Origin of the sequence: Arcobacter sp. CECT 8989 (genome assembly GCF_004116715.1) — a bacterium.
GTDB lineage: Bacteria > Campylobacterota > Campylobacteria > Campylobacterales > Arcobacteraceae > Halarcobacter.
Window position 1 is genome coordinate 1 of the sequence record NZ_PDKE01000008.1, and the last position, 57671, is coordinate 57671.

Sequence of the window (57671 nt, forward strand, 5' to 3'; positions counted from 1 at the left end):
CTTTTGCTGCTAGATTATTCATTGATGCTGTCATTGTTGCTGAGTTATTCTCTAGTGTTTGTCCATTATGTAAATTCGCTTTTGCGTTATTACCTAAGGCTTCTCCTAGTTTGTTGATACTTTGCATTACTTCAAGCATTTTATCTTTTAATTTAGGATTTATATTAACTCTATCTCTATAATCATTATTTGCAAAGTGAGATACGCTTCTAACAACCTCCGTCATATTTCTTTCATTTTCATCAAGCATTTTATTAATTGTATTTTTTAAAGTAACAATCATTGGGTTTTCTGAAGTTGCATGGATTCTACATTTATAAATACCTTGCTCAACTTTATCACTTGTAAGAACTATCTCTCCAATAACTCTCATATCTTCTTTTAGTTTTTTATCAAAAATATCAGCTGTCTCATTTAACATTACTAACATTTGGCCAACTTCATCATTTGTATAAACAGTAGGTTTGGTAAAAGTATTTGTCTTAAATGAGATAAAATCTAAAAACTCGGCAAAAGAATGTTTAAACTTGTTTAATCCACCAGTAATAATTTTCTTGAATAAATAATAAATTACAAATACAAGAACTAAAGTTAAAATAACCATCATCACAAGCATAAAATAAACTAAGTTTGCAGATTCATTAAAACTTGTATCAACATGTTTGATATGGTCACCAACTAAATATGTCCCAATTGTATTCCCTTGGAAGTCTTTTATTGGAAATTGAGTATAAAAATAAGAACTATCAGTTAAATATCCCTTATTTATTAACTTTGTAAAGTCTAAAGATTTTACACTGTTTTTAAAACTCTCATCAATAACTTTTTGTGAGATATAGTAATTCCCAACTTTATCCTGAGATGTTAAAGCGTTTCCTCTTTTTAATTTTTCATCCATTAAAACTAAAAGGAATTCATCATCTGCTTTAAAATCTTTTACTACAGAGTTAAAACCTTGAATAAACTCTAAAGAACCAATATATTCATCTGCATCGTTAAATACAGGAGCAAGCCCTCTTAGAACTAAACCTGCTCTACCAACTTCAATTGCAGCTAAAGGTTTTTGTGTATTTTTAACTTCTAGAATTGTTTTTCTAAAAGAGCTTAAATCATCACCGTATTTTTCAGTTTTCCAGTTTCTTAAAAAAGAGTTTACATTTTTGTCATGAATATGAACTTTTACATTTTTAAATGAAGTTCCATTTTTCATAGCATTAGAGATAGAACTTAAAGCAGCTATTGCTAAATCTCTATTGTTTGTTTCTAAGGCTTCTATTACATCTGTATTTTTTGAAATTGTAACAGCATTTGAAATACCAATATCAAGCTTTGCTTTGATTCTTTCTTTTATTAAAAGTTCAAAGTGTTCTTGTGTTTGAAGCTCAATATCTTTCTTCATTCCCATCACTAAATAGTACGAGACACCAGCAGCTATAACAATAACAATTGCAGCAACAATTAAAATCCTAAGTAGGATCTTATTTGCAATAGAACTCTCCTTCATACAAACTCCTTAAGAATGTTGCTATATTTTATCTACTGTAAACTTAATTTATTATTGTTTTTTTATCTCTTCAATCGTACATAAAGCAATTGTTTTCGGTGTCTGCAGAGTAACCTTATCATTTAAGTCAAGTTCTTCAAGATTAACTATTTTATTATTTATTGATAATTGAGCATATCCAGTTTTATATTTTCTATCAGGATTACTAAGAAGTAGTTGCTCTTTTAATAGTTCAATTCTGCTTTGTTTGTTTTGTATATTTTGTCTTAAAAGATTTGTAAACCTCTCCTTTAAAACCTTGATTTGCTCACTTATGAAGTTAAATTTTGCATCTAAAGAGTTTTGTTCAAAAAGAGAATACATATTTTTTAATTCAACTTCTTTTCTAGCAATTATGTTTTTTAATCTATTATCAAAATCCATTGTAATATTATCAAGATAAATTCTATTTTCATTTACATCAGGTAGTGAAATTTCCATTGCATTAGAAGGTGTTGCAGCTCTTATATCTGCAACAAAATCTGAAATTAAAAAGTCTGTTTCATGTCCAACTGCTGAAATAACTGGTTTTGTACAAGAGAAAATAGCATCTGCAACTATTTCTTCATTAAAAGCCCAAAGGTCTTCAATACTTCCTCCACCTCGTCCAACAACTATCAAATCTACATCTAAAGAGTTTGCATATCTTATTGAATCTACTATATCAAATTTTGAACTCTCACCTTGAACTAAAGTTGGAACAAGTACTAACTCAATAAGTGGCCATCTATTTGTAGCTACTTTTTTCATATCTTCAATTGCAGCTCCTGTAGGAGATGTTACAAGTGCTATTTTTTTAGGGAAAAGAGGAAGTCTCTTTTTTCTTTCTTGGTCAAAATATCCCTTTACTTGAAGTTTTGCTTTTAACTGCTCATAAGCTAAAGCTAGCGCTCCTTGTCCTGAAGGTTCAATCTTAGAACACATAAGCTGATAACTTCCCCTTGGTGTGTAAACAGTTATAGTTCCAGAAACAACAATTTTCTGCCCTACTTCAAGTCTAAACTTTAAATATTTTGCATTACCTTTAAACATTACACAAGAGATTGTTGATTTTTCATCTTTTATTGAAAAATAAATATGTCCTGAGTTATGGTAAGTTAGGTTTGAGATTTCACCTTCAACACTAACATTTATAAAAGTAGTTTCCAGTAAAGATTTAATTTGTGTATTTAAAGTAGATACAGAAATAGGAGAGTTCAATTGTTTCCTTTGCAATACTATTGCAAGAAATTATATTTTTCTTGCAATTATAAGTGTAGATATCTTCATAGAGAAAGATTTAACATGAATTGGTTCAAGTCCTGCTTGTCTTAACTCTTTGCATAAATTATCAGTTGTTAAAAACTCATCAATTGAGTCTGGTAAATATCTATATGCTTCTTTATTTTTTGAAATAATTCCACCAATAGTTGGTAAAACTTTATTCATATAAAAGTCTGTTAAGTGGTCTAAGATATTTGTTTTTTCTTGTTTTGTAAACTCAGAAATAACTACTAAACCATCTTTTTTAAGTACTCTTGCAAACTCATCAAAGGCTTCTTGTCTTTGAACTACATTTCTAATTCCATAAGAAATAGAGATAATATCTGCACAATCACTATCTAGTGGCATTTGAGCAGCACCTGCTTCAATAAACTCAACTTCTGGAAACTTCTGTTTTGCAACATCCATCATTCCAACACTTGGGTCTACTCCAACAATATTTTTTAATTCAATACCATTTTTATTTGCAATTGTTTTCCAAAAGTCAATCATATCACCTGTACCACAAGCAACATCAACAACTTTTTCTAAACTATCTTTGTTATATAAACTTAATGCCTTGTTACAAGCCTTGTTTCTCCAAGACTTATCAATTCCCATACTTAAAATTCTATTTGCTATATCATATCTTCCAGCAATATCATTAAACATTGATACAATTTTTTCTTGTTTATCCATCAACTATCCTAAATTATAATAAATATTTTCCAACAAATAAGCCACCAATAAAACCAATATTAAGCATAATAATTAAATATAAAATTGATATTTTTTTATCTTTTTCTGGTAGCTGTTTTAAAACTTTTTTTTGTTCCATTACAGAATCATCTAACGATCTTCTTGCATGGTCCATGCTATCAAATGAGTTTCTTAAACTAAGTTCTGATAATTCAAGCCTTTCAACTATCTCTTTGGCTTGTTTAAAAGTCATATCACTCATATTTCAACACTTTACTTCTTAATCTCAAGCCACTTATCTAAATCAAAGAAGATTTTATTTAAAGTTCCTAAAACATAATCTTTTGCTTCTGTTTGAATTCTTCTAAAGAATAAAAACTTTCTAGCACTCTCTAAATCACCTAACTCTTTTGCTTGAATAGCTTTCTTAGCAAAATCAGTATTGTTGTAAGCCATTTCCCAAACAGTACTTCCTAAGTATCTACTCATAGTAATTACTTTGTCATTTTTTACTGCAAAATATTTTGGGTCTTTTAAAAAGTCACAAAGTACTGAATTACTATCTAAATATTTATGACCAAAGAAGTTAATAAACTGCTCTTCAATATACTCTTGGTCCATAGAGATAGCTCTATTTAAAGCAAATAGAACATTTTCTTCAAGATTATCTTCAATCTTTTTGATTTTTTTCATAGTTGCAATTGCATTTTTACCATCAAGTTCACCATCACCTAATGGAATAATCCATTTGATATTACCAAAAGAACCTACTTTTTTAATCTCTTCTAAAACCAATGAAGAGGTTTTATTTCCACCAACATCAACAATAATTTCATGCTTATCATCCATTAAGATAAGTTCATCAAGCTCTGTTAATTTGTTTGTTCCAAGCATTCTTTTTTCAACAATTTCAGTTCTTGTAAAAGACTTACTGTCATTGTTTTCATCATCAATTTCAATATAAGTGATTTTTTTACCATGCTTTTTGAATAAATAAGGAGCAATTACTTGCATTGCTACAGTAGATTTACCAACACCACCTTTAGTTTGTGGAATTATTATCATTTTTTTCCCTTATTAGACTGTTTATTTCTTATTTTCATATACTCAATAATCTTACCGTGAAATCGACAGTATAATTTATTAAGTGATATTTCATATCCGTAAAGTTCAAATATTTTATCTAAATTATCATTAATTCCATATTCACACCAAGCTTGTAAATCCTCATAGCTTTCAAACTCATAACCAAAAGAAGCAACTAACTTTTGTGTATATTTATCTACTACCATAAACTCTTGTTTACAAGCATAACAAAGTATTGCATCTGCTGTTTCTAGACCAATACCTTTTTGTTCTAAAAGCCACTCTTTACTAACATTTTCACAAAAAGATTCAAAAGAGCCAAACTCTTCTAAAATATTTGAAACTATTTTTTTAATTCTTATTGATTTTTGATTTTTAAAACCACTTGGAGTAATTGCTAAAATAAAGCTTTCTAAGTCTACTTCTTTTATACCTTCTAAAGATAAAAGATTTTTTTCTCTTAAGTTAGATAATGACTTTTCTACATTTTCCCATTTTGTATTTTGAGTTAGAATTGCACCTAAAAATATTTCAAAAAAGTTTGAGTTTGGCCACCAAAATTCTGGGTGACCTTCAAGTAAGTTTTGTTCTTTTAAGTACTTTAATAAATCAAAGCTATCACTTATATCTACTTTTTCTTTAGTCAAAAATAGCCTTAGTTTTTATAATATCAGGTTTATCACAATATTTTTTTAGTTTAAAACAATCAACTGCTTTTCCATCTTCAATATCTATAACCATCATTTGAAGTATTGATTTACAAGAATTAGGAATAGTAAAGTGTCCACCTAGACCTGTAGTTGCCTTTTCAATTGGTATTTTACTATCCATTCCAATTACATTGTCCCTACAACCTGTAAGTCCAATATCTGTTAAATATGCTGTTCCATTGATAACTTGTAAATCATCTGTTCCTATGTGAGTATGTGTTCCACAAACTCCACTTACTAAACCTTTTAACATCATAAAGATAACTCTTTTTTCACTTGTTGCTTCCCCATGAAAGTCAATAAAAATATTTCTTACACCTTTTTCATGTAATTCATCTACAAGTTTAACTGCCCAGTTAAATGGATTTTCAACTGTTGGCATTGAAAATTGTCCCATTAAGTTTATTACTGCTAATTTTTCATCATTTACATCAAAAACTTTTATACCAGTTCCTGGAATACCTTTAGGGTAATTGTCAGGTCTTAAAACTGGTTTTGTTTCAAGAAGAGTGAACATTTCACTTTTCTTATCAAAAGAGTGGTTTCCACCAGTTATAACATCAATTCCTGAGTTTAAAAGTTCTTGACAGTTTTTTACTGTTAATCCAAAACCATGACTAGCATTTTCTGCATTTGCAATTACCATATCAAATTTATATTTTTCTCTTATATTTTGCAAATGTTGTTTAATAATCTTTCGACCAGGCCGTCCTACAATATCACCTATAAATGCTATTCTCAAAATAGTCCTTTAATTAAAATAGTTGAAATTGTAGCTACTTATTCTTGTATTTTCAACTTTACATCAAATACTGCACCAACTTCATTGTTATATACTAGAATTTCACCCTTATGGTCATCGATAATCTTTTTAGCAATATTTAGTCCAACTCCCATTCCACTATGCGTTTTAGAACTTACAAATGGGTCAAAGATTTTATCAATAATCTTTTCATCTACTCCACCTGCATTATCAGAGAATCGTACAATTACCTCATCAGCTTCAGAGAAAACATCAATTCTAAGTTCTCTTTGTTCATAGTCTTTTAAAGTTTTTAAAGCATCTAAGGCATTGTTTATGATGATAATCCAAACTTGCTCTAACCTTTGCTTTTGAACTTTAGCAAAAACTTCAAAATCATTTTTATCAATATTTGTTGGAGTAAACTCTTTATTGTTTAGATATATCTTACTTATTTGTTTTGAAACATTATATGCCATCGTTAAAGAAGTAAATAAAGTAGCATAAATATTTGTTTTCTCTTTAGCTTCTATTGATGTTTGAGACATCTCTCTCATTGATTCAACAATAACAGCAATACGATTTATTGCATCTTCCATCTTTTCACAAGAAAACAGCATATTGTTTTTAGTATCTTCATCTTCTAAATCTTCAATATCCATTGTTAACATCTCAAAGTTACCCTTTAAGTATGTCAAAGGAGTATTAATCTCATGGGTAATTCCAGCAGCTAAAGTACCAATAGAAGTAAGTTTTGCATTTTTAATTTGCTCTTCTTGATGAATTTTGTCTTTTTCAATATTCTTTTTAACTTCTTGAGCAACTCTAAACTCTAAGTTATGGTTTAGCTCTTGAAGTTTTCGTTTATCTTCTAAAGAGTTTGCAACCATAACCATATTTTTTCTATCTGGAAGAAGATTTAAAGATACATCTAAATATATCTCTTCTTGATTTTTTGATATAAAAACTAACTCTATATTCAAAATAGAACCATGTTCTTTTACTTCATTAACAACTTTTCTTAATAAATCAATACTTCCTGCATCTACTAAATCAAATATTTTTTTCTCAATTATCTCATTTTCCGTATAGTTGAAAAGATTAAAGAACTTTCCATTAAATCGTTTGAAGTTTCCATCAAAGTCTACTAAGGCTATTCCACTATTTGCATTTTGGAAAATTGTATTTAACTGTTCAATCTGATAGTTTAATTCGTTGTATAGCTTTTCAATTCTTTTGTTATCACTAATATCTGTTCTAATATCTGTATATCCAATTAGTTCGCCATATTCATTGTAGTCTGGTTCAATATTTGACTTAACCCAATAATCACCAGCAATCTTTTTAATACTTTGAAGTTCTCCATTCCAAGGAATTGCATTTTCTAGAACTGTTTTTACTTTTTCATTAAAAACTTTCAAACTATTATTACTTAATAAAAAAGTATAATCTTGTCCAATAAGTTCTTCCTTTTCAAAGCCTGTTACCCTTGAAAGATAAGAACTTATATTTAAAACTTTAAACTCAGTATCAAGTTTTACATACATAACATGTTTATCTAAAAGAGCTAAACTATCATTTAACATCAAACTATTTTTTCTAATAGAGTCACTTAGCACATTTTTTTCACTCTCTAGTTTTTTATTTATATTTGATAGAGGTGTTGTAAAAAGCATTGAGATTATAAATGAAATAACAAACATTAAAAAAGCAATATTATAAAAAGAGTTTTCATATCTATTAAAAAACTCTTTGTAGGTAATTTTTTTATTGTTGTCAACTAAAGTAAAATAGTGTTCATTATTAAAAAATATTTGTTTTAAGTAGTTTTTATTTGTAACAATAAAACTATCACTAAAGACTCTATTACTAAAGCCTTTTATAATACTTTTAATATCTAATGAAGGATTATAATACTTTGACCAAGAGTTTAAACCTGTACTATCATAGATAATATTTAAATCTTTATCTACTAAATATTTTATATCTTTTAACTGTAAAGATTTAAAAAGCCTACTTATATCATAAGAGATAAAGACTGTTTTATCTTCTGCTTTATATACAAGCTCAATTAAAGGTTTTAAAGGTAGTGTTATTTCACCTTTTTGTTCTAAAAGATATGGTTCCGTTATAAAAAGTCTATTTTTTAAAATCTCTTCACTACTTAGGTAATAATGAATAATAGAACTTAATACTAACTCTTTTTTTTCTATTTTATTTTCATTTTTATATAAAGAGATGATGTTTTCACCACTATTTTTCACAAGCTTTAGGGAGGTGATATCTTTATTACTTTTTAATAAAACCTCTAATTTTGGTTCAATACTTGGAATATAATTATTCTTAACTGCTTTATCTTCAAGTATTGTTTCAATAATAGCTTTATTTTTTCTAATAAAATCATCTACTCTTTCTTGAAAAAGTTCTGCTTTTGTTAAAAAGTTTTCTATATTTTTATGTTCTACTTTTGTTTGAAAAGTTTTATATGTTAAAAATGAAGTTAATAAAAAGAATATAAACGAAAATACTAAAAATGCTAAAAAAAGCTTTAATGAAAATTGAACCTTCAAACTACTGTACTCTCTTACTTTCTCTTCTATCTCTTGTGATTAGTTTTATATAGAAACAACACCCATCATCTTCATTTTTAGCCCAAATATCACCATCAAGTTTTTTTACAATAAGTTTTGCAATATGCAATGGTAATCCCCTTGAAGATAGATTCTCTTTAGTACTAAAACCTGTTTCAAATATTTTACTTATAAACTCTTGAGGAATTCCTCCTGCATTGTCTTTACACTTAATCAGTATATTTTCATTTGTTCTATTTACAGAAATAGTTATTTTACCTGATGTAATTCTTTTCTTTCTAAACTCTTCAAAGGAGTTATAAACTATTCCTAAGATGATTTTTCTTAAGTCATATGAAACACCAAAAGTCTCTAAATTCTCATCCCCTGATAATTCTATTTTAATATCTTTTTGAGGAACAGAAGCAATTGCTGTTTTAATTGCATTAAAAACACTATATTTATCTTCATTTGAGTTTTGAGAGAAAAGAGTTTTAAACTCATTTAAATGCATTGATAAAATCTTTAACTCTATACTTAACTCTTTAGATAAGTTTGTTAAATAGTTTTTATCATAAGTATTTTTATTTACACTATTTTCAAAGGCAAGTATCTTTGAAGATAGATTCGAAATAGGCTTTTTCCACTCATTTGAAAAGGCATCTAAAATTTGTCCCATTAGAACAATCTTAGATTGATCAATTTTCATTTTATCTCTTGTTTTTATCTCATTTAGTTTTAAAAATAGGTCTCTTTTTAATAAAGAGTTTACTTTTAGAAGTTGTTTTTCATCACTAATATTAACCCTAATAGACCTATATCCTATTTTTTTATTATTGATATCAAAGATAGGTAAAATATTTCCTCTAACCCAATAAGAGTTTCCATTTTTATCAATATTTTTTATCTCACCTTCCCAAACTTCATTTGCTGATAATTTTTCCCACATGTTTTCATAAAACTTTTTTGAAATATCAGGATGTCTTACTATATTTATTGGTTTACCAATCAGCTCATCTTTTTTGTATCCACTTACATTACAAAAGGCTTGAGAAACATAAGTGATTCTTCCCTTTAGATTTGTTTCTGCAACAATTACATATTTATCAATACTCTTACTAATATTATTAAGTTTAGATTTTATTATTTTGTACTTATAATAATACAGATTTATTAAAAATAGTAAAAGTACTATAATAAAAGAGACTAACACACTTGCATAAATATAAATATTATATCTATTAACTATTTGATTATACTCTTCACACTCAACTGTTAACATCATATAAGATGAATTATTTATTTCGTAGAAACTTGTGATAAAGCACTTCTCTTTTACTCTATAATCAACTACAAAATTTTGTTTATTTTTCATCTTCTTTTTTATTTCTGTTAAAAGTTCTAAAGGTAAATTATTTATTAAAAATCTATTTTTGTAAAATGATTGAACATACATAAAATTTGGATTTATATGATGGGTTAAATAGTTTTTAAAATAGCTTTGATTTACATTACTTTTTAATATAGAATGATCAACCATAAACTCAACATTTAAACCTTTTTCTATAAAGCTATTATGAGATAGTCTTGGTAGGTCCATCACTATTTCAAATACAGCTATAGCTTTTAGGTCTTTATTAAAAACAGGTTTTAAGTAGTTTAGTGAAGCACTTGTATCATTTATAGCAAAGATAACTTTTGGATTAAATTTTTTCGCTACTTTAGTAATAAGAGTTTTATGTTCTTTATTTAAATTCTCATCATAGGAGTTAAAAGAGCTTTTATAAATAGGCTTTCCTATGATTGAATAAAAGTTTATCTCTTTTATATTATGTTTTCTAAAGAAACTCAATTTATCTTCATAGATTTTTTCTATCTCTTTAAATCTTTCTTCTTTTTTGTTTTGCTCTTGTAAGATTGATAGTAGTCTTTCATTTTTTAACACATAATTAAAGAAAAAAAGCTCCGATATTTCTAGAGTCTCTTTTTTATAAAGCGAGAAAACTTTACTATTTTTCTCTTTAACTTCATTTTTTAGAATCTCTATCTCTTCATTTTTATTAAACAAAAGAGCAAGGATCAAAACTGTTGATAAAAAAAGAAAAAGTAAACTATACCTAAATACTAATCTATTGCTCTTCATTTAACTCATTTCTCTAAAAGTGTTTTTATCTTTTCATTTAAAGCTTCTAAAGAAGGGAATGGTTTCATAATATAATTCTCAGCTCCTTGTTTATGAGACTTTAAAACTTTATCTAAAGTAGAATATGCTGTCATCATGCATACCTTTTGTGCTGGTATCTCAGCTTTTATTTTTTCTAAAAACTCTAAACCATCCATTGCAGGCATCATAATATCTAATAATATTAAATCATACTTTGTTTTAACACAAGAGTCAAGGGCAATTTTAGGATTTGAAAAAGTAGTTACTCTATATTTCTTTGTTCTTTTTAGATACTTATCAATTATCTGTAAAATCTCAACTTCATCATCAACTACTGCGATTTCATAAATTTTTTCTTCCATTTCACTTCCTACTAGTTAAATAGTTTTGTAGCTGCATCTTTCATCACAGCTGTATTTTTTTCTTCTAGGATTTTGTCTAAGTAAATAAAGACCTCTTCACTGGCATCCTCAACTAAAGCAATTTTTTGTTCAATTAACTGTTTAGAACAAGAGATTTCATTTCCAGAACACTCACTTGCTAACTCATTTGCTTCTTTATGCACAATGGAATGACAATGTTCTAAATGTCTATAAGAAGGTACAAAACTAAACTCTTCTTTACCTAAGCCAGAGTCGTACCATTTACCTAATCTACAGTTATGGTGGTCAACTGCTTTAAAGTTATGTTCTGACCCAAAAATCAATTGATAAAGATTGTTTTTGTAAATTACGTGGTCTAATTTTGCAAGATTGATAAAGATTTTATTTGAAACACTCTCTACTTCATAAACAGACCTACTAGAGTTTCTTTGGAAACCATTCATTAGTTCACTTAAGATTTCTACCCTACTTTTTGTTTCCCCAACTACTTGAGAAACCACATCTGAACTATTTTTAATCTTATGAGTTTCTTCTTGGATAGAATCAACTACACTTTTGATTTGTGAAGCTGCTTGAGCAGACCTATTTGCTAAGTTTCTTACTTCTTGTGCAACTACTGCGAAACCTTTTCCTGCTTCACCTGCTGTTGCTGCTTCTACTGCTGCATTAAGTGAAAGAATATTTGTTTGGAATGCAATCTCTTGAATGATGTTAATAACATCAGCAATATCTTTACTTTTAGAAACTAAAGAGTTTACAACTTCATGTTCTATCTCTATTTCTTTATGTAAGTTCTCAGTATCACTTACAATATCATTTGTTAGGTTTAATCCTTTTGTAGAACCTTCTGCTGTCTCTTTAGACTCTTTCATCATACTTCGTAATTCATCTAAAAGGTCCAGGTAGGCATTCTGAGTTGAAGTTAAAGAGTTAGTCATATTTTTATTATGTCTTTCTAATAAACCACCTTCTTTATTATCATGGACAGAAGTTTGTCTTAATGAAGCAATTATTTTATCATCATACTTCTCTAATAAAATAAAAGCTTCACAATCATTTAAAACAACAGTATCTCTTCCACTTTTGATTGCTTTTAATAAAGCTTGAGTATCAAGGTTATGATTTTTTGCTCTTCTATTTATAAATAAAACTTCATCATTTGTGTTAAATGCAACTAAACCCTCTTCTTGTGAGATTTCAGCAAGTCTTTTATAAAACTCATTCTTCTTTTCTAAACTTTCAATCTTTTGTTCATCATTTGAAACTAGTTGAATTTTATTTTCTAAGTTTTGGATTTTTTTGTCTTTTAAAGCTACTTCTTCTTTTAGTAGCTCTAGCTCTTTTTTAAGTTTTTCTACTTCTTGAGCATTTTTCTTTGAGTTCGAAAAAAACATCTCTTATGTGCCTTCATAATATTTTTTCAAGTTAAGTAAATATTATATCTCAATATCACTTTATAATCAAAGAAATTGCTTGATACTATTTAAAATTATTTGCACATAAATAAGCTTGAGAGAAGTAAAGCTGGAAATTATATCCACCTAATTCACCAGTTGGTTCTAAACACTCACCTAAAAAATATAACTTTTCTTGATGTTTGCTCTCAAAGCTATTTTTATCTATTGAAGAGATATCAATTCCTCCACTTGTAACTTCTGCTTTTGTATATCCAAAGGTTCCAGCAGGTGAAAACTCATAGTTTTTTATAGTTTTTAACTTATCTTTCTCATCAGATGAAAGTTTACTAACAGGCTTATCTTTTAATTCAATTGAATCTAAAAACTCTTGCATAAACCTTTTTGGTAAAGGTAAAGCTGTAGAGATGTTTTTATTTCCCTTTAATAAAGGTTCTAACTTCTTTTTAGGCATAAAATCAATAGTAATCTTTCCTTTTTGCCAATATAAAGAAGCATTTAAAACAGCAGGACCAGAACAACCTTTATGAGCAAAAAGAAGTTTTCCATTGAACTTTTTCTCATCTACTTTTATATCAACTTCACAAGAGATTCCACTAAGTTTTTTAAACCAAAATTGCTCTTTTTGAACAGTAAAACCAACTAATGCTGGTTTTGTAGGTGTTACTTCATGTCCAAACTCTTTTGCTATCTCATAAGCAATTGGTGAAGCTCCAACACTAGCATAAGATAAACCTCCACTAGCAACTACTAAGTTTTTTGCTTTGATTAAGCCTTTTGAAGTATTTACTAAAAAACCTTTATCATACTTTACATCTATAACTTTTGTATTTAAAAACTTTTTTGTATGAGAAGTTAGTTTTGTAAACATATCTATAACATCTTGGGAAGAGTTACAAAAGTATGTCCCTTTTACTATTTTAGGATTTACTTTAGGATAAACACCATTTTTATTTAAAAAGTTTAATAAATCTTTATTTGAGAAAAAGTCTAAACTATTTTTTACAAACTCTTTATCTCCTAAATAGTTTTTGAAACTTACATTTTCATTTGTGATATTGCACTTTGCTCCACCACTTATTTTAATTTTTTGCCCTATTTTTGCATTTGATTCTATTATTGCAATCTTTTTATTCTTAACTTGTGATGCAAACATCAAACCACTTGCACCAGCTCCAATTACTACGATATCGTATTCTATTTCTCTTCCTTTTTACAAATAAAAATATTTTTTTCATCTTCATATTTATACTCTAGACAATAACCATTTGCTTTTAAAATATTATGAACTATATAAAGTCCTAATCCAAAAGAGTTGCTACTATTTTGTTCATTTGCAAAAAATGGTTCATAATAGTTTTCTAAGTCATACTCTAAAGCTTTTCCGCTATTTTCAAAGATGATATTCTCTCCATCTGTTTTTACTAATACTTTTTTGTCATTTGAGTATTTTATAGCATTATCAAGTAGGTTTTTTAAAGCGATTGAAAATAGTTTGAAGTTTACTTCAAGTTTTAGATTATCATGTTTTTCTTCTACAACATCATCTTCAAGCATCAAAATATCTTTTGCATTGTCTAAAATATCATTTAAAAAGTATATTTTTTTATCTACATTTTTTGAAGAAATTAGCTCTTCTATAGAAGCAAACTCATTGATTAAAAGTTCAAGTCTATTGAATACTTCTTTTAGCTTTTCATCATTCTCTTTGTTTCTTTCAATCTCTGTTAAAAACTTTCCTTTTGTAATAGGAGTTTTTAGTTCATGCATGATATTTCTAATAAATATATTTCTAGCTTCTTTTAGCTCTTTTAACTTTTTAGCACTCTTTTTAAACTCTAAAGCAAGTAATGAAACCTCATCTTTTCTATCTGTGTTACAACACTCAAAATCAAAGTTTTCATCACCTAAGGTACTAACTTTATCTTTTAATATTTTTAAAGGCATTAGCTTTCTAAGTGTTACTAAAAATGAAAGGATAAGTGTAATCAAAATAATTGCAAAAACTGAAATTATATAAATAGAACTATTTTGAGTAAACTCATTTTTATCTTCCACTAAAAAGGTTTTCCCTTTTCTATTTAAGTATAAAAACTGTCTGTCATTTAGTTGAAGTACTCTCATAACTGTAGCTCTAAACTTTCTTTCTACAAGTACCTTTGTATTTATATTATAAGTTATAGCATCAATTCTACTTTTCTTTAAAAACAGGTCATAATTAAAAGGTTCTAAACTCTTTTTAAAATCCTCATTTAATTTTCCAAATTTGTAGTGTTGTCTATAAACCATTTTTGTTAAGGGTTGATACCTTTCAAAAAGATGATGCTCTAGCCTTTTTTGGTTTCCTATCATTATAATTATGAAACTAACCACAACTAATATCAAAGAAATAATAAATGTAACGGTAACTGTAAAAAATAAAGATTGTCTATTCATTTGTAAATTTGTACCCCATTCCTCTTATTGTATGAAGATATTTTGCCTCTTTTGGATTATCTTCAATTTTTTGTCTTATTCTATTTATTATAACAGCTAAAGAACCAGAATTTTCATAATCTGAGTTAAGTAGGTTTGAATTATCAAAAATATCTTCTCTACTTATTACAAAACCTTCTCTTTTTATCATTAAAGAAAGAACCTCATACTCAGCTGCTGTCAGCTTAATAAATTTGCCATTTTTTGTAATCTCTTTTTTATCACAATTTAACTCAAAAACTCTTTTAATATCGTTTTTTTCTTCTTCTATTTTGTGATTAAATCTTCTTAAGATAGTTTTTATTCGAACTTCTAGTTCTCTTGGGTCATAAGGTTTTGGAAGATAGTCATCAGCTCCAAGCTGTAAAGCTGTAACTTTATCTGTAATATCACTTCTTGCACTTGAGATAATAATTGGTATATCAAAGTTTTTTACAACCTCTTTACATACATCAAGTCCATCCATTCCTGGAAGTGTTAAGTCTAGGATTAATAAATCATATTTTTGCATTTTCAGACTACTTAGAGCCAAAAAAGGCTCTTCGTAGTTTGTAACTTCAATGTTATATTGCTTTAAATATTGAGTTAGAACATCTGCTAATTCTAAATCATCCTCTACCATTGCAATTTTTATCAAAGTTCATCCTTTTTTTCATCATAGAAGAGAATCTCTCTTTTCTTTTATCCATCATCTCTTTTAACTGTTTCTTTTGGTCTTTATTTAAAACTTTATAGATTTTATCAATCATTTCAGCTTTAGATTCTATCATATTCTCTCTTTTTTGTTTCATTAACTGAATATATTTCTCTTTATCAAAATCTGTAGCTGTAAATGCACTATCTTTCTTAGCAAATCTTTTTTTCATCATCTCTTTTTTAATAGTTTGAATTTGCTCTTTTTGTTTATCATCTAAATCTAAGTTGTAAACAAAAGACATAAATCCACCCTTGTGAGATTTCTTCATCATCTTACTTGATTTATTATAGTCACATCCTCTATCACAATTACCTTTTGCATAAAGTCCTGTTGCTAAAACTGTAGCTAATGCCATTGATATAATTACTCTTTTTTTCATAGTAACTCCTTTTTATTTGTAAAATTATGACATTAGCTTTTTAACCACTTCTAAATTTATTATTAACCTAATATTAATAACATTGCATTTATCATTTATGTAAAATATGTTTTTTATGAAAATTTTTTGATTTTAGTTCAAAGATAAAGACACAAAGTCTCTATGAGAATAGTGAAATATAAATGGAGTTTTTTTAAGGCTAAATAAACTGCTTACCCATTATTTTTTTCTAAAAGATTTTGAGTATCATTGAATGTTAAAGGTTTAGAAAACAAGTAACCTTGTCCCATATTACAATCAATCCCTTTTAAATATTTTTCTTGCTCTTCATACTCAATTCCCTCAGCAATAACACTATAACCTAAACTTTTTGCAAGGGCAACAATTGCTGTTGAGATTTGTACATTTCCATGATCTTTTGGCGTACCATCAATAAATGCCTTATCAACCTTAATGACATCAATAGGAAGTTTTGTAAGATAACTCATAGATGAATAGCCTGTTCCAAAGTCATCAATTGAGAATCTAAAACCTAACTCTCTTAACTTATTCATAGTATCCATATTTGTTTGAGTAAACTCCATCATATATCGTTCAGTAACTTCTAGTTCTATTTCATTTGGTTTTAGATTAAACATTTTAACAATTCTTAAAACATCGTCAACAAAGTTTTTATCTTTAAACTGAACACTTGAGATATTTATAGCCATATATCTAAGAGTTGGGTTAATCTTCTTAAACTCAACAAAATCTTTACAGGCAGTTTTGAAAATATATTTTCCTATGTCTATAATCATCCCCGTATCTTCTGCAATACTTATAAATTTATCAGGTCTAATAAATCCTATTTCTGGGTGTTCCCATCTTACTAAAGCTTCAAAAGAAACAATTTCTTTTGTATCTAATAGATATTGAGGTTGATAACATAAATAGAGTTCTTGTCTTTGAAGTACTCCTTTTAATGCTTGTTCAATAGATAGTTGTTCATGTACATCAATTGATAATTGTTTATCATAGTATTGGAAATTATTTTTCCCTTTCTCTTTTGCATGATACATTGCAGTATCAGCATTTTTAATTAAAGTTGAGATATCAGTACCATCATCTGGATACATAGATACTCCAATACTAGCACTTGTATTTAAAACATGACCTTTTACTTTTATAGGTTCTTTAATTATCTCTAAAATTCTTTCACAAACATATCCAGCTGCTTTTTTAGTTCTACTTGAATCTAATGTAACAATAAATTCATCACCACCCATTCTAGAGACAGAGTCAGTACCTCTTAATACTTTTTGTAATCTTTTAGCTAATACTTTTAATAACTCATCTCCCGTTTGATGACCTAAAGTATCGTTGATAATTTTAAATCTATCTAAATCAATAAATAGTACAAAAATATTTAAATCATTTCTTTTTGCAACTGAAATTGAATAAGCTAAATCCTCTTCTAGTTTTGCTCTATTTGGAAGTTTTGTTAAAGGGTCATGATATGCTAAGAAATCTGCTTTTTCTTGAGTTTCTATAATCTCTTTTAGATTTGTATGAACTGCAATAAATCTACTAAACTTACCATTTTTATCTTTTATTGCTGTAATATTCAACCAAATAGGAATAATCTCTCCATCTCTTCTTCTATCATAAATTTTACCTCTCCAATAGCCATTGTCAATAATAGAACTCCACATTTTGCTATAGAATACTTTATCATGACGACCTGATTGTAAAATAGTTGGAGTCATTCCAATTAACTCAGATTTATCATAACCTGTAATATTTTCAAAGGCACTATTAACTGTAATGATTTTTTTGTCTCCATCACAAATTAAAATTCCCTCCTGAACATTATCAAAGGCAATAGAAGAAAGCTCTAAGTTCTCCTTTTGTTTTACATATTTTGTAATATCAAGTTTAATTGCAAGGTAATTAACTATTTTATTGTTAAGTAAAATAGGTACAATAGAAGCTTTTTCATAGAAAATTGTTCCATCTTTTCTTTTATTTATAAACTCACCTTCCCATTTTTCACCTTTTTCAAGTTTTTTATTTAACTCTTTATAAACTCCACTATCAGTAGAACCTGAACTTAAAAACCTTGGATTATGACCTAATACTTCTTCTTTATCATATCCACTATTAAGCTCAAAGTTTTCATTTACATAAATTATATTTTGGTCTGGGTCTGTAAGTATTATCGAGTTATCAGAGTTTTCTACTGCATACTTAAAGCCTAATAACTCATTTTTTATTTTTCTAGTTTTTCTATGTTCAAAATAAATAACGACAATCATAAAAAGTAAAAATAAGAAAAATACTGATGCAATAATTAACTGCATTAACATTTTTTTGTTATAACTATCAACTAAAAAAACATCAACTTTATCTAATTGTTTAGCTAAATCTAATTCACTTATTTTCTTATTTATTTCATTGATTTTTTCTATTTTTTCTATTGTTTTTTTTGTATGAATATATAATAGTTCTAATCTTTCATCTCTACTTTTTTCTGATAATTTATAAATTATTTCTAAATTTTTTGATAATAACTCTTTATTATCATTTATATTAATAAAACTTTGCATTAATATAAAAAGGGTTTGATTAATTAAAACTTTATCTTCATTAGAAAGTTTGCTTTTATTAAAATACTGATTTAAATCATAGATAAAATAGATTGAGCTTAAGTTAGAAGCTTGTAAAGACTTATATCTTTCTATGTATTCTAGTTTTTCAGTAAACAATCCATGAGCTTCTGCCAATTGAACATATACAATATGAGAAAATTCTGTTTTGATTTCACTTGATAATATCTCATCAATTATTCTATTAAACTCTTTTGTGTTTTTAACTATTTCATCAAAGTTAACAAATTTATCTTGTTTCTCTAAAAAGTTATCTAAATATAAATTTATAAATTTTAAATCATTTATACCTTTTTTATATAAACTATAGTTTTTGATACTATTTTCTATATGGTATAAATATATAAAAAGAGAGCCAATGAAGAAAGTAAATAAAACTAACTTCATTTCAAAGGTTTTAAAAAGTTTTTTCATCTATTCTATTATTTTTAATTCCCCGTTTAATGTTTTTAAGAATGCTACAATTTTTTCTATTTCTAAATTTGTAACAGGCCTACCTAACTGCACTAATGCCATAGTTTTTACTGCTTCTTTTAAATCATAATATCTGCCATCATGAAAGTATGGTGCAGTTAAACTTATATTTCTTAATGTTGGTACTTTAAAATAATACTTGTCCAACTCATTTTTAGTAACGTTATATTTACCTAAATTTTTACTTTCAACATCTATTAGCATTCCAAACTTGCTATATAAGTTTCCACCAATATTTACACCATTGTGGCAAGAGATACAACCTTTGTTTTTGAATAACTCAAAGCCCTCTTTCTCAAAAGAGTTTATTGCATTATCATTACCTTTTAAATATTTATCAAAAGCAGAATTAGGAGTGATTAATGTTTTTTCAAACTCTGCAATTGCATCTACAAGATTTTCTTTTGTAATTCCATCTTTATAAATAGTTTTAAAACTTTTTTCATAAGAACTTGTTTTTAAAAGCTCTAAAAGTTTAGTAAAATCATGTCCCATCTCAATTGGGTTTTCAATAGGTCCTTTAGCTTGTTCTGCTAAATCTTTTGCCCTTCCATCCCAAAACTGTCTAAAATTAAATACAGAGTTTAAAACTGTTGGAGCATTTATGTCCCCTAGTTTTCCATCTATTCCGACAGAGAATTTTAGTCCATCATCTCCACCTTTAGTTAAATCATGGCAGCTTGCACAAGAGATACTATTATCCTTTGAAAGTCTTTTATCAAAGAAGAGTTTTTTCCCTAAAATAGCTTTATCATGATTATACTCAAGCTTTAAAGGAATTGGTTCAATACTTGAAGCAAAAAGGGTTAGTATAAGAAAGTTGAAAAGAAATATTTTTTTGAAAAACAATTAAAACCTTAGCTTATATATTAATTCGCGAAGTATAACAAAAAAAAACAAAATTTTTGATATAATAATAAAAAATCATCAAGGATTATCTATGAAAAATATAGCAATTTTTTATGCTAGCAATACGGGTAATACAAAAGAGATTGCAAAGCAGATTTCAAAAAGTTTAGATGGTATAAAAGAGTACGATTTAAAAGTTACAGGTTGCGAATATATGCAAGATTATGAAAATATAATTCTTGGAGTATCCACTTGGGATGAAGGAAAAATGCAAGATGACTGGGAAAAGGTCTGGAGTGAGTTTTTAAATATTGATTTTAAAAATAAAAAAGTTGCAATTTTTGGCTTAGGAAATCAAAAAAGATATAAAAATAATTTTCTTGATGCTATGGGCAAAATTTACTTACAACTAATAAAAGCAAATGCTCAGGTTATAGGTTTTACTTCTACTTTAGGATATGAATTTGAAAATTCTGAGGCAGTTATAAAAAACTCTTTTGTAGGTTTAGCAATAGATATAGAAAATGATGAAAAATATTTAGAGAAAATAGAGAACTGGACAAAAGTTTTAAAAAATGAGTTTAAATAGGAAAGATATTCCTATTTTTCCTCTTGACACTCTGGGCAAGTTCCATAAAGCTGCATAGAGTGGCTAGTAATTTTAAACTTGTTTTTCTTTGCTATTCTATCTTGTCTTTTTTCAATTTCATCATCTAAAAACTCAATAATCTTTCCGCAAGATGTACAAATTAGATGATCATGATGCTCTTTTTTATTACTCTCATACTTTTTACCATCTACACCAAAATTAATTGATGCAATTAAATTAACTTCTTCTAGAAAACTTAGTGCTCTATAAACAGTAGCTATACCTATATTAGAGTCTGGATTAGTTGTTTTAATCAGATTATAAATTTCCTCTGCAGTTAAGTGGTCATCAGCGTGAAGTAAAACATTTAGAACAATTTCTCTTTGTTCTGTATATTTTAAACCTTTTTGTTTAACAATTTTTTTCAGTTCATCAATTACTTCATTGCTATCTGCCATCAATCTACCCTTAAATATTTTATTATATAATTATTGCAAAAAACAGTTCAATTTTACTTAAATTCTTTCACAAATAACATTAATTTTAGTTATATTACACAAAAAACTCTTCATATCAAACAAATTAATTTAATATTTTAAGTATATTTTCAGTACTATTAACTAATGATAATCATTATTAATGAAGGACCTTAATTGTATTTAAACGAACTATCTAAAAATGAATGTGGGAAAATTATTTCTATCTTATGTACAGATAAACTTAAAGCAAGACTTAACTCTTTTGGTATTACGAAAAATTCAGAAGTACTAGTTATAGAGCAAACTTTATCTAAAAACACAATTGAAATAAAAGTAAATAATACAAAGATTGCATTAAGAAACTCAGAAGCAAAATATATTGAAATAGAGAAACTATCATGCAAAAACTAATTAAAATTGCCCTTGTTGGACAACCGAATGTTGGTAAGTCTATGCTTATCAATTCAATTTCAAATTCAAAATTAAAAGTAGGAAATTTTTCAGGTGTGACTGTTGAAAAAACTGTAGTTGAATTTGAGTATGAAAACTATCTTTTAGAAATTACAGACTTGCCTGGTTCTTACTCTTTAAATGATTATACTCTAGAAGAGAAAGTGACAAAAAATTATTTACAAGATAGTAACTACGATATTATTTTAAATGTAGTTGATTCAACAAACTTAGAAAGAAATCTTTATTTAACAACAGAGCTTTTAGAACTTGATAAAAAAATGATTATTGCTTTAAATATGAGTGATGAAGCAGAAAAAGAGAATATCACTATAGATGATGAGCAACTAAGTAAAGTACTTGGAAAACCTTGTATTAAAACATCTGCAAAAAACAAACAAGGTGTAGATGAGTTAATTAAAAACCTAATAAAAAAATTTGAAACTAAAAAACTTGAATCAAAACTTATTTTTTCTGATGTTGTTGAAGAAGAGATTTCAAATATTTGTACACTACTAAAAGAAAAAAACTTCTCTTCAAATGTGCCATATAGAGATTTAGCAATAAAGCTTTTAAAAGAGGATAAGCAAACATTTATAAAGTTTCATGATGAGCCAATATGGATAGAGTTACAACCTTTAATAAGTAACTCTTTTGAACACCTATATATTCATTTTAATACTAAAAATATTCAGGATATTTTTGATGATGAAAAATTTGCTTTTGCAAAAGGTGCAGTAAAAGAGACTGTTACTTTAAATGAAAAAATTGAAGATAAGTCTTTAAGTGACAAAATTGATAATATCCTAATCAACAAGTTTGTGGGACTTCCTATTTTCTTATTTTTAATGTGGGTTTTATTTCAGTTAACTTTTGAACTTGGAAATATTCCAATGGATATTATTGATTCATTTTTTGCAAGCTTAATTGATAGTACAAAAAATGCTTTAGGAGATAATCAAATCTCCTCAGTAATAGCAGATGGTGCAATTGCAGGGGTTGGTTCTGTAATTTTGTTCTTACCAAATATTGTGATTTTATTCTTTGGAATTGCCCTTTTAGAAACAACAGGTTATATGAGTAGAGTTGCTTTCTTACTTGACGGCTTCTTTCATAAATTTGGTTTACATGGAAAATCATTTATTCCTCTTGTTACAGGATTTGGATGTTCAGTTCCAGCTTATATGGCAGCTAGAACTTTAAAAAATGAAAAAGATAGGTTACTAACTCTTTTCATCATAGGGTTTATGTCTTGTGGAGCTAGGCTTCCTATTTATGTTCTATTTACAGGAGCATTCTTTTCTAAAGAGAATGCTGGAAATATTCTATTTTTAATCTATATTAGTGGAGCACTTCTAGGTTTATTAGCTGCAAAAGTTTTAACTATAACTGCATTTAAAAATGAAGACGAACCTTTTGTTATGGAAATGCCAAAATATAGAATGCCTTCATTTAAACTTATCTGGCATACAGTTTCAAATCAAGCCTTAATGTACTTAAAAAAAGCAGGTACTTTTATCCTTGCAGCTTCTATTTTAATTTGGTTTGCTTCAAACTATCCTAAGCATTTAGAGTATGAAGAGATGGTTAATACCAAAATAGAACAAGCTTCTAGTATAAATGAAATTGAAAAACTTGAAAATGAGTTAGCTCTATACAATCTTGAAAACTCTTATTTAGGTAAAATTGGTAAGTTTTCTCAACCCTTATTTGAACCACTTGGGTTTGATTGGAGAATGACAGTTGCACTTGAAACAGGACTTGCAGCAAAAGAGATTGTTGTATCAACTTTAGGTATTTTATATGGTTTAGGTGAAGATAATTCAGAAGAGAGTGATACACTTATAAATAAAGTAAAAGCAAATATTCCTTTTGTTTCGGCAATATCATTTATTGTATTTGTTATGATTTATTTACCTTGCTTAGCTGCTTCAATGGTATTTGCAAAAGAGGCTGGAGGTTGGAAGTATCTGGTTTATCTATTTGTTTTCACAACTGCAACAGCATGGGTACTGTCATTTATAGCTTATAATGTAGCAAAAGTAATAGTTAGTTAAACTAACTATTACTTGATTTCGAAAGTAGTTACTGTCTCTCTTTTATTATCTATAACTTTAAATTGCCATATTCCAGGAAGTCTACCTGCAATATATCTAAAATCATAAATTGATCCATGCCCTGCTGGAATAAGTAAAACTCTATCCCTTGAAATCTCACCATCTGGGTCAATCCACTGAACTTGAATCTCTTTGTCTTCCTCTGAACGCTCATGAATATATTTACAAACTATAGAGTTCTCGTCCTCTAAAATTAAACAATCAGCACTATATTTTGTATCTTCATCAATTGTCTCTGCAAAAATTGTCGAAAGTAAAAAAAGAGATATTAATATAATTTTTTTCATATCTTCTCACTTTATTTATGTTGGAGAAATTATATCATATTTTGGTTACGATTTGTACTCTTCCCAAATAGCCTCTTCTTTAAGAGTTGCTCTGTTAGTTAAAATCTCAAAAGGCTTATATGCATCTTTATATCCCATTGAAAAATGGTCTTTAATCCAATACCCCAAATAGATATATGGAACATTTAACTCTTTTGCTATTTTTATTTGAGCTAGAATTGAAAACTTCCCTATAGATAGGTCTTCGTAGTCATGGTCATAAAAACAGTAAATAGAAGAAATAGCCCCAGATAAAATATCAACTAAAGCTACTCCAATTAACTTATCATCCCTTACATATAAAAACTCTTTTGTAAAATCATCTTTCCCTTGAACGTAAGACCTGTCATATTCAGCAGGTTCAATTGGAGAGTAATTCCAGTTTTTCTTTTTGTTCATATGGTAATGATATTTATCATAAAGTTTTAAATGGTCTAAAGTAAGAGATGGAGGTTGAATATAAACTTTTGTGTCTAGATTCTTTTTAAATACTCTTTTTTCAGAACGAGAAAATTTATAGTTTTTTACATCAATACGCATAGAGATACATTTTGTGCAATCTCTACATTCAGGTACAAAATGCATTTTACCAAATCTACGCCAACCATGTTCTAACATGTTTTGGTAATCTTCTTTTTTGCAATTACTTATGTACCTATATCTTATATCAGATATTTCATCATCAAAATATGAGCACTCTCGTTGCTCTTCTACAAACTCTACGTCCCGTTCTAAAATATGCATAATCTATCTATTCGTTTATCTTCTCTTTTATTTCTTTTGCGATTTTTGTTATTCTATCAATTTTTTCACTATTTGACAATGAAGTATCAATTAAGTGTTTTACAAAAGCACTTCCAACAATAACACCATCAACACCTTTAGCCTTCTCTTTACAAGTCTTTTCATCAACACCAAAACCTATGTATAAAGGAGTATCTGAGTATTTTTTCACTGTATCAATAATATAAGTTAAATCTTCACTTTGACCACTTCCAGTAATACCAGCATAAGCAACCATATAAATAAACTTTTGTGCATTTTGAACTACTTGCTTAATTCTATTTTCATAGTGAGTAGGAGCTACAAAGGCAATATTTGCTTTATTGTATTTATCAAATAAAGGTTTAACTAATTGTGCCTCCTCAAAAGGTAAATCTGGAATAATCATACCATTTACACCAAATTCATCGGCTTTTTTTAAGAAGTTATCTAATCCATAATTATAAAAAGGATTCATATATCCCATCCATAACATATCCATATTTGGTGCTATTTTTGAAGAAACTTCAAACAAATCATTTAAACTAAAACTGTTTGCTAATGCAATTTGATTTGCCTTTTCAATAACTGGACCATCTGCTACAGGGTCAGAAAAAGGAACACCTAACTCTAATATATCAACACCTGCTTCTTTCATACTTAAAGCTAAGTCAACAGAAAAGTTATTATCAGGAACTGAAGATGTAATATAACCTACTAATTTTTTCAAAATATAATCCTAAAATATTAATTCAATAGGATTTATTCTATCAAAATTTATCTTGTAAGGGTATGAGTATTTAGTAAACAAAAATAAAAAGGATAGTTTTGATACAATAATCTTTTAAATATTACATATTATTAGGAAAATTTATGAGTATAATCAAAAACAATTTTGAAAAAATGAATGTAACAAAAATCAAAAAAGCTAAAAATAATAAAAACTTAACAATGATTACTGCATATGATGCACTTTTTGCCAAGCTTTTTGAAGAGATTGCCGATATTATTCTAGTTGGTGATAGCCTAAATATGAGCTTTGCAGGAAAACCAGATACTCTTTCTGCAACGTTAGATCAAATGATTTATCATACAAATGCTGTTTGTGCTGGAGCACCAAAAGCTTTTGTAGTTTTAGATATGCCATTTGGAACATATATTAATAAAGACGAAGCCTTAACAAATGCTGTAAAAGTATATCAACAAACAAATGCAGCTGCTATAAAAATTGAAGGTGGAGAAGATAAATCTGATATAGTAAAACACCTTACTTCTAACTCTATTGCAGTTATGGGTCATATTGGTTTAATGCCTCAATATGTAAGAAGTGAAGGTGGATATAAAGTAAGAGGTAAAACAGAAGAAGATACACAACAACTTATCCGTGATGCAAAAGCTATTGAAGAAGCTGGAGCATTTTGTATTGTAGTTGAAGGTGTTTTATCAGATGCAGCTAAAAAAATTACAGAAGCCGTAAATGTGCCAGTTATTGGAATTGGAGCAGGAAATGTAACTGATGGACAAGTATTAGTTTGGTCAGATATGTTAGGTTTCTTTGAAGAGTTTAAACCTAAGTTTGTAAGACACTATTTAGATGGAGCTACTTTAGTAAAAGAAGCCGTTAATAAATATAGAGATGATGTTCAAATAAGAGCATTCCCATCAAAAGAGGAAGAATATTAGCATGATAAATTTTAAAGTGGAGCTTTAAAAGTGGAAAGAGTTGTAGAAGTAGAGCAAGTATCCTTTGAAGATGAGAGTACAGAAGTAAATCTTCGTCCTTCATCTTGGGATGATTATATTGGTCAAGAAAAGATAAAAAAGAATTTAAAGGTTTTTATAGAAGCTAGTAAAAAAAGAAATGAAGCCTTAGACCATATTCTTTTTTATGGACCTCCAGGACTTGGTAAAACTACTATTTCATATCTTATTTCAAATGAAATGAATACAAATATCAAAGTTACTGCTGGACCTATGATTGAAAAAAGTGGTGATTTAGCTGCTATTTTAACAAACCTTGAAGAAGGTGATATTCTATTTATTGATGAAATTCACCGTTTAAGTCCTGCTGTTGAAGAGATTTTATATCCTGCAATGGAAGATTATAGACTTGATATTATTATTGGTTCTGGACCAGCAGCACAAACTGTAAAAATCGACCTTCCAAGATTTACTCTAATTGGAGCAACAACAAGAGCTGGTATGCTTTCAAATCCTTTAAGAGAGAGATTTGGTATGCACTTTAGAATGCAATTTTATACTTTTGAAGAGTTAGCAAAGATTATTCAAAAAGCTGCATTTAAACTTGATAAACAATGTGATGATGATGCAGCATTAGAAGTATCAAAAAGAAGTAGAGGTACTCCAAGGGTTGCACTAAGACTTTTAAGACGAGTTAGAGATTTTGCTGAAGTTGAAAATGAAGATACTATCAAAATAGAAAGATGTAAATATGCCTTAGATGAACTAGGAGTAAATGATTCTGGTTTTGATGAGATGGATATAAACTTACTTGAACTTCTTGTTTCAAATAAAGGTAAACCTATGGGGCTTTCTACTATGGCAGCGGCTCTTAGTGAAGATGAAGGAACAATAGAAGATGCTATTGAGCCATACTTATTAGCAAATGGTTATATTGAAAGAACTGCAAGGGGAAGAATAGCAAGTGTTAAAACATATGAGCTATTTAGATTAACTCACCCAGATGCACAAAAATTAAATGATGAAGGAACACTGTTTTGAAACCACAGTACTTCTTAATAGCTCTAACAATAGTTACTCTATTTTTTATGTTAGAGCTATTTAGTGCATTTTTAAAACCTATGATTGTTGCCCTACTTTTAGCTGTTGCAACAAACTCACTAAATATATATTTTAAAAGACATATTCCAAATCAGTTTGTTTCATCAATGCTTATGACAATATTTTTAACTTTTATTTTCTTTGTTCCAGTTTTATATTGTATCTTCTCATTTGCTACAATGATAAATAAAATCGACCAAAAAGCATTAATAGAAATGTACAATGCCTTAGAACATTGGGTAAAAAATATGCCTAATGACTTACTATTTATAAAAGAGCAATTAAATAAAATCCTTGATAAAGTAGATATTCCAGAGCTTATTCAAAAGCTTATTTCGATAGGTGCTTTTTTAGGTAAAAACTCTGCAAAATTTATTATTGATATGATAATGATTTTAGTCTTTTACTTTTTCTTTAACTTTTATAGTACTAGTCTTTCTCACTATTTTAAAGAAGCACTTCCTCTTAAAAAAGAGGATTCAAATGCCCTATTTTATGAATCATCAAATGTTATGAGTGTTGTTTTATACTCTATCTTAGCAACAGCTGTACTTGAAGGTTTCTTATTTGGTATCTTTGTTTCTTTCTTTGGATATGATGGGATTTTATTAGGGGTTTTATATGGTTTTGCATCTTTAGTTCCTGTTGTTGGAGGACTAATTATGTGGCTTCCTGTAGCTATTTATGAAATCTTTACTGGAAGTACTACAAATGCCTTAGCAATTGCTGGTTACTCAATTATTGTTATCTCTATTGTTGCAGATACTTTTATTAAACCAGTAATTATAAAATATATCAATCAAAAAGTAGTAAAAACTCCAAGTGAAGTAAATGAACTACTTATCTTCTTTGCAATTGTTGCAGGACTTTCCACCTTTGGTTTTTGGGGAATGATTATAGGTCCAGCGATGGTTACATTCTTTATCTCACTAATTCAACTTCTAAATAAGTTTAGTGATGATTATTATAGTATTAAAAAGAGTATAAAGAACAACGAATAGTTGCTCTTTATATATCTACTTTTCTATTCACCTGATAAAAGTTCACCTCTGAAAGTCACTATTCCATAATCTAAATTTGCAACTGATTTAAAGCCCATATCAAGCATAATCTTTTGGCAATAAGCACTTCTACTTCCACTATGACAATAAACTACTATTGGTGTATCTTTTTTACCTTCAACTTGTTCTAAAGCTTGATAAAATGAAGTTGTAGGAACTAAAAAGTCTGTTCCTTTTATTCTTGCACCAACCCATTCCATCCACTCTCTTGTATCTACTAATAAAAAGTTTACAAGCTTTAGTTCTCTAGCTTCTAATAAAGCTTCTACTTCAGCTGCTGAAACTTGCTCTTTCTTTAAAAGATTTTCACAATCTTCTTTTGAAAGACCTTGAGAGTGCTCAACTTCTTGCTCTACTTCATCCTTTTGAACTAAAGAATCAACATGCTCTTTTGTACAGAATATTCCACAGTGACAGTGACCTTTTTCAGGAATTTCTTTTGTTAATGCTGGTGTACAGGGACATAGCCTATTGTCTTCTTTTTCTCTTTGAGATGGTGTTTCACCAACTACCATAAAACAGGGACAAAATCTTTGTCCATAAATCATCTTATTTCTAGTAAGTCCAAGTTGAATTGATTCATTTACATCTTCTTCTGGATTATAGAAAAAACCATGTTCTTCACATACTTTATCAGTAAACTGTTTTGTTAACTCTAATTGCGTTTGAAACTCATCACTTTGGATATCAATTTTTTTAATCATTACACTTCCTAATTTAAAAATAAAAAATAACATAAAGAACTCTATATTAAAATTAAATAAGAATATTAAAAAAATTAAAAAAGTTTTTACTATAATAAATAACAAAATTTAATATAAGAAGTTTCCAATGAAACCTAAGAAGTTTTTTCTAAAAATCAAACCGACAATATCGCTTACTTTAATATTTTTAATCTCCTCCGTTATAATTACGACTCTTTCTTTACAATACTATTTTTCAAAAGATTTAGCCCTTGATGCAACGGAAAATAACTTCAAACTCACAGCTGAGAAAATAGAACAAAAAATAATCTCCTTTGACAATACTAATAGTAATATACTCAAAACTATAGTACACTCTGAAGAAATGAAAGATTTTCCAAATAAAAATGAAAAACACAGACTTCTTAAACAACTTACTATTATTTTAGATAATAATAAGCATATCTATGCCATCTATGCAGGAAGTAAGAGTGGTAACTTTTATGAAGTAATAAACCTGAATATAACTAAAGACTTAAGAAAAAAATATGATGCAACAAAAGAAGCTAGATGGTTGGTTATAAAGATTTATGAAGAAGATGGTAAAAGATACCAGTATGAAAAACTTTTAAATATAGATTTAAAAGTTTTAAATACTAAAAGAAAAGAAGCTTCATATAACCCAAGTATTAGACCTTGGTTTAAAAAAGCTATTGATTCACATAGCAAAGTAATTAAAACAAACCCCTATCAATATACTAATATTAATGAATTTGGTATTACCTATGCAAAAAAAATTAAAAATGAAGATATTGTATTAGGTTTAGATGTATCATTAAATAGTATTTCTAACTTTTTAAGTAAGCAAACTATTATAAAAAATAAAGAAATTATTTTATTTCAAGAAGATGGAAAAATAATTGCTTCAGCAAATTTAGATAAAAATATAAAAACTGTACCATATAAAGAGCTTCTTAACTTTGCAAAAGATGAAAAAATAAAAAAAGTACAATTTAACCTAGGATTAGAAAATGAATGCTTTGTCTATTATTCTCTTATTAAATCTGAATTTAAAACAAAAGACCACCTTTCAATAATTATTCCTATTAATACAATTATGAAACCTTTAATTAATAAAATATATAACTCATTTATGATTACCTTGGTAATTTTAACATTGACTATTCCTTTAATTTGGTATGCAACAAGAATTTTAGTTGAACCAATTCAAAAACTTGAAAAAGAAAACAAGAAGATAATGAGAAGGGATTTTGATAATGTCAAATTAATAAAAACAAGAATAAAAGAGTACCATGAACTTTCTCAATCATTATATAAGATGTCAATATCTATAAAAGAGTTTGAAGAGAAACAAGAAGAGCTAATGGACTCTTTTATTCAACTAATTGCAAGTGCAATTGATGCAAAATCAAAATACACTGGTGGCCATTGTGAAAGAGTACCTATTTTAACTATTGCTTTAGCAAATGCTGCTGCAGCTTGTGATGAGGGAATTTTTAAAGACTTTAAACTATCTACTAAAGATGAAAAAAGAGAGCTTAGTGTTGCTGCTTGGCTACATGATTGTGGTAAAGTTACTACTCCTGAATATGTAGTTGATAAAGCAACAAAATTAGAAACTATTTATAATAGAATTCATGAGGTAAGAACTAGATTTGAAGTTGTTCATAGAGACTTAACAATTAAAATGTATAAAAATATCTTAGCTGGTGCAAATAAAGAGCAAGAAGAACATACACTTCAAGAAGAGCATAAAAAATTACAGCAAGAGTTTGAAGCTATTGCCAAGGCAAATATTGGTGGAGAGTTTATGCATGATGAAGATATTGAAAAAATCAATGAAATAGCTCAAAGAAAATGGACAAAATATTTTAATGACACAATAGGTTTATCCTATGATGAAACATCAAGAATAAAAGAGATAAACAGAACATTCCCTAAAGAAGAGAATCTTTTAAATGATAAAGATGAACATATTATTCAAAGAGAAGACTTCTCTCAAGAAGAGTTTGATAAATATAGATTTAAAATGGAAGTACCTAAATATCTTTATAACCAAGGAGAAATCTATAACTTAACCGTTAAAAAAGGTACTCTTACAGAAGAAGAGAGATTTAAAATCAATGAACATATGATTATGACAGTAAAAATGTTAGAAAAATTACCTTTCCCTAAAAACCTAAAAAGAGTGCCAGAGTATGCAGGAGCTCACCATGAAACGCTTCTAGGAACTGGTTATCCAAGAAGACTTAAAAAGGAAGATATGTCTATTCCCGCAAGAATAATGGCTGTTGCTGATATCTTTGAGGCTTTAACAGCTGCTGATAGACCATATAAAGAAGCAAAAAAACTTTCTGAGTCACTAAAAATACTTAGTTTTATGGTAAAAGATGAACATATTGATGAAGATGTATTTAAACTATTTTTAACAAGTGGTGTTTATATGACTTATGCAAAAAAATATTTAAAAGAAGAACAAATTGACGAAGTAGATATTTCTAAATATGTATAAACAATCACAAAAGTGATTGTTTATCAATTATTAAAAAGAGGCTATATATTCTGATAAAACTTCTAAATCTTCTTTCGATAAAGAGCTTACTTGAGCAATCATAACACCTTTCATAGCTGCACCATAAGTTCCTTCTTTATAGCCAACTAAAGCATTTAAGACTTTATCTTTATCCCAACCTTTAATTACTTGAGATTTTCCTAAAGCTTTCATTTCTCCATTTTGTCCATGGCAACCCGCACATTTTAGATATAAAGATTTACCTTTTGAAGCAACATTTGTATCTTTTTTTGTTTCAACAATATTATCAATACTTGATTCAATACTTGTTTTTGCTTCTTTTGTTTTATTAACAATCTCTTCTGTTAACTCTTTTGCTACAACTTCAGCTTTAGAACTAATACTCTTAGCAGCATCAGTTCCCTTTTCAGCAATTTGTTTAGACTCTTCAACTACCTTTGAAGCTACTTCTGAACTTGCACTTTTAACTACTTCTGTAATTTTTGAAGTTGATTCTTTAACTTGATCTACAAGTTTTGATTCAGCACTTGTTTCTTTTTCAACTTTTACTTCAGCCTGTGCTACTGGTTTTTGAGTTTCTGCTTCTGTAGATTCAGAACATCCTGCAAAAATAGCCATTGCTATAAAAGAACTTAGTAAAATCTTTTTCATTATCAATCCTTGTATTTTTTTTATTTTAATTTTTTATTGTGTACTTTTTGTGCTACTTGTTTCTAAAGCTTTATATGTAAAACTAAACTCATCTTTTACAAAATCAATTTTAACTTGACCACCTTTTTTAAGTTTACCAAATAAAATCTCATCAGTAAGTACATTTTTAATCTTATCAGAGATAACTCTATTAAGAGGTCTAGCACCCATTGTTTTATCATAACCAAGTCTTGCTAACTCATTTTTAGCTTTAGTTGTTATAGAAATTTTAATCTTCTTATTCTCTAACTGTTTTTCTAAATCTAAAACAAATTTACCAGCTACTTTAGCAACAATGTCTTGCTCTAAAGCTGCAAAAGGTACTGTTGCATCAAGTCTATTTCTAAACTCAGGAGCAAAGAATTTATTTACAGCTTTATCTTCATTTAATGAATCATTTTTAGCAAATCCCATAACATTAGCTTCGCTTGCTCCAAGGTTTGAAGTCATAATTAATACAACATTTTGGAAGTCTGCTTTATTTCCACTATTGTCTGTTAATTCTGCATTGTCCATAACTTGAAGTAAAATAGACATTAAATCAGGGTGTGCTTTTTCAATCTCATCAAGTAATAACACACAATGAGGATGTTTTCTAATAGCTTCTGTTAATAATCCACCATTTTCAAAGCCAACATATCCTGCAGGTGCTCCAATAAGTCTTGATACTGTATGCGCTTCCATATATTCACTCATATCAAATCTTTCAAAATGAATTCCTAATTGATTTGATAACTCTTTTGCAACTTCGGTTTTACCAACACCAGTAGGTCCAGTGAAAAGGAAACTTCCAATTGGTTTTTTATCAAGTCCAAGTCCAGCTTTATTTCTTTTGATTGATTGAACAATTGTAGAAATAGCTGTATCTTGACCAAATACTCTTTTTTGCATTCTAGATTCAAGATTTTTAAGTAATGATACATCTGATTTTGTAGCCGATTTAGAAGGAACATGTGCCATTCTTGCAACTGTATCTTCAATATCTTTTTGCAAAATTTTTATATTCTTTTTATTTACTTTTGCATACTCAATTTTTTTACTAGCTCCGGCTTCATCAATAACATCAATAGCACTATCAGGTAAAAATCTATCAGAAATATACTTTTTACTTAATTCTACTGCTGATTCAATTGCAGAGCTTGTATAACTTACATTATGAAACTCTTCATATTTTGGTTTTAGTCCATCTAAAATTGTAATTGCATCTTCTATACTTGGCTCATCAATATCTACTTTTGCAAATCTTCTACTTAAAGCCTTATCTTTAGAGAAATCATTTCTAAACTCTGAGAAAGTAGTTGCACCAATACATTTTAATTTTCCATTTGCAAGCATTGGTTTTAAGATATTTGAAGCATCCATTGCACTTCCACCAACGCTTCCAGCACCAACAATTGTATGAATTTCATCTATAAATAAAATTGCATTAGGAATTTTAACAATCTCTTTTAAAAGTGATTTTAGCTTTTTCTCAAAATCACCTCTATATTTAGTTCCTGCAACCATTGAACCCATATCTAAAGAGTATACTTTAGCATCTTCTAAAAACTCAGGTACTCTTTTATTCGCAATCTCTAAGGCTAAACCTTCTGCAATTGCTGTTTTACCAACACCTGGTTCTCCTACTAAAATAGGATTGTTTTTCTTTCTTCTTCCAAGGATTTGAATAACTCTACTTATTTCAGTTGTTCTTCCAATTACTGGGTCAATATCACCTCTTTTAGCAACTTCAACAAGCTCAGTTGAGTTTTTATCTAAAACTTTATTATCATCTTTTTCTTCTTTAGTGCCTAGTTCATCTGTTTCATTTTCATTTTCTCTATGAGAAATCTCTTCTAGAATATCAATTCTTTCTACACCCGCAGATTTAAGGATATATGTTGAATAAGATTTATCATTTTTTAATATAGCAACAAACATATCCTCTACACTTGCATTCCCTCTTCCACTAGTTTGAGTATGAGCTACCATATTCTCAATTGTAGAAGTTAATGTAAGAGTTTCAATTGGCTCATCTTCAACATTTTCAGGGAAAACAGGAGTATTCTCTTCAATATATTTTTTAATTTCATTGAATATTTTTTCTTGATCAAGTCCTAAATCTACGAATAGATTTTCGATGACCTCATCATGCAGAAGCATAAGAAAAATATGTTCTACTGTTAAATACTCGTGTCTGCTTTTTTTAGCATAACTTACAGCTTGCCCAAATATATTTCTTAATTCTTTACTTATCATTTTTTATTCTTCTTCCATAATAGCTTTTAGAGGGAAACCTTTCTCCCTAGCAAGTGTCTTAACTTGTGCGACTTTTGTAGAAGCAATTTCATGGCTATAAATTCCACAGACTTCTCTTCCATTGTTATGTATATTTAACATGATTTGAGTTGCTTCATCAACAGTTTTTCTAAATATATTTGTTAATACATCAATAACAAAATCCATAGTTGAATAATCATCGTTTAATAAAATCACCTTGTATTTCTTTGGTTCTGAAACCTCTAAATTACTGTCCAATTCTATCTCTAATTCATTTGCCACCTAGTTCACCTTTTGTTTAATCTATGAATATTATAACTAAAAAACTGATTAGCTTGGTAAAAGAAAGAGTCAAATAAATATTTTAAGCTATATTTATATTTTACGTTTTATAAACTTTATTAACTCTTCTTTTGAAAGTGGTTTACTAAAGTAATATCCTTGATAAATATCACATCCAAAACTTTCTAAAAGCTCTAACTCTTTTTGCTCTTCCACACCTTCAGCTACAACTTTTAAATTTATATCTTTTCCAATATTTACAATTGATTTTACAAGCTTCATATTTTCATCATTTAAGAACATATTATGAATAAAAGACTTGTCAATTTTTAATTCAGAAATAGGAAGTTTACTTAAAATACTTAATGAAGAATATCCTGTACCAAAGTCATCTAAAGAGATACTCACATTGTATGATTTGATTGTATTTAAAAACAGAATAATTCTTTTTACATCCCCAACAAAGATATTCTCAGTTATCTCAATCATAAACTTATCATTTGGGAAACTACTATTTAAAATAACTTTTTTAAATCTATTCATCTCTTTTATTGATACTAGTTGTCGTGGAGAAACATTTACAGAAAGTGTAAACTCTTTTGAAGTCTCTTTCCAAACCTCTTTTATGTCTGCTTGGGCTTTTTTTATTACAAACTCGCCAATATCATTTATAATTCCACTTTTCTCAGCAACTTTGATAAACTTTTCAGGGGATACAAAACCTAGCTTTTTGTTATTCCATCTAAGTAAAGCCTCTACTCCTATAACCTCATGGGTTTTTGAGTTGATTTTAGGCTGATATACTAAAGAGAACTCATTATTGTAAATAGCTTGTCTAAGTTGTGTTTCTATTTGAACAATCTCTTTTGTATTTCCATAAATTGCCTTTGAGAAAATCACATATGAGTTTTTATTCTCTTTTGCTTTATATAAAGCCATATCTGCTTGGTTTAAAAGCTCTGAAGTTGTAGTTTTACTTTTATTATATCTAGAAATACCAATACTTACACCAGTAAATAGTTCAATTTCCCCTATTTTAAAGTTATTTGAGAAGATATCTAAGATTTTTTTTGCAATTGTTCTTACTGTCTCTTCACTTCTTTCATCAATTAAAACAATAAACTCATCCCCAGCATTTCTTGCAATAAAATCTTTTTTAAATAGTCTTGCTTTTAAACGCTTTGCAACATCTTTTAAAAGTTTATCTCCAACTAGATGCCCATAGGTATCATTTATATATTTAAAATTGTCTAGGTCTAAGAAAAATACATAGAAGTTTTTACCGTCTTGCATTCTTTTACTAATCTCTTGATTCAATGAATATCTATTATAAACTCCCGTTAAAGTATCATGGTTTGCAATATATCTTAGTTCATTTCTTGTACGTGTTTGTATTTTAATGCTATAACTAAATAAAAAATATAAAATTCCAAGAAGTATAAATAATAAAACCATTGAGATTATAAGTTTTTTATTAAAATCTTTTGTTATTACTTCATAAGGTATTGAAACTAATGAAAATAAGTCATACTCTTCTATGTAAATTACAGACATCATACATTTTTTATCATTTGTATTAACTGTTATAACATCAGGTGTAAGCTCTTTTATTTTATCAATTTGTTTAAATTTATTAAAATCATACTCATTAGAATAAGTCTCTTCCAAAGTTTTAGTGAGTGGTGTTTCAAACTGTATAAAACCATCACTTCTAATTAGTTGTACCTTTAAATTATTTGGTAACTCTTTTAGATTAAACACACTACTTTGCCCATCAACTTCCATCCCTGCTGTCATTACCAAGGGAGTTTTTCCCTTAGAATCTTGTACACCCATTCTAATTGGAATAACCCACTTCCTAAGTTTTTCCATATAGTATGTTCTTCCAAGCTGCATTTTTAAACTATCTCTTGCTTCTTCAAAGCTTTTGCTTGTAAGTTTATTGTCCATTAAATTAGGTAAGTTAATCAAGCTATCAATTGTAGAAACTAATATTAACTGACCATCATATTGAGCTAAACCAAAGGCAACTATTCCTTTATTTACTCTTTTCATATCATTAATTAGTTTTCTTCCATTTTCTGGATTATTTAAAGCGTCAAGCTCTAAAAGGTTCTCACCTAATATTTTTAAGGTAGACTCTTTATTTCTAAAAGAGGAAATTGTACTTTGAACACTGATTTTATTAAAATTTGTTAAGTTTTCCGCATACTTGTTTTTATTTATAATCCATTCATAATAAAAAATAAAAATTGCAGCTGTTAGAATCAATACACTAACAACGATATAAACAAGCCAAAAGTTAACTTCTTTGAGCTTTGACATAGAATTCCTATAAAAATAATTTGCAAATAAATATATATAATTTAATAAAAAATATACAATATATAGTTTTTAATTTTACTTAGGTAGAATTCCAAACAAAAGATAAAAGTAAGATTATGAAAGAAACAATTTTTATTACAGCTACAAATACCGATGTTGGCAAAACTTTCGCTTGCGAAAAGTTTATTAGATATTACTCAAAAAAAGGTTTAAAAGTAGGATACTTTAAACCTATTGAAACGGGAGTAATAAGTTCTCCTTTAGATGGTTCCAAAATGCTAAACTTAGTAAAAGAGTTAAATCCATCTTTTGATTTTGAGATGAAAGATGTAGTTCCTTATCAATTCAAACTTCCTGCCGCTCCATTTGTTGCTAAAAATGATACAAAAATAGATTTAGATTTTTTATTGGCAAAAAAGAAAGAACTTGAAGCAAAGTGTGATATTTTGATTATTGAAGGTGCTGGTGGACTTATGGTTCCTATTGAAAAAGATTTTTTTATTATTGATTTAATAAAATTCTTTAATGCAGAAGCAAAACTTATAACACCATCAAAACTTGGGTGTATAAATGACACTCTACTCTCTATAAATGCTTTAAAAGCAAAAGAGATAGAGTTTGAATGGTATATAAATCTATTTTTAGATAAAGATAGCTTTGAAGAAGTGTCCCTACCTTTTTACAAAGATTATTTTAAAGAGATAAAATACCTTCAAGACATATAGAAATCAGATAACTTTTCTATTTCTATATGCAAGAACTATAAGTACTAAAATTACAACTAGTGTAACTGGTACAAAAGTAGGAATAGGCACAGGCTCACCTGCTGCGTAAGAGTGTTTTCCTGCAAGATAATAGTTTACTCCAAAGTATGTCATAATAATTGAAGCATACGAAATTGTAGTTAAACTAGCAAATACAAAATCAGACAAAACATCTTTTATATATTTCAAGTGAATGATAATTGCATAAATAATAATAGATACTAAAGTCCAAGTCTCTTTTGGATCCCATCCCCAATATCTTCCCCATGATTCATTAGCCCAAATACCACCAAGGAAGTTTCCAATTACAAGAAGAACAAGTCCTATTAAAATAGACATTTCATTTATTCTATTTGACTCTTTTATACTAATTAAGATATTAAAAAACTTATCATCCTCTTTTTTAGGATTTGCTAAAGCAAAAAGAACTAAACATAAAAATCCAAGTAAACAAGAAAGCCCTAAAAAGCCATAACTAGCAGTAATAACACTTACATGAATAGTTAGCCAGTATGATTTTAATACGGGAACTAATGTTGTGATTTGAGGTTCCATCCATGAAAGGTGAGCTACAAAAAGAGTGATTCCACTTAAGATTGTAGTTGTTGATAAAGCAAGAACTGACTGCTTTGAGAAAAAGATTCCTGCTAAGACAATTGCCCATGAAATATAAATCATTGATTCATAACCATTTGACCAAGGAGCATGTCCTGCAACATACCATCTTAATCCTAAAGCAAAAGTATGAAAAATAAAAGCTATCACAAGTAATGATAAAACTATTTTAGAAATTTTTTCTAGTTTTACTTCACTTTTAAATATATTTACAAAGATTAAAACTAATAAAAAGAACCCAGAAATTAAATAAACAGGAGTTAGATTTTCAAAAATATTGTATTTATTAAAAATTAGTTCTGCTTTGATTTTTAAATCACTTGGAATAACATTTGTATTTGCATTTTGTTTTTGATAGTTTATAATATTTTCTAAAGAAGCATCAACCTCATCCCAAGAAGTTTTATTTTTAGTTGCCAAATCAAGTTTTAAATAATAGTCTTGCATTAAGTTTTTTATAGTTTCTGAATCTTTTGAAATAAGTAAGTTTACTGCTTCATTTGTATTTAGCCACTTATTATTCGCATCACCTTTTTTAGGAAATACTCTTAAAAAATCACCTGTAAAAAGAGTGTAAGCAATATTTAACCTCTCATCTACTTTTATTAAATCTTTGTCAAACTCATCTCTTAAAGAGCTTTTCTTTTTATTGGCTATTTCTAAATGACCTTCTAGTTTATAAAAGCCCTTTTTTGTATAAATATCATTAAAAGAGATTGTCTTTGCACTTTTTTCTACATCAACTATTGATTTTAATCTCTCACTTTTTACTTTTATAAAATCTACTTCTTGCCATACTTTTGGATATAACATCATACTTAAGAAAAATTGATTGGCATCTAAACCATAAACACTACTTTTTCTTGTGATTTTATTTATAATTTCTATTGCTAAAGAGTTTACAGGTTTTATTCTTCCTTGATAATCTTGAACTAAAAGAGAACCAAACTTTGTAGCATGAGCTTTATTTATATTTAAAACTTTAGGATTATTCTCTAGAACAGTATTTGCAAAACTATTTGTTTGTATAAAGAACATACTAAAAGCAACAAGAACAAAACTAAGCACAGCTTTTTTCGCATAATATATTTTCTTTATACTCTCTACATCATATTTTTTTGAACTAAGCTTTTTTAGTCTTCCTTTTTTTACAAAAAGACTTAATATAAGTCCTGTAAACAGTAAAAAATACCCTATATAAGTAGGAACTTTACCTGGGTCTTTATTTACTAAAAGTATTGTTCCATCTTCATTTTCTGTGTAAGAAGACTGGAATAGTCTATATCCATTATAATCTAAAGTATTATTCATATAAATTGTGTACTCTAATGTATTTTTATTTTCTGTGTCATAAATTTTAATATCACTCTCATAAGCAGAAGGAGCATTTGAACCAGGATATCTATAAAGTCTAAAGTCATTTAGCATAATAGAAAAAGGAAGTTTCAACTGCTTTGTTCCCCATTGTAAAGTTAACTTTTCTCCTTCGATATCAATATTTCTTTTAAAGCCAGTGAATCCACTTTTTCCAAAAAGTGAAACCTCTTGTTTTTTACCATCAATTAATAAATCTAAAACAACAGCAGATAATCTTTTATTTTCAGGAATCTCTTCACTCCCATGTACAGTTTTTACTTCACCTTTTAATGAAGCTTCATTTATTATAAACTGAGTCTGCCCTACTTTATAAATAACATCTGTAAATAACTGCTCTTTTTGATTTGCTTTTATTGTTTTAGTTGAAGAGTGATCTTTTGTAAAAAGGGTTGTTTCAAGATTTGAACTATATAAAATCTTTTCTTCACTTGTTTCAAAATGAACATAGGCTTTATCACTATTTTTAACACTATTATTTAAAGAGAAATCTAAAAACTTCGTTGTTTTCATCTGCTTATCTCTTAAATCAATACTTTTTGCCTCTTTAAAACCTTTAACAATAATATTAATCATAGGTTTTCCATTTTCACTTGGAACAATTCTTTCAACAGCATTATCTACAAATCTGTTTAATTTTATCTCTATATTTTTATCTTTTATATTTGTATCATATGAAAAAGTATCTTGAGCTAGTTTTGTCATCAATACTTTCTTATCGTATACTAATCTTTCATCTTTATATACTTTTATGTACTCATCACTAGAGTACATTTTGTTTTCCATTCGTCCTTCATATATAGTGATATTTGCTTCATAGCCCATATATCTTGTCATTGCAGAACCAACAAAAATAAATACTAATGAAATATGAATCATAAATAAAAAGAACTTATCTTTTTTATACATTTTGAAAGCAAAAATATTTACTATCACTGCAACTGTAAGTAAAAGCATTAGAAGTTCAAACCAAGTTTGCCCATAAATAAAAGATTTAGCTCCTAATGGACCAAAATCATTTTCAATAAATGTTGCAATTGCACAAGAAAGTGCAAAAAATAGTAAAAGCACAACAACAATTGGCATTGAGAATATAGTTTTAAGTTTTTTTAACATAATAAATTGCCTTGATATTTTGTATTAGCACATGTAAGTAACATCAAGATTTAATTAAGTAAGGAGATGATTGCAATGAAAGTCATTGATGTTACTTACATGTACCAATAGAAACAAAGAGAACCGAAGTTCTCTTTATTTTTTATTTTAGTTATAAGAAGTTTTATCTTCTACGTCTTTAGTAGACTCAGGGTTATAAACACCTTTTTTCTCTGCTTCTTTTTTCCACTCTTGCATTAATCCATTTCTAAATTTCATTTTTTCTTCAATTAATTTTTCAAATGGTAATCCAATAATCTCTTGAGCTTGTTTTTTGTCTTTAATCTCAGGAGCTTTATAATCAGCAGCACCATATTTAGCTAATACTTTAGCTAATTTGATTCTTGCATCACCAGCTTTTCCTAAAGCAGTACCAAGAACTCTTAAAGTCTCTTCTGGTGCATGGAAGAATGCTGGGTGAGAAGCAACTGCGTAATCCCATCTCCATTGAGCATGTCTAATATCTTTTAAGATAGGAGCCATCTCTTCTTTAGTAGCACCAAGTTCCCAAGCTTTTCCTGCTTCTAAGTGAGCTGCTGCAATAGCTTTCATAGCTTTTTTATGAAGCTCATTTTTTCTTTCTCTTTTTTCATTAATATTAGCAAGTAATGATTTTTCACTTACTCTGTGACAATTCATACAAGATTTGTCCATGTTTTCTAATGGGTTACCAATGTTGTGGTCTGTATATTTAATACCACCTTCTTGAACATATGGCATATGGCAATCTGCACAAGATACATTGTTTTTACCATGAGCACCTGTTTTCCACATTTCCCAACCTGGGTGTTGTGCTTTTAACATAGGTGTTTTAGAAACTTTATGTGTCCAATCTTTGAACTCCATATTGTCATAGTATTTTTCCATCTCTTCAACTAATGTACCTTCAGCCCATGGTAAAGTAACAACTGCTGCTTTTTTACCATCTGCTAATGGAGTTTTTGCAAAGTAATACTCTACGTGACATTGTGCACAAACCATAGATCTCATATCTTGTTGAGTTGCTTCAGCTAATGATTTTTCACCTGCTGCTTTTAATCCCTCATCTAAATATTTTCTATTTACTTGTAGTTCCATTGTTTCTGGATTATGGCAATCTACACAACCTATTGGATTAATGATATCTGAACCATATTTAGCCCATTTACCAGTATAATACTCCATATCACCATCTTTATCCATCATTCTAGGAACATCAGGAGACTTACATGTCCAACATGCTGTTGGCATAGGACCTGTTTTCTCATCAACTGGACCACCAGTTCTTAGTGTATTTCTATTATCTTCTATTGCGTAGAAGTGTCCTCTTGGTGCATTATAATCTTTTGCAAAACCATACCCAGCCCATAATACAACTAATTCAGGATACTCTTTTAACATATCATGAATTTCATCAGAGTTTTTAGTTTGTTTCCAAGAATCAAACTGTCTTGGATAATGTTTTCTAAACTCTTCGTTTTTTGTTTCCCATCTATCTACTTTAGGAACCTCATTTAGTTTAACTTGTTCTTCTTTTTTCTCATTAATAGAAGCTACAAGAGCAGTCATTAGACCAATTGCAACTACACTTACTGCCATTAATATTTTGTATTTTTTCATAACAAACAACCTCTACTTATTCTTTTACTTTAACACCAAGATTATACGGAGTTGATGTTAAACTTCTAACTTTTCCGTGTGGCACAAATTTGTGACACTCCCAACATTTACGACCATTTTCAAGACTTCCAACCTCTTCACTGTGATATTTGTCTGCGTTCATTTTCAGTGTTGCATTTTCACTTGCATGACATCTAACACAGTTTGCTTGCACACGGCTTGCCCCATCATCACTTATGTGAATATTATTCTCATAAGTGTTAAGAGTGAATGCAACAGAGTGATTCCACCCATCTATAGCTTTTGACTTGTATTTAGCTACAACATCCCCTACAGGTAAGTGACAATCAACACACCCTGCCACATTTTTATGTGAACTTTTTTCCCATGTTGCATACGCAGAATTCATCGTATGACAATTAATACAGGCTTTTGGATCACTTGACAAATATGACAACATATTTGATGCATAAACTGTGTAAACAAAAAGAGCTGAAGCAATTAGAAAACTTAAAATTGAACCGTAAACTACAATTTTTTTATTCTTCTCCATCACCTATCCTTTATTTACTTTGAAAGTATACAATTAGTTCTATATATTCAAATTGACATTAATCAAGAAATTGAATGAGTATTCATATATAGTTAAGTTTTTTTTATAATTAAAATGAGAAAGATTATTTTATTTTAAGTTGTGTTTTTAGTTATACATTCTATTTCAAGGCTTACTACAAGATTTGACATAAGTCAAACTTATAATAAAATGGAGAACTAAAATGTTAAGTTTTTTTATGTAACTTTCTTGTAATTTTTAGAAATTTAGCTTAAATTCTTGATTTTAACCACTTATAATAAATAGCTACAAGAAAAAAAGCGGAGCCAAGGATTATAGTAATAATTTTTAATGATACTAGTTCAGCCATTATTCCAATAAATAAAGTTGTTACAACTGTAGTTACCATAAAAATCATATCATTATAAGAGATTACTCTTCCTAAGTATTTATTATCAGTTTTCTCTTGCAATAAAGCATAAGTATAAGACCAAATAGTTGTAGTAGTAAAACCAACAAAGAATATTGCTATTAAAGAGATGTAGAAATTACTTTGAACTAATGCCCAGAATATTATTGCTGAACCTTGAAAGATAAAGATATAAAGTAATCTATCTTTATTTACCCAATTTGAAATAATAAAAGGACCTATCATTAAAGCTGTTGCCCTAAGAGCATTTGTAAGTCCAATGGCAAGGGGAACAGAAATCACATATTTATACTCATTTTTAGCTAATAATGTCACTATTGTATCAAAGATAGTAAGTCCCACAGAAGAGTGTAGAATAATTAGATGAACTACCAACTTATTTCTTTTTAGATATAAAAAGCCATCTTTCATTAAAGATAAAATTTTCTCTTTTGTATGAATTACTTCTATCTTAAAATTGATATTTAAAAGTAGGATTATTGCAGCTAGTAGTATAAAAGTATCTATAATAATTGCCCACTTTACTCCAACTAGGTTAACAACTATACCACTAAGAGCCATACCAGCAGCAAAAGTAAATGACCAAATGATAGAGTGAATTTCATTTGCTTTTTGTAAAGCCACCCCTGAAATAAGTTTTGGAAGTAGTGACATTTCAGTTGAGAAAAACATTGAAGCACTTGCCATTCTAATAAAAATAAAAATCATTAAAAGCCAAACCTCCTCTTTACTATCAATAGTTAAAAAAAGTAAGGTCATAAGAAGTTCCATAGATAAAAGGCTTATCATTAAAGGTTTCACTTTAAATTTATCAATAATAGCCCCTGAAAGTGGTGCTATTATAATTGCTGGTAAAAAGTGCATTGCAGTAACTACAGAGATTGCAAAAGCTGAAGAGTTAAATTGCACTAGCATAGTATAAATAGCTACATTTGAAAACCAAGCAGCAAAGTATGCTACTAACTGTAAAAGAGACAATTGTCTAATTACAGTATAGTTTGTTAATAATTCACGATAATTCAATTTCTACTAAAACCTCTTGAAATATAGCAGAGTCTGCTTCTTGGTCAGTTAAAAAAGGTGTTACGTAATTTGCATATTTATTTCCAGAGTATGCAAGTACGCAATTTTCTTTTATATCTTCACTATTTTTTATTTTAATCTTTGTTTCTCCAAACTCAGATTTTAATAAAACTTCATCATCATTATTAAAACCTAAAGATGAATTTACATATAAATAGTTATCCACTTTAAATTGAGAGTTTAAAGAATCTTTTCTTTTAGCTGTTAAAAAATAGTATTGGTTCTGTTTTTTCTTTTCATATAGTTCTTCAATTTCAAGCTCTTCTATGAACTCAAAATTGTCAATATATGAACTATCTTCAACTTTTGTATTTATATAATAGTCTAAAATCTTTTCTTCATCATCAAGTTTTTCAAAACCAAATTTTTCATTTAGAAAGTTAGCTAAGTCATATTCACTTATACTGTTTTCATCTTTCTTTTTTGTATAGTTTGAAATAGCTTTTAGCTCATGTCCATATGAAAGTCTCACATCTTTTTTAGTTAAAAATGAAGATGAAGGGATTATTAAATCTGCATATTTACTTGTTTCATTTAATACTGTTCCAAAAAATACAACAAAACTATTTTTTAGTCCTTCTATTACTTTCTTAGTATTTGGAGCAGTTACAACAGGGTCAGTTCCTTGTATAAATACTAAATCAAAGTTTGCAAAGTCTACTGTTGGAAGGGCTATTTTCTTCTTTGCCTTTGAAACTAGCTGTTTATCATAACCATAAGAAGAGTCATCTAAATACCAAAGTCCACCTTTTTCTTTGTTGTGAACTCCAATATAAGCAGCAAAAGAGTCAATTGTTCTAAAGATTTGAGCACCTTCATAATATTTTTGAGGTCCAAGTCCTAAAAAAATAGAAACACTTTTCCCTTCTATTAGCTCAAAGAACTTAGTTACTTCAGATAATGATACTCCTGTAGTATGTTCATATGAAACTATTGGTTTAGACCTTGCTAAATCAAAAAACCAATCTGCACCTTCATGAGTAGAGATAAACTCTTCATCCTCTTGATTTGACATATGAGCAAATCTAGTTAATAAAAGTGCTAAATCATGGTCTGTTTTTGGATTTATTTGTAAATGAAGTTCTGATTTTTTGGCAATCTTTGTTTTAATAGGGTCAATAGTTATAAAGGTTTTATCTTTTACAAGATTATACATATGAGATGAAGTTACTGTTAGATTTCTTCCCCAAGCAATTATCACATCACTATTAATAAGTTTCTCAATTGGTGGGTTAACATTTATTCCACCTCTTCCTTGTTCAATACCTAGTGAACCAATTGCATCACAAAGGCTTCCTTTTGTAAGAGTAGAACCATATTTTGCGAAAAAAGTTTTTACACAGTTTTGCATAACTCCTAGGTTTCCAGCACCTTTGTAAAATAGAGTTTTATCACTATTTGTATTTCTTAACTTTTCAACTAAAACATCTAAAGCTTCATCTAGATTAACTTCTTCATTTTTATAAAATGCTGTTTTTAAAAAGTCTTCTTTTAAAAGGTTTGCAAAGTTTACACATAGTTTTTTATTTGTAACTAAATGATCACTACTACCTTTTATATTACCTTTTTCATCAACATACCCCTGACATGTATCATAACAGTCTAAAGGGCAAGCTACTAAATTATTTGAATTCAACTTTTACTAACCTAGAGAATACTTTTGGGTCAGGTACAACAATCTCTACTTTATAAGATGAAATATGCTTTGAATCAGCAACTTTATATACTTTGTCTAACTTAATATCGCTTTTCTTACCATTTAAATAGATTGTTTTTGTTTTAATATCTGCTATATCATCAATAGGAACAAATATTTCTAATTTACCTTTTGATAAATCTTTCGCTTCATAAAGTAAAGTTCCAGGATTAACATAATCACCTTCTTTTACTGCAATATTATAGATATATCTATTTTTCTCTTTAAGCATTTTATTTTTAATACTATCTTTTAAGTTTGCAATTTTAACTTCAATATCTGCTTTAGTAGTTCTATAGTTTATTGCTTTTAATTTTTGAGAATCTTTTTCAAAACCAGATTTAGATGATACTTGAAGCATTCTATTATAGTTTTTTTCTTCAATCTCTAGCATTTGAGATACTGCTTTTAATTTTACTTTTGATTGTTTTAAATCTATTCTATCAACATATGAATCAATCTCTACAATTTTTGAATTATTTGCTTTTTTACCTTCAATCTCATCATTTACATATATAACCTTGCCACTTACAGCTGCTTTTATTTCATAAGAGTTTACAGGTTCTAATTTTGCATAAAATTCATAAGCAAATAAAGAGTTAACTAAAAAAAGTAGTGCAAAAATATATTTCATTTTTAACCTTTGATATCTAATTGTTTAACTAAAGAGATAATGGCTTTTTGTGCCCCTTTAAAATTCTTAGTCTTTTCACACTCAAATATTAATTCATCTAATTGTGAATCATATTTCAAATAAGGAAGTAGTAACTTTAACATCTCTTCTTTAGTTTTACATGACTTTAGTTTTTTTATTAGGGGTTTATCTTCTTTAGTCTTTTGTTTGTAAATCCTAGCATAAATATATAAACCAAATATTAATATTGTAACTAAACTTCCTAATGAAAAATATAGAAGTTTATCTTTTAAAGTTATACTTTTTTCAATAACTTTTTTTATCTCTTTAGGCTCATTTGATTTTTCTAAGATAGGAGTTGTTTTTTGTTTATTTAATGAGTTTACTTTTACTTTAAACTCTTTTGTTTCTTTCTCTATAACTTTTTTTTGTGTTTTATCAAAATATTTTAGTTTAAAACTTGGTATAGTAATTGAAGAAGAAGGAACAATTGAAAATATCTTTTCATAACTTCCTTCAAAACCTTTTTTAGAATATGCTGTTTTTATTTGAGGTTTATTATCATAAATAGTTGCATTTTGAATATCAAGTTTAAAATCTTCAAGGTCATCAAAGTTTCCAACTCCTTTGATATCTAATTTTAATGATACAGATTCACCCTCTTTAATCTCACTTTTGTCAATAGTTGCATTTATATCAAAATTACCTATTAGATTTACACTCTTAGGTAAAGGCTTAATATCAAAATCTAAAGAGTTAGAATAAACTCTTTTTTCAACAGGAACACTTAGAAAAGAGAAATTCCCATAGCTTGAATTTTGATTTACTAGCTGAACAATTATTGCTAAAGGGTTGACTTTCAACTTACCTTCTTTTTGAGGAAAAAGTAAATACTCTAACTCTTGAACAATATAGCCATTTTCTTCATATCTTCTATTTTTATTATCAACTTTTTTATACCAAAAGTTCTCAAAGTGTGGTGGTTCAAATCCTAAGTTTGTAATTTGAAGATTTTTTCTATATTTAAATACTAACTTTAATAAAATATCTTCACCCACATAAGCTTCTTCTTTTGAAGCTTTTAATTGTAAATCAAAATTATTAGAGATAGTTTTATTAACTTTTCTTTGAGTGATTTTTCTTGAAGAAGATTGAATTTCAACTCCATCTATTTCAAAAGTAAAAGAAGGGATTTCAAAATCTTTTTGAGGTAGGATTTGAAACTTTTGGCTTATTTTTTCACTATAGTTACCATTTATTATCTGTAAAGACCTAGATGTTCCTAAGTTTTGTACAATATAAGAGTCTATTTTTTCTATTTTTGGAAATTTTATTGAACTACCAGTAACTTCAAGCTCAAAAGTAAAAGGTTCCCCTTTTACAAATGAGTTTGCAGAGTTAAGCTTAACACTTGAAAACAATTCTAAAGTTAATATAAAAATAATAATTAAAGATTTAACTACTGTTTTCATTAAAAGTCTAATGTTCCTTCTATTGCAAAGTTAGCTTTTGAATCAAGTTCTGCATGTGATAATACTGCAACTTGAAGTCCAAACTTCTCATAAATTTCAGAGATTCTTTTTCTTAACATTGGGTCAACAACCATTGCAACCTTACCAAAGCCTTTTGTCTCTATTTGCTCTAATAACTCTTTTGTTTTAGTTACTAAGTTATTGATTTCAGCAATTGAAAGCATTAACTGAGAAACTCCATGCTGTTCTTGTAATTTTCCAATAAATTGCTGTTCAATTTCAGGTTTTATTGTAACAATATGAAGAGTATCATCAGTATCTTTAAATCTATTTGTAATAAGTCTATATAATTTACTTCTTACATGTTCAAGTAATACATCAGGAGCTTTTGTAAACTCTGCTATATCTGCAACTGCTTCAATAATTGTTAACATATCAACAATAGGTATTTTCTCATGAAGTAAATCTCTACATACTTTTAATAATGCTCCATAAGAAGTCACTTTCATAGCCTCTTCAATAACAATTGGGAAGTCTTTTTTAAGCCTTTCAACAATATCAACTATATCTTGTCTTGTAATAATATCTTCTGCATGTTTCTTAATAAGCTCAGAAATATGAGTTGAAATAATTGTTGGGGCATCTACAACTGTAAATCCATTCATTAAAGCATCATCTTTTTGTGACTCATCAATCCAAACTGCATCAAGATTAAATACAGGCTCTTTTACTTTAAGACCCTTTAGTTTTCCTGGAATTCCACCCATAGCAAGAAGTTTTTCAACTTCAACTTTACCTTTTGTTAATGGTATTCTTTTTAAATAAAGTTCATACTCATTTGAAGGTAAGTTTGCATCATCTGATATTCTAATTTGAGGAATAACGAATCCTAAATCAGAGGCAATTGTTTTTCTGATAGCTTTAATTTTATCAAGAAGTTCTGAATCACCTTGAACTAATTGTAAAAGTCTGATTCCAAGTTTAAGCTCAAGAACATCCATTTTCATGATGTTTTCCATAACTTGGTTTTCATCAGGTGCAGCTTCTTGTTTTTTCTTCTCTTTTAATGATTCAATATCTGTCTTATCATCAATAGATTTTGATTTTTTAGCAGTCTCTGGTGTAAATAGTTTAGTAAGAGCATTCTCTTTTCCATCTTCTATCATTGAAATTGTATAACCTATGATTGCTAAAACAATTCCCATAACTACTAATATTCCTGTAGGGAACCCTGGAACAAAACCAAAGAAAACAAGCCCTACTCCAACAAGAATTAAAGACTTAGATTCCTTAACTAATTGAGATACAGACTGATTAGCAAACTTATCTTCATCCATATTTGAACGAGTAATAATTACAGCAGTTGCCGTTGATAAAATCAGTGCAGGAAGTTGAGCTACTAATCCATCCCCAATAGTTAAAATTGTATATATTTCACCACTTTGAGCAACTGTCATATCATGCTGGAATAAACCAATAAGTAGTCCACCAATTAAGTTTACTAAGGTAATGATAATACCAGCTACTGCATCACCTTTTACAAACTTAGAAGACCCATCCATTGCTCCATAGAAACTAGCTTCTGATATAAGCTCTTTTCTTCTTACTTGAGCTTCTTTATCATCAATAAAACCTGCATTTAAATCTGCATCAATTGCCATTTGTTTACCAGGCATAGAATCAAGTGTAAATCTTGCTGTAACTTCTGCAACCCTTGTTGCACCTTTTGTAACAACCATAAAGTTTATTAGTACTAAAATAATAAATACAATAACACCAATTACCATATTTCCGCCAACAACAAACTCTCCAAAGGCAGAGATGATGGAACTTACAGAGTCTGGCCCATTATGACCTTCACTTAAAATTGACCTAGTTGTGGCAATATTTAAGGATAACCTGAAAAGAGCTAATATTAAAATAATAGTAGGAAAGGTTGTCAGGTCTGCTGGCTTTTGAATATATAGAGAAATTAATAATATTAAAAGCGAAAAAGATAAAGATAAAATTAAAAAAAAATCTAGTACCCCTTTTGGTAGAGGTACTATGATAATCATTAGTATTGCAACAAAAAGTGCAACAACAAATAAGTCTTTAGAAAGAAATCGTTTTATATTCATTTAGGTCTTAAAACTTATCTAACAAAATTAACTAAAGTTAATTCATTCATTTTATTTATAGTTGAATATAAAGCTGTATATGTAACTTCTAATGCTTTTGCTTCTACTGCTAATTTTGTTAAATCAGCAGCACCAACTTCATGTGACATAATTGAAAATTGAGTAAGTTTTGACTCTACTCTTTCTAAAGAGATTTCAAATACTTTATTTCTACCACCTAATTTTGCATGACCAGTATTTGCAGACTCAAATGCTTCAGAAATAAGTTCTAAGGCATCAGAAAGTTCGGCATCTGCTTCGTCTTTTGTAATTGTATTACTATCTGAATCTTTAAGCTCTAAAGCATTGATAATTTTATCAAGTACATCAAAAGTATTACCTTTTGCTTCAAATCTTGTTCCATCTACATCAGGTAAATCAACTTCAAGGTCATTATTCTCACCAACCTTAACCTGCATTATATCTTTTGTAGCATTTCCCTCTTCATCATATTTTGTTAACTGTGCCTTACTTAATTGAGTAGGTGCACTTGACCCAGCTGGTGTGATATTTAAATTTGCTAAGTCTACACTGTAAGTATTAGTAGATGAATTTAAACTTACTTCTAAACTATTACCCATATCATCAACTATGGCTGTGCCACCTTCATTAAGTGTCCATACTTTACCATTTTCATCAATTAATGGGTCTTTAGAGTTAAAACTTAGTTTAGATGAAGAAGAAGATGCTGTAGTTATAGGAGAAGATCCTTCAAGTTTCCATTCAAATCTATCTTCATCAATAATTCTATCAGTTTTGCTAAACTCTAAAGTTTCTCCTTTAAAGCCTACATCTGAATTATACATAAAGGTTTCAAATCCTGTAATACCTTTCTCTCGATAAGAGCCATCTTCAACAGCAACTTTTCTTAAAAAGCCATCTCCATCATAAGTAACCTTTCCTGAATCATCCATTGAAAAAGGCTTTTGCATGGAGTTTGAGCCAGCATAAATGAATTCACCTTCTACTTGTTCATTTGCTAACATATAAAGATTCTCTTTTACACCTCTTAAGTTTACAGCAATTGCTTCTTTAGCTTCTTGATCTACTGTTCCATTACTTGCTTTTATTACTTCTTGTTTAACGTAGGTTAAAAGATTTTTTATTTCTTTTAATGTTGAATCTGCTACATTATTTTGAGCTGTAGTTTTTTGAATTTGTAACTTAATACCTTCATAAACTTTTAGTTTATCATCTAAGTAAATATCTCTTGTAAATAAATTAGCATCATCACTACCATATTGTAATACCTTGGTACTACTTGTTTGATAAGTAATTCTCTGATGTTCATTATTTAAATTATTTAGCCTAAATAACATTTCTGAAGTTGATCTGATCATTGGAATACCTCCTTGAACTTCGTAACTATCTCATTAAAATTATACTGTTCTTTCATACCTTGTGTCAAGAAAGTTCTAATTTTCTCTTTTCTTGCTAAGGCATCATCTAGTTCTTTGTCCATTCCAGGCTTATATGCCCCTACACGAACTAAAACTTCGTTCTCTTTTATCATAGATAATACCCTTTTTAGCTTTAAAAAATAATTATAGTGCTCATCATTAACAACTTTATCCATTACCCTTGATGCGGACTTTAAAAGATTTATAGGAGGATAGAATCCTTGTTCTGTTAATTCCCTTGTTAAAACTATGTGTCCATCTAGAATTGACCTACTTTGATCTGCAATAGGATCATTCATATCATCGCCATCAACTAAAACTGTAAAAAATGCAGTAATAGATCCCTTGGCATTATTACCTGCACGCTCCATTAATTGTGGTAATAAAGCAAAAACAGAAGGTGGATAACCACGGCTTACAGGAGGTTCCCCTGTACTTAATCCAATCTCCCTTTGCGCCATTGCAAATCTTGTTACAGAATCCATCATTAAAAGAACATCATGCCCTTTATCCCTAAAGAACTCAGCAATAGCCATTGCTGTGAAAGCACCATATTTACGCATTAATGCTGATTCATCTGATGTTGCTGCAACAATAATTGTATTTTCTAGGTTGTTATTTAAGTTGTAATGAATAAACTCAGGAATCTCACGACCCCTTTCCCCAATTAATGCTACTACTTTAATTTGAGCTTCACAACCTTTAACAATCATTCCCATTAAAGTTGATTTACCAACACCAGAACCAGCAAAGATACCTACTTTTTGTCCTTTTCCTGCTGTAAGCATTGAGTCAATTGCTTTAACTCCTGTAGAAAATCTCTCATCAATAACACCTCTTTCTAGTGGTGACATAGAGACTTTATTAATTGCAGAACTTTCCGCTAAATCCTTGATTTTTCCTTTTTCATCAATAGGCTCACCTAGAGCATTTACTACTCTTCCTAAAAGACCATATCCTGTCTCAACAGATAATCCATCTTTTTGTAAAAACACCTTATCATGTATTCTAAAACCATCAATAAAAGAGAAAGGTACAATTGTAAAATCACTTGACTCAATTGATGCCACCATTCCTAAAACTGTATAGATATGCTGTTGAGACTCAATTCTTACGATATCACCTACAGCAACTTCTATTCCAGAAGCTTTTATTGTAGTTGAAGAGATATGTTTAATTCTTCCAAAAGGGATAGAAAGCTCAGTTGAGTCAATACTATTTAATAATGAATCAATATCCATATTTACATCTCATCACACATTTTTTTATATAAACTATCTGTTGTTCCTTCAATTGATTTACACTTATTGATAAATTCATCTTTTTTAATATTATTTTCAAACTCTTCGTATAACACAATCAACTCATAATAAACTTGTGCTAAATCATTTGGAGTTATTTTTCTTGAATAATCAAGAGCATCTAAAAGTAAATTTAAAGACTCTTCATTTTTATTGTTTGTTTGAGCTATTTTTGCTAATTCTAGTTCAACAAAGGGAGAATATACATGAGCATTATTCTCTTTTTGCTTTTTATACAATTTATTTAATATTACTTCAGCTTCATCTTTAAGCTCTCGTTTCATTAAATAAAGATAGTAGTAGTAATAAAAATCTATTATCATAGGGTTATTACTATTTGATTCAATAAACTGTTGATTTCGATGGGCATAGTTAAAGAACTTATCCATTGAAATAGAATCACCAACACTATTCTTAATAAGAAATCTATATAAAAACTCTTTTTCTAAAATCTTTCTATCATCAACCATATCAATTTTTGCAGAAAAGCTTTTTGCATCTGTAAAATTTTGTAAAGAAAGTGCCATTCGCTCTAAATATAAATAAATAGTAGCATTTCTACTTGTACTAAAGGTATCTTTTAATAAATTATATGCTTTTTCAGAAGGAACTTCAACTAAGCATTCAAAAAACTTATCCTTAGTTGTTTTATCTTCAATCAAAGCTTGAAATGTCTCTGTTCTTGCACCATTTAAGGTCTCATTTAATAAAAAACACTTACCAGTTGCTAAATATTTTTTAATCATATCAATTGTAACTTCATCAAAAATCTCATCTACAGATTCATATCCAAACCTCTGGGCAATTGTATTAGAGATTTTTACATAAATTCTTTTTGATTTTAGAATTAAATCATATTTCCCCTGTCTTTTATAATTAAGAAGTTCTTGAACTAAAACCTTTTGTTGCATTGCTTCAGACTCAGGGTATTTTGCAGAAACTGCTGCTGGTTCTAAAATCCCTTGTCTCATTAAAATTTCATCGATATACATCTTTGCTTTTTCGGCATAGATTCCACCTGCAAAATCATTTAAAATATCTTTATAAAGTTCCCTTGCTTTAATTAAATACTTTTCTGTACCATCATACATTTTCATATAAATTTCTGCTAATTTAAATTTGAAATCTTCTACAGATGCAGGTTTATCCGTTCTATTTAGTAACTCTTCTAAAATTCTAACTGCAAATTCTGGCATATCAGCATTAAGTAGTCTATTAACCTTCTCTAATGCTAAAAATGAATCTTTTGCATAATAATCCATATTTTTTTCTAATACTTTAGAAATAAGTTCATATGCTTCTTTCTTTTGGTCATTTAAAACATACACATCAAACAGTTCATCAGCAACTAAAGTAGCAACTAATAAATCTGTAGTTTTTGTTAATACTTCATATAAAATCTTAATTGCCATATCATAATTTTTTTGATGTCTATAAACTTTTGCTAAAAAAATCTTTCCATATGCATTTACAACTTCATTATCAAAATTATTTACAATAATATTTGCAAAATATTTTGCTTCTTCTGCTTTATTAAGATTTAATTTTAACTCTACTAATACCATATAAGCTCGGGCTAAATCACCCTCATGTATTTTTGAATCATTGATAGCTTTTTCAAGTTCAGCTGCTGCATCAATAATAATTCTTTTAGACTTTTTCTTTATTGCTAGTTCTGAATATAAAATGATAATATCTGAATATAAAATTTCTACTTTATTTTGTTCTTTTAAAGCGTTGATTTGAGTATAGGCTTCATCAACTTTTCCTTCTTTAGAAAGCTGCCTAGCGTTACTAATAGTTGAAAATCCATCATCAATTTCTTGGATTCTTTTTTGAGAAATCTGCTCACCAGTAGAATCAATAAATCCATAATAGAAGTCTTTTTTAGCAAATGAAAAAGTAAAAATTAATATAAAAAAAATAAAAAACTTCAAAAACTACCTTTTGTTCTTTTTCAATTCAAATACATAAGAGAAAATTTCAGCTAAAGCCTTATAAAACTCACCTGGTATCTCTTGGTCAACTTCAATTTGTGAGTGTAAAGACCTAGCAAGTGCTGGATTTTCTATAATTGGTATATCATTTTCTCTTGCAATATCTTTTATTTTTAAAGCAATAAAATCAATACCCTTTGCAACTACTTTTGGTGCATTATCTTTTGTATTATCATATCTTAATGCTACAGCATAATGACTTGGATTTGTAATTACAACATCTGCATCAGGAACATCATTCATCATTCTTTTTTGATGCATTTGCATTTGTATCTTACGAATTCTTCCTTTTACTTGAGGGTCCCCCTCCATATTTTTAAACTCATCTTTAATTTCTTGCTTACTCATTTTTAAAGATTTAAAATAATAATGTCTTGTAAAAAAGAAGTCTATTATAGCAAAAAGTACTATAATTAGAAGAATTGCTGCTAAAAAATATATAATCAACTCTATAATAGTATTAAATGTTGCATAAAACTCCTTATCCATCATAGCTAAGAATGCTTTATGAGTTAAGGCTAAAACTATAAACATAACAACTATAATTATCAATAATTTTAGTGTAAGTTTTAAAGCTTCCAAGGCTTTTTTTAATGCAAATACATTCTTCATCCCTTTAATTGGATCTAGCTTTTGTAAGTCGATTTTTAAAGGAGTTACCAAAAATCCAAACTGACTCCAATTTGTTATTAAAGCTAATAAAACAACTAATGCAAAAATAGGTAAAAGTGCTTTTACTGCCGTCATAACAAAGGTATAAGCTATTGAATAAAACACTGTTTCATTCATTTCTTGGCCCATAAATCCGTAAGAAAAAAGCATTAGCTTTTTTATTGAGTCAAAAGTAAAACCAGAAAAAAACAGTAAATAGATTGAACCAAATAATAGAACTGCTGCCCCTGTAACTTCCATTGATTTAGGGACATTACCTTTTTCCTTGGCATCATCTATTTTTTTCTGGGTGGGTTCTTCGGTTTTTTCTTCTTCGTCTGCCATATTACCTACTCAAACTTTGCTATCATATAATTTGTAAAACTCTCAGTAAAAACTTCCATTCCTAAAATAAGAAATATAAATATCAACGCAAATTTTAGCTGAAAAGTAATTACAAAAGGAGAAAATGCTGGCATCGATTTTGTACCATAGCCATAATAAATATCTAAAATAAAACCAATAAAAAATAGTGGTAATGCAAAAGCAAAAGCAAAGGCAAACATTCTTTGAACTTCATCTATTGCAATTTGTATTCCATCATATGAAAAAATATTAAACATTCCTAGGTGAACCATTGAAAAACTCTTTACAAGCATAATAATAGTTATTTCATACATTCCTGTTTGAAAGAAAAGCATTAATGCAACAAAGTATAATAATCTATTTACAAGCCCTGTATTAGTACCACTTGCTGCATCAAACATACTAGCCATTGATAATGCTGTTGCATACTCAACAAACTCTCCAATAACCCTTACTGCTGCAAAAATCACATGTAAAAAGAATGAAGCTACTAAACCTAATGTTATTTCAGAAATTAAAGACAAAATAAATGTATCTTGAGAAAAGTTACCCTGTACATCAATTAAAGGGTATAAAAAAATTGTTAAATAAAATGCTACTCCCACTCTTACTGTAGGGTTTACAGAGTTATGATCAAAAACTGGAGGCATAAAAGCAACAAAAGCTAAAATTCTTGCAAAAAGAAGTAAAGAACTAAAAAGAAGTTCTTCATTTAATAAGGATAAAAGTTGTTCCATTTACATATAGTTTATATCATCTGCAACATTTTTATTGTCATTAACTGCTTCTAAGATATCAGTAGATGAATGCTGCTGATGATTTGTCTGTTCTTGATTTCCTTCATTATTTCCGGATGAAGAGTTATTCTGACTTTCACCTTGCATACCAAACTCAAAGTTTACATCTGTTTGATTATTAAAGTTTCTATTAATAGCTTCTCTTAATGAACCTTGATTTTCAACTACTGCAT

The 57671-nt window shown here is 28.4% G+C and carries 48 protein-coding genes (1 of these 48 running past the window's edge); 8 read left to right on the forward strand and 40 right to left on the reverse strand.

The window, feature by feature from the left end:
- The 17 genes from CRV02_RS08575 to CRV02_RS08655 form a co-directional block, all read right to left on the reverse strand.
- Positions 1–1504: cache domain-containing protein (locus CRV02_RS08575; RefSeq protein ID WP_309109253.1), on the reverse strand; the 1504-nt coding region annotated here is incomplete at its 3' end.
- A gap of 51 nt (positions 1505–1555) precedes the next feature.
- Positions 1556–2743: an exodeoxyribonuclease VII large subunit gene (gene xseA / locus CRV02_RS08580; RefSeq protein WP_129089990.1), complete on the reverse strand. Its 1188-nt coding sequence runs from the start codon at positions 2741–2743 to the stop codon at positions 1556–1558.
- A 30-nt stretch (positions 2744–2773) separates the two neighbouring features.
- The gene (gene ubiE, locus CRV02_RS08585) at positions 2774–3484 is read right to left on the reverse strand and encodes a bifunctional demethylmenaquinone methyltransferase/2-methoxy-6-polyprenyl-1,4-benzoquinol methylase UbiE (RefSeq protein ID WP_129084696.1); all 711 of its coding nucleotides are present in this window, start codon (positions 3482–3484) and stop codon (positions 2774–2776) included.
- A 13-nt stretch (positions 3485–3497) separates the two neighbouring features.
- Positions 3498–3746 carry a hypothetical protein gene (locus tag CRV02_RS08590; protein ID WP_129084697.1) on the reverse strand — a complete coding sequence of 83 codons (249 nt, stop codon included), beginning with the start codon at positions 3744–3746 and terminating at the stop codon, positions 3498–3500.
- Between the two features lie 11 nt (positions 3747–3757).
- Positions 3758–4549, reverse strand: a complete 792-nt coding sequence (locus CRV02_RS08595; RefSeq protein ID WP_129084698.1) for a hypothetical protein — start codon at positions 4547–4549, stop codon at positions 3758–3760.
- Positions 4546–5217 (reverse strand): 3-methyladenine DNA glycosylase, encoded by a 672-nt coding sequence (locus tag CRV02_RS08600; RefSeq protein WP_258239271.1) that lies wholly within the window; start codon positions 5215–5217, stop codon positions 4546–4548. Before CRV02_RS08600 ends, CRV02_RS08595 begins: the two co-directional genes overlap by 4 nt.
- Complete coding sequence (locus CRV02_RS08605; RefSeq protein WP_129089991.1) at positions 5210–6022, reverse strand: TIGR00282 family metallophosphoesterase; 813 nt, start codon at positions 6020–6022, stop codon at positions 5210–5212. Before CRV02_RS08605 ends, CRV02_RS08600 begins: the two co-directional genes overlap by 8 nt.
- A 38-nt stretch (positions 6023–6060) precedes the next feature.
- The gene (locus tag CRV02_RS08610; RefSeq protein WP_129089992.1) at positions 6061–8592 is read right to left on the reverse strand and encodes a PAS domain-containing sensor histidine kinase; all 2532 of its coding nucleotides are present in this window, start codon (positions 8590–8592) and stop codon (positions 6061–6063) included.
- A 1-nt stretch (position 8593) separates the two neighbouring features.
- On the reverse strand, positions 8594–10735 hold the full coding sequence (locus CRV02_RS08615; protein ID WP_129089993.1) for a PAS domain S-box protein: 2142 nt from the start codon (positions 10733–10735) through the stop codon (positions 8594–8596).
- A 5-nt stretch (positions 10736–10740) separates the two neighbouring features.
- Positions 10741–11118 (reverse strand): response regulator, encoded by a 378-nt coding sequence (locus tag CRV02_RS08620; RefSeq protein WP_129089994.1) that lies wholly within the window; start codon positions 11116–11118, stop codon positions 10741–10743.
- 11 nt (positions 11119–11129) lie between these two features.
- On the reverse strand, positions 11130–12533 hold the full coding sequence (locus tag CRV02_RS08625; protein ID WP_129089995.1) for a methyl-accepting chemotaxis protein: 1404 nt from the start codon (positions 12531–12533) through the stop codon (positions 11130–11132).
- An 85-nt stretch (positions 12534–12618) separates the two neighbouring features.
- Positions 12619–13755, reverse strand: coding sequence for an aminoacetone oxidase family FAD-binding enzyme (locus tag CRV02_RS08630; RefSeq protein WP_129089996.1), 1137 nt, complete (start codon positions 13753–13755; stop codon positions 12619–12621).
- Positions 13752–14990, reverse strand: a complete 1239-nt coding sequence (locus CRV02_RS08635) for an ArsS family sensor histidine kinase (protein ID WP_129089997.1) — start codon at positions 14988–14990, stop codon at positions 13752–13754. The genes CRV02_RS08630 and CRV02_RS08635 overlap by 4 nt, the downstream gene beginning before the upstream one ends.
- A complete protein-coding gene (locus CRV02_RS08640) occupies positions 14983–15666 on the reverse strand; it encodes a response regulator transcription factor (RefSeq protein WP_129084706.1) in 684 nt (227 codons plus the stop codon). Before CRV02_RS08640 ends, CRV02_RS08635 begins: the two co-directional genes overlap by 8 nt.
- Complete coding sequence (locus tag CRV02_RS08645; protein ID WP_129089998.1) at positions 15638–16105, reverse strand: Spy/CpxP family protein refolding chaperone; 468 nt, start codon at positions 16103–16105, stop codon at positions 15638–15640. Before CRV02_RS08645 ends, CRV02_RS08640 begins: the two co-directional genes overlap by 29 nt.
- Before the next feature lie 212 nt (positions 16106–16317).
- Positions 16318–19164 (reverse strand): EAL domain-containing protein, encoded by a 2847-nt coding sequence (locus CRV02_RS08650; protein WP_129089999.1) that lies wholly within the window; start codon positions 19162–19164, stop codon positions 16318–16320.
- The gene (locus CRV02_RS08655) at positions 19165–20073 is read right to left on the reverse strand and encodes a cytochrome-c peroxidase (protein WP_129090000.1); all 909 of its coding nucleotides are present in this window, start codon (positions 20071–20073) and stop codon (positions 19165–19167) included.
- A gap of 91 nt (positions 20074–20164) precedes the next feature.
- Here CRV02_RS08655 and CRV02_RS08660 point away from each other — a divergent pair, with 91 nt between their 5' ends.
- The gene (locus tag CRV02_RS08660) at positions 20165–20662 is read left to right on the forward strand and encodes a flavodoxin (RefSeq protein WP_129090001.1); all 498 of its coding nucleotides are present in this window, start codon (positions 20165–20167) and stop codon (positions 20660–20662) included.
- Between the two features lie 11 nt (positions 20663–20673).
- On the opposite strand, the gene CRV02_RS08665 is transcribed toward CRV02_RS08660, so the two are convergent.
- Complete coding sequence (locus CRV02_RS08665; RefSeq protein ID WP_129090002.1) at positions 20674–21120, reverse strand: Fur family transcriptional regulator; 447 nt, start codon at positions 21118–21120, stop codon at positions 20674–20676.
- 195 nt (positions 21121–21315) lie between these two features.
- On the opposite strand from CRV02_RS08665, the gene CRV02_RS08670 reads away from it, so the two are divergent.
- Entirely contained in the window at positions 21316–21552 is a 237-nt protein-coding gene (locus CRV02_RS08670) for a FeoA family protein (protein ID WP_129090003.1), read from the forward strand.
- Positions 21540–23648 (forward strand): ferrous iron transport protein B, encoded by a 2109-nt coding sequence (gene feoB, locus CRV02_RS08675; protein ID WP_164968984.1) that lies wholly within the window; start codon positions 21540–21542, stop codon positions 23646–23648. The genes CRV02_RS08670 and feoB overlap by 13 nt, the downstream gene beginning before the upstream one ends.
- 8 nt (positions 23649–23656) lie before the next feature.
- On the opposite strand, the gene CRV02_RS08680 is transcribed toward feoB, so the two are convergent.
- From CRV02_RS08680 to trpA, 3 genes are read right to left on the reverse strand one after another with little or no spacing between them, the layout of a single operon-like run.
- Positions 23657–23995: a hypothetical protein gene (locus CRV02_RS08680; protein WP_129084715.1), complete on the reverse strand. Its 339-nt coding sequence runs from the start codon at positions 23993–23995 to the stop codon at positions 23657–23659.
- A gap of 45 nt (positions 23996–24040) precedes the next feature.
- A complete protein-coding gene (locus CRV02_RS08685) occupies positions 24041–24778 on the reverse strand; it encodes an arginyltransferase (protein ID WP_129084716.1) in 738 nt (245 codons plus the stop codon).
- Positions 24779–24785: 7 nt separating this feature from the next.
- Complete coding sequence (gene trpA, locus CRV02_RS08690; RefSeq protein ID WP_129090005.1) at positions 24786–25526, reverse strand: tryptophan synthase subunit alpha; 741 nt, start codon at positions 25524–25526, stop codon at positions 24786–24788.
- Positions 25527–25669: 143 nt separating this feature from the next.
- Between trpA and panB the strand changes: the two genes are divergently transcribed.
- Genes panB through CRV02_RS08705 form a run of 3 tightly spaced genes read left to right on the forward strand, consistent with a single transcriptional unit; the run spans position 25670 to position 28599 of the window.
- Positions 25670–26479, forward strand: a complete 810-nt coding sequence (gene panB / locus CRV02_RS08695; RefSeq protein ID WP_129090006.1) for a 3-methyl-2-oxobutanoate hydroxymethyltransferase — start codon at positions 25670–25672, stop codon at positions 26477–26479.
- A gap of 30 nt (positions 26480–26509) precedes the next feature.
- Positions 26510–27538 carry a Holliday junction branch migration DNA helicase RuvB gene (ruvB, locus tag CRV02_RS08700; protein WP_129090007.1) on the forward strand — a complete coding sequence of 343 codons (1029 nt, stop codon included), beginning with the start codon at positions 26510–26512 and terminating at the stop codon, positions 27536–27538.
- Complete coding sequence (locus tag CRV02_RS08705) at positions 27535–28599, forward strand: AI-2E family transporter (RefSeq protein ID WP_129084720.1); 1065 nt, start codon at positions 27535–27537, stop codon at positions 28597–28599. The genes ruvB and CRV02_RS08705 overlap by 4 nt, the downstream gene beginning before the upstream one ends.
- Positions 28600–28622: 23 nt before the next feature.
- On the opposite strand, the gene CRV02_RS08710 is transcribed toward CRV02_RS08705, so the two are convergent.
- Positions 28623–29363 carry a ferredoxin-thioredoxin reductase catalytic domain-containing protein gene (locus CRV02_RS08710; protein WP_129090008.1) on the reverse strand — a complete coding sequence of 247 codons (741 nt, stop codon included), beginning with the start codon at positions 29361–29363 and terminating at the stop codon, positions 28623–28625.
- A gap of 364 nt (positions 29364–29727) precedes the next feature.
- Between CRV02_RS08710 and CRV02_RS08715 the strand changes: the two genes are divergently transcribed.
- Positions 29728–31875: an HD domain-containing phosphohydrolase gene (locus CRV02_RS08715; RefSeq protein ID WP_258239273.1), complete on the forward strand. Its 2148-nt coding sequence runs from the start codon at positions 29728–29730 to the stop codon at positions 31873–31875.
- A gap of 30 nt (positions 31876–31905) precedes the next feature.
- On the opposite strand, the gene CRV02_RS15120 is transcribed toward CRV02_RS08715, so the two are convergent.
- The 4 genes from CRV02_RS15120 to CRV02_RS08735 form a co-directional block, all read right to left on the reverse strand.
- Positions 31906–32547, reverse strand: a complete 642-nt coding sequence (locus CRV02_RS15120; protein WP_309109254.1) for a c-type cytochrome — start codon at positions 32545–32547, stop codon at positions 31906–31908.
- Between the two features lie 33 nt (positions 32548–32580).
- On the reverse strand, positions 32581–34824 hold the full coding sequence (gene clpA / locus CRV02_RS08725; protein WP_129090010.1) for an ATP-dependent Clp protease ATP-binding subunit ClpA: 2244 nt from the start codon (positions 34822–34824) through the stop codon (positions 32581–32583).
- A gap of 3 nt (positions 34825–34827) precedes the next feature.
- Positions 34828–35127, reverse strand: coding sequence for an ATP-dependent Clp protease adapter ClpS (gene clpS, locus CRV02_RS08730; protein ID WP_129084724.1), 300 nt, complete (start codon positions 35125–35127; stop codon positions 34828–34830).
- Positions 35128–35220: 93 nt separating this feature from the next.
- Positions 35221–37452, reverse strand: coding sequence for a bifunctional diguanylate cyclase/phosphodiesterase (locus tag CRV02_RS08735; protein WP_129090011.1), 2232 nt, complete (start codon positions 37450–37452; stop codon positions 35221–35223).
- 116 nt (positions 37453–37568) lie between these two features.
- Between CRV02_RS08735 and bioD the strand changes: the two genes are divergently transcribed.
- Positions 37569–38177: a dethiobiotin synthase gene (bioD, locus tag CRV02_RS08740; RefSeq protein WP_129090012.1), complete on the forward strand. Its 609-nt coding sequence runs from the start codon at positions 37569–37571 to the stop codon at positions 38175–38177.
- A gap of 3 nt (positions 38178–38180) precedes the next feature.
- Here bioD and ccsA read toward each other — a convergent pair whose 3' ends face one another.
- The 14 genes from ccsA to CRV02_RS08810 form a co-directional block, all read right to left on the reverse strand.
- The gene (ccsA, locus tag CRV02_RS08745) at positions 38181–41321 is read right to left on the reverse strand and encodes a cytochrome c biogenesis protein CcsA (RefSeq protein ID WP_129090013.1); all 3141 of its coding nucleotides are present in this window, start codon (positions 41319–41321) and stop codon (positions 38181–38183) included.
- A 147-nt stretch (positions 41322–41468) separates the two neighbouring features.
- On the reverse strand, positions 41469–42959 hold the full coding sequence (gene nrfA / locus CRV02_RS08750; RefSeq protein ID WP_129090014.1) for an ammonia-forming cytochrome c nitrite reductase: 1491 nt from the start codon (positions 42957–42959) through the stop codon (positions 41469–41471).
- A gap of 16 nt (positions 42960–42975) precedes the next feature.
- Positions 42976–43512 carry a cytochrome c nitrite reductase small subunit gene (gene nrfH, locus CRV02_RS08755; protein ID WP_129084729.1) on the reverse strand — a complete coding sequence of 179 codons (537 nt, stop codon included), beginning with the start codon at positions 43510–43512 and terminating at the stop codon, positions 42976–42978.
- Between the two features lie 271 nt (positions 43513–43783).
- A complete protein-coding gene (locus tag CRV02_RS08760; RefSeq protein WP_129090015.1) occupies positions 43784–44965 on the reverse strand; it encodes an MFS transporter in 1182 nt (393 codons plus the stop codon).
- Positions 44952–46661 carry a molybdopterin-dependent oxidoreductase gene (locus tag CRV02_RS08765; protein WP_129090016.1) on the reverse strand — a complete coding sequence of 570 codons (1710 nt, stop codon included), beginning with the start codon at positions 46659–46661 and terminating at the stop codon, positions 44952–44954. The genes CRV02_RS08760 and CRV02_RS08765 overlap by 14 nt, the downstream gene beginning before the upstream one ends.
- Positions 46648–47355, reverse strand: a complete 708-nt coding sequence (locus tag CRV02_RS08770) for an HlyD family secretion protein (protein ID WP_129090017.1) — start codon at positions 47353–47355, stop codon at positions 46648–46650. Before CRV02_RS08770 ends, CRV02_RS08765 begins: the two co-directional genes overlap by 14 nt.
- Positions 47356–47357: 2 nt before the next feature.
- Positions 47358–48827, reverse strand: coding sequence for a BatD family protein (locus tag CRV02_RS08775; protein ID WP_129090018.1), 1470 nt, complete (start codon positions 48825–48827; stop codon positions 47358–47360).
- On the reverse strand, positions 48827–50947 hold the full coding sequence (flhA, locus tag CRV02_RS08780) for a flagellar biosynthesis protein FlhA (protein ID WP_129090019.1): 2121 nt from the start codon (positions 50945–50947) through the stop codon (positions 48827–48829). The genes CRV02_RS08775 and flhA overlap by 1 nt, the downstream gene beginning before the upstream one ends.
- Positions 50948–50961: 14 nt before the next feature.
- On the reverse strand, positions 50962–52326 hold the full coding sequence (locus CRV02_RS08785; RefSeq protein ID WP_129090020.1) for a hypothetical protein: 1365 nt from the start codon (positions 52324–52326) through the stop codon (positions 50962–50964).
- Positions 52323–53627: a flagellar protein export ATPase FliI gene (gene fliI, locus CRV02_RS08790; RefSeq protein WP_129090021.1), complete on the reverse strand. Its 1305-nt coding sequence runs from the start codon at positions 53625–53627 to the stop codon at positions 52323–52325. The genes CRV02_RS08785 and fliI overlap by 4 nt, the downstream gene beginning before the upstream one ends.
- Before the next feature lie 2 nt (positions 53628–53629).
- The gene (locus tag CRV02_RS08795) at positions 53630–55624 is read right to left on the reverse strand and encodes a lipopolysaccharide assembly protein LapB (RefSeq protein WP_129090022.1); all 1995 of its coding nucleotides are present in this window, start codon (positions 55622–55624) and stop codon (positions 53630–53632) included.
- A 3-nt stretch (positions 55625–55627) separates the two neighbouring features.
- Entirely contained in the window at positions 55628–56680 is a 1053-nt protein-coding gene (gene flhB, locus CRV02_RS08800; RefSeq protein ID WP_129090023.1) for a flagellar biosynthesis protein FlhB, read from the reverse strand.
- A gap of 5 nt (positions 56681–56685) precedes the next feature.
- Positions 56686–57438 (reverse strand): flagellar biosynthetic protein FliR, encoded by a 753-nt coding sequence (locus CRV02_RS08805; RefSeq protein WP_129090024.1) that lies wholly within the window; start codon positions 57436–57438, stop codon positions 56686–56688.
- A protein-coding gene (locus CRV02_RS08810) for a flagellar hook-length control protein FliK (protein ID WP_129090025.1) crosses the window boundary here: on the reverse strand, positions 57439–57671 show its 3' end. 2179 nt of this gene lie beyond the right edge of the window; the window shows 233 of its 2412 coding nt (coding positions 2180–2412); its start codon lies off the right edge, out of view; it ends in the stop codon at positions 57439–57441.

Coding starts and splice junctions, on each gene's coding strand:
- CRV02_RS08645 (WP_129089998.1), bottom strand. CDS start 16,105: ATGAAAAAAAGAGTAATTATATCAATGGCATTAGCTACAGTTTTAGCA.
- CRV02_RS08785 (WP_129090020.1), bottom strand. CDS start 52,326: ATGATCAGATCAACTTCAGAAATGTTATTTAGGCTAAATAATTTAAAT.
- CRV02_RS08620 (WP_129089994.1), bottom strand. CDS start 11,118: ATGGAAGAAAAAATTTATGAAATCGCAGTAGTTGATGATGAAGTTGAG.
- CRV02_RS08660 (WP_129090001.1), top strand. CDS start 20,165: ATGAAAAATATAGCAATTTTTTATGCTAGCAATACGGGTAATACAAAA.
- nrfA (WP_129090014.1), bottom strand. CDS start 42,959: ATGAAAAAATACAAAATATTAATGGCAGTAAGTGTAGTTGCAATTGGT.
- CRV02_RS08775 (WP_129090018.1), bottom strand. CDS start 48,827: ATGAAAACAGTAGTTAAATCTTTAATTATTATTTTTATATTAACTTTA.
- CRV02_RS08715 (WP_258239273.1), top strand. CDS start 29,728: ATGAAAGATTTTCCAAATAAAAATGAAAAACACAGACTTCTTAAACAA.
- panB (WP_129090006.1), top strand. CDS start 25,670: ATGAGTATAATCAAAAACAATTTTGAAAAAATGAATGTAACAAAAATC.
- feoB (WP_164968984.1), top strand. CDS start 21,540: ATGCAAAAACTAATTAAAATTGCCCTTGTTGGACAACCGAATGTTGGT.
- CRV02_RS08615 (WP_129089993.1), bottom strand. CDS start 10,735: ATGAAGAGCAATAGATTAGTATTTAGGTATAGTTTACTTTTTCTTTTT.
- ccsA (WP_129090013.1), bottom strand. CDS start 41,321: ATGTTAAAAAAACTTAAAACTATATTCTCAATGCCAATTGTTGTTGTG.
- CRV02_RS08735 (WP_129090011.1), bottom strand. CDS start 37,452: ATGTCAAAGCTCAAAGAAGTTAACTTTTGGCTTGTTTATATCGTTGTT.
- CRV02_RS08680 (WP_129084715.1), bottom strand. CDS start 23,995: ATGAAAAAAATTATATTAATATCTCTTTTTTTACTTTCGACAATTTTT.
- nrfH (WP_129084729.1), bottom strand. CDS start 43,512: ATGGAGAAGAATAAAAAAATTGTAGTTTACGGTTCAATTTTAAGTTTT.
- CRV02_RS08665 (WP_129090002.1), bottom strand. CDS start 21,120: ATGGCAGATAGCAATGAAGTAATTGATGAACTGAAAAAAATTGTTAAA.
- flhA (WP_129090019.1), bottom strand. CDS start 50,947: ATGAATATAAAACGATTTCTTTCTAAAGACTTATTTGTTGTTGCACTT.
- clpA (WP_129090010.1), bottom strand. CDS start 34,824: ATGATAAGTAAAGAATTAAGAAATATATTTGGGCAAGCTGTAAGTTAT.
- CRV02_RS08710 (WP_129090008.1), bottom strand. CDS start 29,363: ATGATTAAAAAAATTGATATCCAAAGTGATGAGTTTCAAACGCAATTA.
- CRV02_RS08685 (WP_129084716.1), bottom strand. CDS start 24,778: ATGCATATTTTAGAACGGGACGTAGAGTTTGTAGAAGAGCAACGAGAG.
- CRV02_RS08595 (WP_129084698.1), bottom strand. CDS start 4,549: ATGATAATAATTCCACAAACTAAAGGTGGTGTTGGTAAATCTACTGTA.
- CRV02_RS08590 (WP_129084697.1), bottom strand. CDS start 3,746: ATGAGTGATATGACTTTTAAACAAGCCAAAGAGATAGTTGAAAGGCTT.
- fliI (WP_129090021.1), bottom strand. CDS start 53,627: ATGGATATTGATTCATTATTAAATAGTATTGACTCAACTGAGCTTTCT.
- flhB (WP_129090023.1), bottom strand. CDS start 56,680: ATGGCAGACGAAGAAGAAAAAACCGAAGAACCCACCCAGAAAAAAATA.
- bioD (WP_129090012.1), top strand. CDS start 37,569: ATGAAAGAAACAATTTTTATTACAGCTACAAATACCGATGTTGGCAAA.
- CRV02_RS08625 (WP_129089995.1), bottom strand. CDS start 12,533: ATGTTTTTTTCGAACTCAAAGAAAAATGCTCAAGAAGTAGAAAAACTT.
- ubiE (WP_129084696.1), bottom strand. CDS start 3,484: ATGGATAAACAAGAAAAAATTGTATCAATGTTTAATGATATTGCTGGA.
- CRV02_RS15120 (WP_309109254.1), bottom strand. CDS start 32,547: ATGAAAAAGATTTTACTAAGTTCTTTTATAGCAATGGCTATTTTTGCA.
- CRV02_RS08650 (WP_129089999.1), bottom strand. CDS start 19,164: ATGAAAAAACTTTTTAAAACCTTTGAAATGAAGTTAGTTTTATTTACT.
- CRV02_RS08770 (WP_129090017.1), bottom strand. CDS start 47,355: ATGAAATATATTTTTGCACTACTTTTTTTAGTTAACTCTTTATTTGCT.
- CRV02_RS08635 (WP_129089997.1), bottom strand. CDS start 14,990: ATGAATAGACAATCTTTATTTTTTACAGTTACCGTTACATTTATTATT.
- CRV02_RS08805 (WP_129090024.1), bottom strand. CDS start 57,438: ATGGAACAACTTTTATCCTTATTAAATGAAGAACTTCTTTTTAGTTCT.